Annotated in this window: 65 protein-coding genes and 2 tRNA genes (1 of these 67 only partly in view); 19 read left to right on the forward strand and 48 right to left on the reverse strand. The window is 35.9% G+C overall.

Annotated features, from left to right (window positions below):
• On the forward strand, window positions 1–1,789 hold the 3' portion of the coding sequence (gene gatE, locus BQ3481_RS07785) for a Glu-tRNA(Gln) amidotransferase subunit GatE (RefSeq protein ID WP_157927755.1). Its footprint begins 119 nt before the window's first position; the window shows 1,789 of its 1,908 coding nt (coding positions 120–1,908); the start codon falls outside the window, past its left edge; it ends in the stop codon at window positions 1,787–1,789.
• 8 nt (window positions 1,790–1,797) lie between these two features.
• Here the strand turns inward: gatE and BQ3481_RS07790 are convergent.
• The 9 genes from BQ3481_RS07790 to BQ3481_RS07830 all read right to left on the reverse strand — a co-directional run bounded on the left by BQ3481_RS07790 (window position 1,798) and on the right by BQ3481_RS07830 (window position 8,475).
• Window positions 1,798–1,882, reverse strand: a tRNA-Leu gene (locus BQ3481_RS07790).
• 62 nt (window positions 1,883–1,944) lie between these two features.
• On the reverse strand, window positions 1,945–2,505 hold the full coding sequence (locus tag BQ3481_RS07795) for a 5' nucleotidase, NT5C type (protein WP_394336720.1): 561 nt from the start codon (window positions 2,503–2,505) through the stop codon (window positions 1,945–1,947).
• Window positions 2,505–3,614, reverse strand: a complete 1,110-nt coding sequence (gene dnaJ, locus BQ3481_RS07800) for a molecular chaperone DnaJ (protein WP_157927757.1) — start codon at window positions 3,612–3,614, stop codon at window positions 2,505–2,507. Before dnaJ ends, BQ3481_RS07795 begins: the two co-directional genes overlap by 1 nt.
• 36 nt (window positions 3,615–3,650) lie before the next feature.
• On the reverse strand, window positions 3,651–5,498 hold the full coding sequence (gene dnaK, locus BQ3481_RS07805) for a molecular chaperone DnaK (RefSeq protein ID WP_157927758.1): 1,848 nt from the start codon (window positions 5,496–5,498) through the stop codon (window positions 3,651–3,653).
• Entirely contained in the window at window positions 5,491–6,063 is a 573-nt protein-coding gene (locus BQ3481_RS07810) for a nucleotide exchange factor GrpE (protein ID WP_157927759.1), read from the reverse strand. The genes dnaK and BQ3481_RS07810 overlap by 8 nt, the downstream gene beginning before the upstream one ends.
• A gap of 29 nt (window positions 6,064–6,092) precedes the next feature.
• On the reverse strand, window positions 6,093–7,226 hold the full coding sequence (locus BQ3481_RS07815; protein ID WP_157927760.1) for a hypothetical protein: 1,134 nt from the start codon (window positions 7,224–7,226) through the stop codon (window positions 6,093–6,095).
• A 167-nt stretch (window positions 7,227–7,393) separates the two neighbouring features.
• Window positions 7,394–7,882, reverse strand: a complete 489-nt coding sequence (locus tag BQ3481_RS07820; RefSeq protein ID WP_157927761.1) for a hypothetical protein — start codon at window positions 7,880–7,882, stop codon at window positions 7,394–7,396.
• A complete protein-coding gene (locus BQ3481_RS11980; protein ID WP_157927762.1) occupies window positions 7,782–8,039 on the reverse strand; it encodes an Ig-like domain-containing protein in 258 nt (85 codons plus the stop codon). The genes BQ3481_RS07820 and BQ3481_RS11980 overlap by 101 nt, the downstream gene beginning before the upstream one ends.
• Window positions 8,040–8,058: 19 nt before the next feature.
• On the reverse strand, window positions 8,059–8,475 hold the full coding sequence (locus BQ3481_RS07830; RefSeq protein ID WP_157927763.1) for a YncE family protein: 417 nt from the start codon (window positions 8,473–8,475) through the stop codon (window positions 8,059–8,061).
• A 69-nt stretch (window positions 8,476–8,544) separates the two neighbouring features.
• Here BQ3481_RS07830 and BQ3481_RS07835 point away from each other — a divergent pair, with 69 nt between their 5' ends.
• Window positions 8,545–9,567, forward strand: coding sequence for a DUF354 domain-containing protein (locus tag BQ3481_RS07835; protein ID WP_157927764.1), 1,023 nt, complete (start codon window positions 8,545–8,547; stop codon window positions 9,565–9,567).
• A 17-nt stretch (window positions 9,568–9,584) separates the two neighbouring features.
• On the opposite strand, the gene BQ3481_RS07840 is transcribed toward BQ3481_RS07835, so the two are convergent.
• On the reverse strand, window positions 9,585–10,901 hold the full coding sequence (locus BQ3481_RS07840) for a ThiF family adenylyltransferase (RefSeq protein ID WP_157927765.1): 1,317 nt from the start codon (window positions 10,899–10,901) through the stop codon (window positions 9,585–9,587).
• The gene (locus BQ3481_RS07845; protein ID WP_173848092.1) at window positions 10,902–12,119 is read right to left on the reverse strand and encodes a threonine synthase; all 1,218 of its coding nucleotides are present in this window, start codon (window positions 12,117–12,119) and stop codon (window positions 10,902–10,904) included. It abuts the gene before it with no gap.
• A 233-nt stretch (window positions 12,120–12,352) separates the two neighbouring features.
• Here BQ3481_RS07845 and BQ3481_RS07850 point away from each other — a divergent pair, with 233 nt between their 5' ends.
• Window positions 12,353–12,856 (forward strand): hypothetical protein, encoded by a 504-nt coding sequence (locus BQ3481_RS07850; protein WP_157927766.1) that lies wholly within the window; start codon window positions 12,353–12,355, stop codon window positions 12,854–12,856.
• Between the two features lie 2 nt (window positions 12,857–12,858).
• Here BQ3481_RS07850 and hisI read toward each other — a convergent pair whose 3' ends face one another.
• Genes hisI through BQ3481_RS07905 form a run of 11 tightly spaced genes read right to left on the reverse strand, consistent with a single transcriptional unit; the run spans window position 12,859 to window position 22,631 of the window.
• Window positions 12,859–13,188 (reverse strand): phosphoribosyl-AMP cyclohydrolase, encoded by a 330-nt coding sequence (gene hisI, locus BQ3481_RS07855; RefSeq protein WP_157927767.1) that lies wholly within the window; start codon window positions 13,186–13,188, stop codon window positions 12,859–12,861.
• A 32-nt stretch (window positions 13,189–13,220) separates the two neighbouring features.
• Window positions 13,221–14,024 (reverse strand): imidazole glycerol phosphate synthase subunit HisF, encoded by an 804-nt coding sequence (gene hisF / locus BQ3481_RS07860; RefSeq protein WP_157927768.1) that lies wholly within the window; start codon window positions 14,022–14,024, stop codon window positions 13,221–13,223.
• Window positions 14,021–14,728 (reverse strand): 1-(5-phosphoribosyl)-5-[(5-phosphoribosylamino)methylideneamino]imidazole-4-carboxamide isomerase, encoded by a 708-nt coding sequence (gene hisA / locus BQ3481_RS07865; RefSeq protein ID WP_157927769.1) that lies wholly within the window; start codon window positions 14,726–14,728, stop codon window positions 14,021–14,023. The genes hisF and hisA overlap by 4 nt, the downstream gene beginning before the upstream one ends.
• Complete coding sequence (hisH, locus tag BQ3481_RS07870) at window positions 14,725–15,330, reverse strand: imidazole glycerol phosphate synthase subunit HisH (RefSeq protein ID WP_157927770.1); 606 nt, start codon at window positions 15,328–15,330, stop codon at window positions 14,725–14,727. Before hisH ends, hisA begins: the two co-directional genes overlap by 4 nt.
• Complete coding sequence (locus BQ3481_RS07875) at window positions 15,330–15,917, reverse strand: imidazoleglycerol-phosphate dehydratase (RefSeq protein WP_157927771.1); 588 nt, start codon at window positions 15,915–15,917, stop codon at window positions 15,330–15,332. Before BQ3481_RS07875 ends, hisH begins: the two co-directional genes overlap by 1 nt.
• A gap of 31 nt (window positions 15,918–15,948) precedes the next feature.
• The gene (locus tag BQ3481_RS07880; protein ID WP_320410691.1) at window positions 15,949–16,923 is read right to left on the reverse strand and encodes an HAD family hydrolase; all 975 of its coding nucleotides are present in this window, start codon (window positions 16,921–16,923) and stop codon (window positions 15,949–15,951) included.
• A 2-nt stretch (window positions 16,924–16,925) separates the two neighbouring features.
• On the reverse strand, window positions 16,926–17,996 hold the full coding sequence (gene hisC / locus BQ3481_RS07885; protein WP_157927772.1) for a histidinol-phosphate transaminase: 1,071 nt from the start codon (window positions 17,994–17,996) through the stop codon (window positions 16,926–16,928).
• A complete protein-coding gene (gene hisD / locus BQ3481_RS07890) occupies window positions 17,993–19,264 on the reverse strand; it encodes a histidinol dehydrogenase (RefSeq protein ID WP_157927773.1) in 1,272 nt (423 codons plus the stop codon). Before hisD ends, hisC (BQ3481_RS07885) begins: the two co-directional genes overlap by 4 nt.
• Entirely contained in the window at window positions 19,264–20,241 is a 978-nt protein-coding gene (hisG, locus tag BQ3481_RS07895; protein ID WP_157927774.1) for an ATP phosphoribosyltransferase, read from the reverse strand. The genes hisD and hisG overlap by 1 nt, the downstream gene beginning before the upstream one ends.
• Before the next feature lie 40 nt (window positions 20,242–20,281).
• Window positions 20,282–21,535, reverse strand: a complete 1,254-nt coding sequence (locus BQ3481_RS07900) for a hydroxymethylglutaryl-CoA reductase, degradative (RefSeq protein WP_157927775.1) — start codon at window positions 21,533–21,535, stop codon at window positions 20,282–20,284.
• A 1-nt stretch (window position 21,536) separates the two neighbouring features.
• Complete coding sequence (locus tag BQ3481_RS07905; protein ID WP_157927776.1) at window positions 21,537–22,631, reverse strand: PQQ-dependent sugar dehydrogenase; 1,095 nt, start codon at window positions 22,629–22,631, stop codon at window positions 21,537–21,539.
• An 83-nt stretch (window positions 22,632–22,714) separates the two neighbouring features.
• On the opposite strand from BQ3481_RS07905, the gene BQ3481_RS07910 reads away from it, so the two are divergent.
• A tRNA-Met gene (locus BQ3481_RS07910) sits at window positions 22,715–22,819 on the forward strand.
• A 14-nt stretch (window positions 22,820–22,833) separates the two neighbouring features.
• Here the strand turns inward: BQ3481_RS07910 and BQ3481_RS07915 are convergent.
• Together BQ3481_RS07915 and BQ3481_RS07920 are read right to left on the reverse strand one after the other, a co-directional pair.
• Complete coding sequence (locus tag BQ3481_RS07915; RefSeq protein ID WP_157927777.1) at window positions 22,834–24,159, reverse strand: tRNA(Ile)(2)-agmatinylcytidine synthase; 1,326 nt, start codon at window positions 24,157–24,159, stop codon at window positions 22,834–22,836.
• On the reverse strand, window positions 24,156–24,386 hold the full coding sequence (locus BQ3481_RS07920) for an Lrp/AsnC ligand binding domain-containing protein (protein WP_157927778.1): 231 nt from the start codon (window positions 24,384–24,386) through the stop codon (window positions 24,156–24,158). The genes BQ3481_RS07915 and BQ3481_RS07920 overlap by 4 nt, the downstream gene beginning before the upstream one ends.
• Window positions 24,387–24,469: 83 nt before the next feature.
• On the opposite strand from BQ3481_RS07920, the gene dph2 reads away from it, so the two are divergent.
• Genes dph2 through pheA form a run of 3 tightly spaced genes read left to right on the forward strand, consistent with a single transcriptional unit; the run spans window position 24,470 to window position 26,873 of the window.
• Window positions 24,470–25,465: a diphthamide biosynthesis enzyme Dph2 gene (dph2, locus tag BQ3481_RS07925; protein WP_157927779.1), complete on the forward strand. Its 996-nt coding sequence runs from the start codon at window positions 24,470–24,472 to the stop codon at window positions 25,463–25,465.
• 33 nt (window positions 25,466–25,498) lie between these two features.
• Entirely contained in the window at window positions 25,499–26,053 is a 555-nt protein-coding gene (locus BQ3481_RS07930) for an exosome complex RNA-binding protein Csl4 (protein ID WP_157927780.1), read from the forward strand.
• Between the two features lie 4 nt (window positions 26,054–26,057).
• Entirely contained in the window at window positions 26,058–26,873 is an 816-nt protein-coding gene (gene pheA, locus BQ3481_RS07935) for a prephenate dehydratase (protein ID WP_157927781.1), read from the forward strand.
• On the opposite strand, the gene BQ3481_RS07940 is transcribed toward pheA, so the two are convergent.
• The 3 genes from BQ3481_RS07940 to folP are packed head-to-tail and all read right to left on the reverse strand — an operon-like array spanning window position 26,870 to window position 29,708.
• Window positions 26,870–27,334 (reverse strand): hypothetical protein, encoded by a 465-nt coding sequence (locus tag BQ3481_RS07940; protein ID WP_157927782.1) that lies wholly within the window; start codon window positions 27,332–27,334, stop codon window positions 26,870–26,872. The two genes, pheA and BQ3481_RS07940, sit on opposite strands and share 4 nt — an antisense overlap.
• Before the next feature lie 37 nt (window positions 27,335–27,371).
• The gene (guaB, locus tag BQ3481_RS07945) at window positions 27,372–28,811 is read right to left on the reverse strand and encodes an IMP dehydrogenase (RefSeq protein WP_157927783.1); all 1,440 of its coding nucleotides are present in this window, start codon (window positions 28,809–28,811) and stop codon (window positions 27,372–27,374) included.
• Between the two features lie 30 nt (window positions 28,812–28,841).
• Window positions 28,842–29,708: a dihydropteroate synthase gene (folP, locus tag BQ3481_RS07950; protein ID WP_157927784.1), complete on the reverse strand. Its 867-nt coding sequence runs from the start codon at window positions 29,706–29,708 to the stop codon at window positions 28,842–28,844.
• 36 nt (window positions 29,709–29,744) lie between these two features.
• Here folP and BQ3481_RS07955 point away from each other — a divergent pair, with 36 nt between their 5' ends.
• Genes BQ3481_RS07955 through guaA form a run of 3 tightly spaced genes read left to right on the forward strand, consistent with a single transcriptional unit; the run spans window position 29,745 to window position 32,610 of the window.
• Window positions 29,745–30,482: a 6-hydroxymethylpterin diphosphokinase MptE-like protein gene (locus tag BQ3481_RS07955; protein WP_157927785.1), complete on the forward strand. Its 738-nt coding sequence runs from the start codon at window positions 29,745–29,747 to the stop codon at window positions 30,480–30,482.
• A 45-nt stretch (window positions 30,483–30,527) separates the two neighbouring features.
• Window positions 30,528–31,082, forward strand: coding sequence for a hypothetical protein (locus BQ3481_RS07960; RefSeq protein WP_157927786.1), 555 nt, complete (start codon window positions 30,528–30,530; stop codon window positions 31,080–31,082).
• A gap of 4 nt (window positions 31,083–31,086) precedes the next feature.
• On the forward strand, window positions 31,087–32,610 hold the full coding sequence (guaA, locus tag BQ3481_RS07965) for a glutamine-hydrolyzing GMP synthase (RefSeq protein ID WP_157927787.1): 1,524 nt from the start codon (window positions 31,087–31,089) through the stop codon (window positions 32,608–32,610).
• A gap of 59 nt (window positions 32,611–32,669) precedes the next feature.
• Here the strand turns inward: guaA and BQ3481_RS07970 are convergent, their stop codons facing one another.
• The 4 genes from BQ3481_RS07970 to BQ3481_RS07985 form a co-directional block, all read right to left on the reverse strand.
• The gene (locus BQ3481_RS07970; RefSeq protein ID WP_157927788.1) at window positions 32,670–34,073 is read right to left on the reverse strand and encodes a PKD domain-containing protein; all 1,404 of its coding nucleotides are present in this window, start codon (window positions 34,071–34,073) and stop codon (window positions 32,670–32,672) included.
• 130 nt (window positions 34,074–34,203) lie between these two features.
• Window positions 34,204–35,103: a carbohydrate kinase family protein gene (locus BQ3481_RS07975; protein ID WP_157927789.1), complete on the reverse strand. Its 900-nt coding sequence runs from the start codon at window positions 35,101–35,103 to the stop codon at window positions 34,204–34,206.
• A gap of 122 nt (window positions 35,104–35,225) precedes the next feature.
• Window positions 35,226–36,848: a thermosome subunit beta gene (gene thsB / locus BQ3481_RS07980; protein ID WP_157927790.1), complete on the reverse strand. Its 1,623-nt coding sequence runs from the start codon at window positions 36,846–36,848 to the stop codon at window positions 35,226–35,228.
• Between the two features lie 44 nt (window positions 36,849–36,892).
• Entirely contained in the window at window positions 36,893–38,614 is a 1,722-nt protein-coding gene (locus BQ3481_RS07985; protein WP_157928522.1) for an adenine deaminase, read from the reverse strand.
• 117 nt (window positions 38,615–38,731) lie between these two features.
• Between BQ3481_RS07985 and BQ3481_RS07990 the strand changes: the two genes are divergently transcribed.
• Window positions 38,732–39,010, forward strand: a complete 279-nt coding sequence (locus BQ3481_RS07990; protein WP_148694640.1) for a 50S ribosomal protein L44e — start codon at window positions 38,732–38,734, stop codon at window positions 39,008–39,010.
• A complete protein-coding gene (locus BQ3481_RS07995; RefSeq protein WP_157927791.1) occupies window positions 39,010–39,207 on the forward strand; it encodes a 30S ribosomal protein S27e in 198 nt (65 codons plus the stop codon). Before BQ3481_RS07990 ends, BQ3481_RS07995 begins: the two co-directional genes overlap by 1 nt.
• Here BQ3481_RS07995 and BQ3481_RS08000 read toward each other — a convergent pair.
• The 5 genes from BQ3481_RS08000 to hisC (BQ3481_RS08020) are packed head-to-tail and all read right to left on the reverse strand — an operon-like array spanning window position 39,190 to window position 43,397.
• Window positions 39,190–39,774, reverse strand: coding sequence for an NTP transferase domain-containing protein (locus BQ3481_RS08000; RefSeq protein WP_157927792.1), 585 nt, complete (start codon window positions 39,772–39,774; stop codon window positions 39,190–39,192). The genes BQ3481_RS07995 and BQ3481_RS08000 overlap by 18 nt on opposite strands.
• The gene (gene cobS, locus BQ3481_RS08005) at window positions 39,771–40,496 is read right to left on the reverse strand and encodes an adenosylcobinamide-GDP ribazoletransferase (RefSeq protein WP_157927793.1); all 726 of its coding nucleotides are present in this window, start codon (window positions 40,494–40,496) and stop codon (window positions 39,771–39,773) included. Before cobS ends, BQ3481_RS08000 begins: the two co-directional genes overlap by 4 nt.
• Window positions 40,496–41,482 (reverse strand): cobalamin biosynthesis protein, encoded by a 987-nt coding sequence (locus BQ3481_RS08010; RefSeq protein ID WP_157927794.1) that lies wholly within the window; start codon window positions 41,480–41,482, stop codon window positions 40,496–40,498. The genes cobS and BQ3481_RS08010 overlap by 1 nt, the downstream gene beginning before the upstream one ends.
• Window positions 41,479–42,324 (reverse strand): cobyric acid synthase, encoded by an 846-nt coding sequence (locus BQ3481_RS08015; RefSeq protein WP_231911766.1) that lies wholly within the window; start codon window positions 42,322–42,324, stop codon window positions 41,479–41,481. Before BQ3481_RS08015 ends, BQ3481_RS08010 begins: the two co-directional genes overlap by 4 nt.
• Window positions 42,321–43,397, reverse strand: a complete 1,077-nt coding sequence (gene hisC / locus BQ3481_RS08020) for a histidinol-phosphate transaminase (RefSeq protein WP_157927795.1) — start codon at window positions 43,395–43,397, stop codon at window positions 42,321–42,323. The genes BQ3481_RS08015 and hisC (BQ3481_RS08020) overlap by 4 nt, the downstream gene beginning before the upstream one ends.
• 79 nt (window positions 43,398–43,476) lie before the next feature.
• Between hisC (BQ3481_RS08020) and asd the strand changes: the two genes are divergently transcribed.
• From asd to BQ3481_RS08035, 3 genes are all read left to right on the forward strand, one after another.
• Window positions 43,477–44,559, forward strand: coding sequence for an aspartate-semialdehyde dehydrogenase (asd, locus tag BQ3481_RS08025; protein WP_157927796.1), 1,083 nt, complete (start codon window positions 43,477–43,479; stop codon window positions 44,557–44,559).
• Between the two features lie 75 nt (window positions 44,560–44,634).
• Window positions 44,635–45,093, forward strand: a complete 459-nt coding sequence (locus BQ3481_RS08030; protein WP_157927797.1) for an Lrp/AsnC family transcriptional regulator — start codon at window positions 44,635–44,637, stop codon at window positions 45,091–45,093.
• 52 nt (window positions 45,094–45,145) lie between these two features.
• Window positions 45,146–46,051, forward strand: coding sequence for a heme o synthase (locus BQ3481_RS08035; protein ID WP_157927798.1), 906 nt, complete (start codon window positions 45,146–45,148; stop codon window positions 46,049–46,051).
• Between the two features lie 3 nt (window positions 46,052–46,054).
• On the opposite strand, the gene BQ3481_RS08040 is transcribed toward BQ3481_RS08035, so the two are convergent.
• The 6 genes from BQ3481_RS08040 to BQ3481_RS08065 form a co-directional block, all read right to left on the reverse strand.
• Window positions 46,055–47,377 carry a UbiD family decarboxylase gene (locus BQ3481_RS08040; protein WP_394336721.1) on the reverse strand — a complete coding sequence of 441 codons (1,323 nt, stop codon included), beginning with the start codon at window positions 47,375–47,377 and terminating at the stop codon, window positions 46,055–46,057.
• 8 nt (window positions 47,378–47,385) lie between these two features.
• Window positions 47,386–47,724, reverse strand: a complete 339-nt coding sequence (locus BQ3481_RS08045; protein ID WP_157927800.1) for a hypothetical protein — start codon at window positions 47,722–47,724, stop codon at window positions 47,386–47,388.
• 23 nt (window positions 47,725–47,747) lie between these two features.
• Window positions 47,748–48,125 carry a hypothetical protein gene (locus BQ3481_RS11750; protein ID WP_231911767.1) on the reverse strand — a complete coding sequence of 126 codons (378 nt, stop codon included), beginning with the start codon at window positions 48,123–48,125 and terminating at the stop codon, window positions 47,748–47,750.
• Between the two features lie 233 nt (window positions 48,126–48,358).
• Complete coding sequence (locus BQ3481_RS08055; protein WP_231911768.1) at window positions 48,359–48,973, reverse strand: hypothetical protein; 615 nt, start codon at window positions 48,971–48,973, stop codon at window positions 48,359–48,361.
• 101 nt (window positions 48,974–49,074) lie between these two features.
• Window positions 49,075–49,416 (reverse strand): nascent polypeptide-associated complex protein, encoded by a 342-nt coding sequence (locus BQ3481_RS08060; protein ID WP_157927801.1) that lies wholly within the window; start codon window positions 49,414–49,416, stop codon window positions 49,075–49,077.
• A gap of 7 nt (window positions 49,417–49,423) precedes the next feature.
• Window positions 49,424–49,891, reverse strand: a complete 468-nt coding sequence (locus tag BQ3481_RS08065) for a PUA domain-containing protein (protein ID WP_157927802.1) — start codon at window positions 49,889–49,891, stop codon at window positions 49,424–49,426.
• 99 nt (window positions 49,892–49,990) lie between these two features.
• Between BQ3481_RS08065 and BQ3481_RS08070 the strand changes: the two genes are divergently transcribed.
• The 4 genes from BQ3481_RS08070 to BQ3481_RS08085 all read left to right on the forward strand — a co-directional run bounded on the left by BQ3481_RS08070 (window position 49,991) and on the right by BQ3481_RS08085 (window position 53,296).
• Entirely contained in the window at window positions 49,991–51,034 is a 1,044-nt protein-coding gene (locus BQ3481_RS08070) for a phosphate uptake regulator PhoU (RefSeq protein WP_157927803.1), read from the forward strand.
• Window positions 51,035–51,059: 25 nt separating this feature from the next.
• A complete protein-coding gene (gene hflX / locus BQ3481_RS08075; protein WP_157927804.1) occupies window positions 51,060–52,187 on the forward strand; it encodes a GTPase HflX in 1,128 nt (375 codons plus the stop codon).
• Entirely contained in the window at window positions 52,177–52,707 is a 531-nt protein-coding gene (locus BQ3481_RS08080; protein WP_157927805.1) for a tRNA (cytidine(56)-2'-O)-methyltransferase, read from the forward strand. The genes hflX and BQ3481_RS08080 overlap by 11 nt, the downstream gene beginning before the upstream one ends.
• A 79-nt stretch (window positions 52,708–52,786) precedes the next feature.
• Window positions 52,787–53,296, forward strand: a complete 510-nt coding sequence (locus BQ3481_RS08085) for a transcription factor (RefSeq protein ID WP_157927806.1) — start codon at window positions 52,787–52,789, stop codon at window positions 53,294–53,296.
• Here the strand turns inward: BQ3481_RS08085 and BQ3481_RS08090 are convergent.
• The 6 genes from BQ3481_RS08090 to BQ3481_RS08115 form a co-directional block, all read right to left on the reverse strand.
• Window positions 53,293–53,937 carry a 2,5-diamino-6-(ribosylamino)-4(3H)-pyrimidinone 5'-phosphate reductase gene (locus BQ3481_RS08090; RefSeq protein WP_157927807.1) on the reverse strand — a complete coding sequence of 215 codons (645 nt, stop codon included), beginning with the start codon at window positions 53,935–53,937 and terminating at the stop codon, window positions 53,293–53,295. The genes BQ3481_RS08085 and BQ3481_RS08090 overlap by 4 nt on opposite strands.
• Entirely contained in the window at window positions 53,924–55,114 is a 1,191-nt protein-coding gene (locus BQ3481_RS08095; protein ID WP_157927808.1) for an amidohydrolase family protein, read from the reverse strand. The genes BQ3481_RS08090 and BQ3481_RS08095 overlap by 14 nt, the downstream gene beginning before the upstream one ends.
• Window positions 55,108–55,863 (reverse strand): GTP cyclohydrolase IIa, encoded by a 756-nt coding sequence (locus BQ3481_RS08100; RefSeq protein WP_157927809.1) that lies wholly within the window; start codon window positions 55,861–55,863, stop codon window positions 55,108–55,110. Before BQ3481_RS08100 ends, BQ3481_RS08095 begins: the two co-directional genes overlap by 7 nt.
• A complete protein-coding gene (ribH, locus tag BQ3481_RS08105; RefSeq protein ID WP_157927810.1) occupies window positions 55,860–56,276 on the reverse strand; it encodes a 6,7-dimethyl-8-ribityllumazine synthase in 417 nt (138 codons plus the stop codon). The genes BQ3481_RS08100 and ribH overlap by 4 nt, the downstream gene beginning before the upstream one ends.
• Window positions 56,277–56,278: 2 nt before the next feature.
• Entirely contained in the window at window positions 56,279–56,959 is a 681-nt protein-coding gene (ribB, locus tag BQ3481_RS08110; protein ID WP_157927811.1) for a 3,4-dihydroxy-2-butanone-4-phosphate synthase, read from the reverse strand.
• Window positions 56,960–57,033: 74 nt separating this feature from the next.
• Window positions 57,034–57,624, reverse strand: a complete 591-nt coding sequence (locus tag BQ3481_RS08115) for a riboflavin synthase (RefSeq protein WP_157927812.1) — start codon at window positions 57,622–57,624, stop codon at window positions 57,034–57,036.
• Window positions 57,625–57,671: the final 47 nt, after the last annotated feature.

The following is a 57,671-nucleotide window of genomic DNA, read 5'->3' on the forward strand; positions in this document are numbered from 1 at the left end:
GATTAAATTTTCACGTAAATTGAGGATAACCAGTAGTGAGTTAGGAGAGTTTGATCCTAGTGCTATTTTTGAAAAAAGTAAGGAAAAGACAATTGTGTATTATGCAAATCCAGAGAGTAGCTGTCTAGTAGAACAAGACGACGAGCCTCCGCATGATCTTGATCCTAATGCAAAAGAGACTGTTTTGATTATGTCATCTGCATTAAAATCAAACATTTTCAATGAAATCTATGTAATGAGAAAACTTGTGATTGATGGTTCCAATACCTCAGGTTTTCAAAGAACTATGCTGGTGTCTATGGGTGGAAATCTTGAAGTCAATGGTAAGAAAGTAGGGGTCCAGAGCATCTGTCTTGAGGAAGATGCTGCAAAACTGCTTCAAGACTTGAAAGATACAAGAGAATACAGTTTGGATAGATTAGGAATACCTCTAGTAGAAATTGCATTGGATCCTGTATCTGGCACACCAGAAGAAATCAAAAATATTGCTTTGACTTTGGGTCGAATGTTGCGAGCAACAAAAAGAGTAGGAAGAGGCATTGGGTCAATTAGGCAAGATGTTAATGTGTCAATAGAAGGAGGTGGTTCGGTAATAGAAGTAAAAGGCGTACAGAAATTAGATCAGTTAGAAAAAGTTATTGAGTATGAGGCAAAAAGACAGCATGGTCTTAAAATCATTGCTGAGAAATTAAGAACGTTAAAAATTGAAAAAATATCCAAGACGCAGGATGTAAAAGATGTGTCAAACATCTTCAAGAGCTGTAAATCAAAAATTATCCAAAAATCTCTTTCAGAAGGTTCCTCAATAAAGGCAATGAGAATCAAAGGATATGCCGGAATGTTTGGATGGGAACCATATCAGGGAATAAGATTAGGAAAACAGTTGGGCGAGCTGGTCAGATTCTTTGGCTTGGGCGGTCTGTTTCATTCTGACGAACTACCAAACTATGGTATTGAAGAGTCAGAAATTCAAGAAATAAGAAGCATACTTGAGATAAAACCTAGTGATGCGTTCATCATCTTGGCTGGAAATGAGAGAAAACTCGACACAGTGATTGAGTCTATCATAAAACGAATTGAAGATGCAAGAAATGGAATACCAGCAGAGACAAGAGCTGCTACAGTCACAGGTGAAACAGTGTTTCTACGACCAAGGCCGGGTTCGTCTAGGATGTATCCAGAGACAGACATACCGCCAATTATTGTAAACAACATAGAGATAGAGCAAGCAAGAGATAAAATTCCAAAATCATGGGAAGAAAATCTCATAGCGTTACAAAATCAATATGAACTAAATCAACAACTTTCAGCCCAGATATTTGACTCTGAATATCTAGATCTGTTTGAGACAATATGCAAAGACAAGAGAGTATCTCCCAATTTTGTGGCCTCGACTCTTTGTAGTACAATTACAAATTTGGAACGACAGGGAATGGATTCAGAATTATTGAGGACCACCGATATTTTAGAAGCTTTTAGTTTAGTAACTGAAGGAAAAATAGCAAAAGAATCACTTGAGATGATATTTGAGAGCGTAATGAGTGGAAAGTCAAAAACGATTATGGAAGCAATCAAGTCTAATGCGTTGAATACCATGGAAGATACTGAATTACATAAAATATTAGATGAGTTGGTAAAGTCTAATTTGAAAATGATTGAAGATCAGGGATTAAGATCTATGGGACCATTAATGGGTTTAGCCATGAAAACACTACGCGGTAAAGTAGACGGTCAGAAATTAAATCAATTATTAGAAGACAAGATAAAGATCAAGATAGATGGTAAATAAGCAAAAAATGCGGGAGGTGGGATTTGAACCCACGAACTCCTAAGAGATAAGGTTCTGAGCCTTACGCCGTTGACCAGGCTAGGCGACCCCCGCAACAACGTGAGAATTAAGATCCTACAATAAGTTCTTTTTTATATTCATCCATCCATTTGAAGTCATTCGTTTCCATTGATCATTTTATCAATTACAGGCACTGCATTTTTTAGCTCGCGGATCCTCGTAGCCCTATGGTCATCAAATGATTCATTCCAAGGTTGTGAGTAAAGTATCACAGATTTTCCTTCATCCAGTATGCTTTGTGCATTAAGTGGAGAATCATCAATAAATACATCATAGTCCAGTCGCGATTTTTCTATTCCTTCTAATACACCAACATAGTTTTTGAAATTTATTTTATGTAGTCTAAGCCAGTTTTTTACATCACTATGTGTAGATTCATCTCTTGCTGTTACAATATCAACAGTACCAAGATTTGATAGTTGTGTAGTAGCATGTGCAATATTGTTTTCGGTAGGAGGCATATTTTTCCAAGATTTCCAACAAATTGAAAGCTCATTGTAAAAATCAAATTTATCTATACTGTGTTTTCTCCAAAAGTCCCACTCAGATATTTGAGATTTCAATATCGTTGGTCTTATTTTATTACTATATGATAACCACGATGTGATTACATCTGCTAAAACTCCATCCACATCAAGCGCTATTCTCAATGTCACTAACTCCTGCTAAAACTATCTTTTAATTCTTCAAGTAATTTACGTTGGTGTTTGTCTATCTTGGTAGGTATATTGATAACAAGTCTGACATATTCATCTCCCCTACCCCTGCCACTCTGGCGAGGAAGCCCTTTTCCTTTTAGTTTAACTATTGTGTTTGGTTGACTTCCTGATTCTACCTCAAGTTTTTCTTGTCCCTCGAGTGTTTCAACCAAAATATTTTTGCCCAATGCTGCATCAATCATCGATATATTTGCATCATAAAAAACATCAGCACCATCTCTCTTGAATTTATCATGTGGTTGCACTCTTATTCTAACAATTAGATCACCGTTTACACCATTTTGAACTGATTCGCCTTCACCCGGAATTCTATATTCTCCATCCTCTACTCCCGGAGGAATTTCAAATGAAAATTTCTTTGTTGCTTTTTGCTTGCCAGATCCCTTACATTTTGAGCATGGTCTTTCTATTATCTTACCCTGTCCTCTACAAGTATTACATGGTTGCACAGTTACAAATGTAGAAAATCCACTACTTCGTGATACTCTTGTCTGACCTTGACCGTTACATACAGAACATGTCCTCACAGATGTGCCAGGAGCACAGCCTGATCCGTTGCAAGTATCACAGTTTACTAGTCGTGGTAGGTCAATTTCTTCTTTTTTCCCCTTGAATGCTTCTTCAAGTGTCAGTGCTGTTTCATACACAAGATCAGAACCTCTTGATCTTCCAGATCCTCCAAAATCAAATCCGCCAAATCGAAATCCACCACCTCTACCAAAAATAGATTCAAAAATAGACTCAAAACCGCCAGCGCCTCCAAAGATGTCTTCAAAGTTAGCTTTGGAACCTTGAAAAATATCATCTGTACTATATTTCCCATCTACGCCAGCATGGCCATGTGTATCATAGATTTTACGTTTTTCCACATCAGATAATACTGCATATGCTTCTGAAATTTCCTTAAAGTGCTCTGCAGCGTCAGGTGATTTATTTTTATCAGGATGAAATTTCAGAGCAAGTTTTCTATATTGCGATTTTATCTCATCTGGATTTGAGCTTTTTGAGACTCCCAGAACCTCATAATAGTCACGTTTAGCACTCATGATAATTCAACTCGTGTCTATTCCCTTGTATAAAGATCAGTTTGGTGAATTACCTGCATCTTGTCCAGTCGCACCAGGTTCACTTTGGGTAGTTGCCTCCGGTCCACCTTGTGCAGCTGCACCGGGTGGTGGTGTGACATTTTTGTAAAGTTCAGTACTGATATCGTTTATCAATTTGGTTAATGAATCAAGTTTTGGCTTTATTTCTTCAATACTTTTGTCAAGAACATCTTTTAGTTCTTTTATTGCATTACTTACCTGAACACCCTGATCTTGTGATATCTTGTCTTTCTGTTGGCTGATCAAAGTTTCAGCTGCATAGATAGATTGCTGTGCTTCATTTTTGATCAATACCTCCTCTTTCTTCTTTTTGTCCTGCTCAGCGAAGAGTTCAGCATCTTTTGTCATTTTTTCTATATCCCCTTTGGCAAGTTTTGTGCTTGCAGTAATGGTTATCTTTGCTTCTTTTTGCGTAGCTAGATCTTTTGCTGTAACATTGAGTATGCCGTTTGCATCAATATCAAATTTGACCTCAATTTGTGGAATACCCCTAGGAGCAGGAAGAATTCCTGAAAGATTAAAGCTTCCAAGGGACACATTATCTGCAGCCATTGGTCTCTCTCCTTGAACTACATGTATAGTTACAGCAGTTTGGTTATCCGCAGCAGTAGTGAAAACTTTGCTCTTGGAGGTAGGAATTGTGGTATTCCTGTCAATTATGGGTTCTCGTAATCCTCCTAACACTTCTAAACCAAGTGTAAGAGGGGTAACATCAAGAAGTACAATATCGCTTGTAACTTCGCCACCAATAATTCCTGCCTGAACTGCAGCACCTAAAGCAACAGCCTCCATTGGATCGATCCCTGCCTCAGGTTCTTTTCCCATTAAATTAGCGACAAATTTTTTGACCAGAGGAATTCTAGTAGGACCACCGACCAAGATAATTTTACTAACATCTGCAGGAGTAAGCTTTGCATCTTCCATAGATTTCGTAACAGAAGGTCTGCATCTTTCCACTATTGGATTGATGAGTTCCTCAAACTTTGCCCGGGTTATTTTTAATTCAAGGTTCTTGGGTCCTGAGGATTGATCATATGATATGAACGGTAAGTTGATATCTGTTTCAAATATTGAGGAGAGTTCAATCTTTGCCTTTTCAGCAGCTTCCCTTACTCGTACCATCGCTGCATTATCTTTTGAGATATCAATTCCAGATGTTTTTCTAAAACTGTCAACAATATAATCAATCAAAACTTTATCCATGTCTGTACCTCCAAGTTGAGTATCTCCAGAAGTACTCATGACTTCAAACACACCACCACCCATTTCCATTATGGTTACATCAAGTGTTCCTCCACCCAAGTCAAATACCATAATTTTCATATCTTGTTTTAATTTGTCTAGGCCAAAGGCAAGTGCAGCAGCAGTTGGTTCATTTATTATTCTTACAACATCAAGACCCGCAATTTGTCCAGCGTCTTTGGTTGCTTGTCTCTGATTATCATTAAAATATGCAGGTACTGTGATTACCGCTTTTTCAACCTTGTCCCCAGTAAATGCCTCAGCATCCCGCTTTATTTTTTGTAGGATGAATGCAGAAATTTGTTGAGGTTTGTATTCTTTATCATAAATTTTAAAAAAATGATCTGTTCCCATCTTTCTTTTTGCTGCAATTACTGTACCTTCTGGATTGGTTACTGCTTGTCTTCTAGCTGGTTCACCAACTATGAGTTGACCATCTTTTGTGAGTCCTACAACAGATGGAAATGCTTTTCCCCCAACTGTGGTTCCCTCTGACGCTGGAATAAGGGTAGGTTTTCCACCCAGCATAACAGCTGCAGCAGAATTACTTGTTCCCAAATCAATACCAATAATTTTAGCCATTTACATTCATCTCTTTTATATTTCTCTTAGATATCTCCACTAAGCTTGGTCTAATAACTCTCTCTTTCAAAATATATCCTTTACGGAACTCTGCAGTGATAGTATTATCATCCAATGTTGAATCTTCTTTTACAGATATTGCCTCATGCAATTTAGGATCAAAGATCTCGCCCATTGCTTCAATTGATTTCACCCCAAATTCGGCTAGAAACGCATCCATATTTTTCAAAATAGCATCTAAACCTTGAGTATTTGCATCTTGTTTTGATAAGACATCTACAGCACGTACAAAATCATCATATATTCCAAGAAATTTGAGAATAACACCATCAGTGATCGAGTTAACACGATTCTGAATATCAACATCTGATCTTTTCTTTAGATTTTCAAAATCTGCAAGTAGGTATTGGATTTTTTTTTCACAAGAGGAGACCTTTTCTTTTTCTTGTTCTAGTTGAACTTTCATTGTTTCAAGTTCTTGGGAGGATTCCATCTCGTTTTTATTGTTATGATGTTCTTGGTTTTCGGTTAAATCATTTTGAGATACATCCGATGTGTCAAACATACTACGATATTTTTTGGGATATGCCCTTATTATAATATCTCACAAAGAGGATTCGTTTTAATTACAATAACATCAGAATCTTTTCCATTTTTAGTAATCTTCTCATAATCGAATTTTGAGCATGCCACTATGATTGTGGTCTTATCACTATGGAAAATATCTAATTCCTGCCCTTGATGTATCTCTACATCACCTATGTAATCGCGTAGTTTTGTAACAAGAGAGTTTAACATATCTACCTTGTCTCCTCTCATCTCGTAAGAGTCCTGAGTCCAAACCAAAACCACTTTGGTTCTGCTTGCTTTTAGTTCATTTTTTTTCAACGTTGAACGAATTTCGTCAATTAGTCTCTTGACATAACCTTCGATTCCCTTTATACTTCCATTTACCAAATACATCATAGTACCTGCGCCTTCTACAGATGTACCAAGTGATCTTAAATCATATAGTCCATTTGTCATATCATCAAGAAATAGATCATTATATTCAGTAAGAACAAGATCGTTTCTTGTCTGGGAATCCTGTGCGAACTTGGAAACTTCTAGAACACTCGATAAACTTGCGAATTGAGTAAGAATTTTAGTTGCATGCAAAATTTCAGATGAGGGTATGGAGACAAACTTTTTGCCTTTTTTATCAGATTCCAACAATTTGGAAAGCTTGTCATCATTTTTTGCATTAAATGAACCAATAATTTCAGGGGTATTATTTTTTGAAAGAGGATAATAAAAATATGAAATATTTTTACCCATCTCAAGACCAGAGACATGTTCAAGCAGAGAAATAGTTTCGTTATTTCCCCCTATACCAGTCGGAAGGTTGTAAATTACTGAGCCACCTTTCTTTATTGATGATGTAGCATCTTTAAATTTTGAATGAATTTCCATCTTTGCTTCTTGTCCGGTCTTTCTTATTCTAGGGGCAAAGAAAAGATATTCAGCGTGAGATATAGCAACATCTATGGGTTCAACACCCAAAAGTGGCTCATCCTCTTTTAATGATGTAACATTAGGATATGTCTTTGCAATCTCTGCCTTGAGGGAAATTGCCATATGGGCAGATTCGTCAACAATGAAAACATCAGCTCCTTTCATTGCCATTTGGCAAGCAATAGAGTATCCCTCGGTGCTCAAGCCATACACAACAATTTTTGTTGCAACCAAACCATCCGGACTATGAGTACGGGCTAAGAAAAACTTTGCCTACCATAAATATCAGGATTAATATCGAATTCCATGTTATTGATATAGGTTGATGAATGCGTTAAGATGATTCTTTAGAGTCGGTAACTGTTTAAAAATCAAAGCGGCATAAGGATGTGGTCTTATTTTTACTTGGAGTCATGGTGTCCTGAATTGTTATCATGATTTGAGTTATGATCTGTATCATGATCATGATCCACATCTATCTTGGTATTAACCGTGGCCGTGCCAGAGTTGTTTCCTATTGTAATCTGTACTGGTACAGGATTTGCAGTTCCGGTCAGATTTGCATGCTCAGCCTCTACCTTGAGTTTAGATGTATTGCTGCCAAGTGATTTTATGGATGCCTCGATATGCACACCATTTATGACACCCTTAAACTCGTAGTTCTTGTCATCTTGTTTGAAAGATCCTGCAGGAATTATTGTAGAGAATGTTCCAACCTGTAATGATATGTTGTCTGTTGCCGGGTTGAATCCGCTACTTCCTGTACCAAGAGTGAACTTGAACTTGAGCTCAAAGTGTGTGTAATTGTCTTCGATGTGGACCTTGGCTGTAAATGAGGAGAAGGAAATTGGTTTTACAGTCTGTAATAGTCGATGTACTGGAAAGATCATTTGTGTCACCTGAATATGCTGCGGTGATACTATGAGATCCTACTGATAGTGTAGATGTAGCAAGTGTTGCAGTACCTCCTGATATCGTGACTGGTGCTTGTGGTGTTTCATCAATGCTAAATGTTACAGTGCCTGTTGCGGTATTTGGTGATATCATAGCTGTAAATGTTACGGAATTACCAAATGTGGATGGGTTGGCTGATGAGGATATTGATGTGGTTGTGGACTACTGTAACTGTAAATTGTGTCTGCGTCTGGACTATTGCAACGTTACTACCACTGGTTATGTAAATATCAGAGTTTACTGGATCAAATATTGTATAGTAATAGTAAGGTGCACTAGGTAATGTAACTGGATTAATGAAAGTGTTAGTTGCAGTATCTATTACATTTAGTCTAGTACCTGAAAAGTCTGGCACATAGACAAATCCGTTCATTGGATCAAATGCGACACCGTTTGGACCGCCAGTAGAACCTGTAAGAATAGTAGAAACGTTGTTGTTTGAGGTATCTATTATAGAGATAGTGTTAGATCCAAAGTTTGCAACGTATATCTTTCCATTTGCAGGATCATATACTATACCCCTTGGCAAGATACCTAGGACAGCCCGAAAAAGGCCTAAGGTAAAACTTTTTCCACCCTTAGATTATACCAGAAATGTTTGAAAATCTGGTTTGACATTCTTACTCCTAAACAGCTGCTTTTCTTTGCTCCAATGGTAAGTAAATTGAGTAAAAATCACAAAATACTATGTACTTCACGAAATTATCGTGAAGTTGTAGAATTATCCAAGATAAAAAATGTGGATCTAAAGTTAGTTGGAAAACATGGTGGCTCTACCAAAGAGGGAAAACTTTACTCAAGCATACAGAGAATGAACCATCTTTTAGAGGAGATAATAAAGTTCTCACCTGATTTGACCGTTAGTTTCTGTTCGCCTGAAGCTGCAAGAATTTCCTATGGAATAGGAATCAAGCATGTAGCATTTTCAGATTCTCCCCATGCAGAAGCTGTAATGAGACTTGCATTACCCTTAGTACAGAAACTACTCATTCCTTGGGTTATACCCAAGAATGAGTTTGTCCGATATGGAATTTCAAAAAAAGATATCATGCATTACAAAGCCATTGATGCATCTGTAATAGTAAGAGAAAGATCGAGAATTAGAAGAGTGAAGGTTGACAAAACTAAAAAGACAATTGTGATAAGACCAGAAGAGTCAGAGGCTGCATATATTCTAGGAAAGACTGTGAGTGACAACATAATTTATGAAGCAAGTAAGGAAAACAATCCCTACAATATCATAGTCTTGGCAAGGTATGTAATACAAAAGAAGAGACTGGAAGAAAAATTTGGTAAAAAAGTCATCATAATGGATAAAGTTGTAGATGGTAAATCACTCCTTAGCATTACAGATCTTTTCATTGGTTCAGGAGGTACTATGACTGCAGAAGCTGCATTGATGGGAATTCCAACTATATCATATGATGCAGTACCAAATTATATTGAGAAATATCTTGTACGAGTAGGACTTGTAAAAAGAGAAACAAATCCAAAGAAAATTTCATTCTTGATCAAAAAAATGATAAGCGGTGGTGAAACAAATAAACAAAGAGCAAAAACTATTCTAGACTCAATGGAGGATCCTTATTTGAAACTAGTTCAAACAATAAAGGAAGTGTAGATTTTCGAAAAAAATTGTTATGCGTTAACTAATTTTTTGTATAATGTAATGGCAGAATTTTCATCCTTTTCGCCAACAATTACAGCAGAACCACGTTTTAAGAAACTTACAAAGATGTCATTGGAAGAAATTGACAATCCTAACTCACCTTGATTTTGCACTTTGAAGCCTTTTTCTGATGCAGCACTTGTTATTTTTGGAACATCAATCTCAATCATTGTTGTAGGAGTGATAGAAAATGTACGCTTTCCCCTATTGCGTCCACATAACTCTTCAACAATGAGTTCTTGAGAAGGCAATTCCTCATGTTTGCCCGAACCACATTCAGAACATTCATCTACTTTGTTGAAAACTGCAGTATTGAAATCAAGATTATCAAGATCAATGTAAAGTAATTTGTTTGCCAAAGTGGGTGCTCTTCCTATGATGACTTTGACTGCTTCTGCAACCTCAATTCCTCCAACAATAGAAAGTATTGATGGGTGAACGCCTTCAGTACTACATGTAGGCATAGAATTTTCATCAAGTGATGGAAATATGCAGTGATAGCATGCGGTTTGATGTGGCAGTATGGTAAATACTTGCCCTGAAACTCCCACTGCTGCCCCTGTCACAAATGGAATGTTTTTTTTTATGCAGGCCTTGTTAAGAGAATACCTGGCGTTAACGCTGTCAAGTGCATCAATTACAACGTCACATCCCTCCACTACATCTAGTGCAGTATAGTCATTTACAGAAACAGGTAATGCTTCAATTATCACATCTGAATTCATTTTTTTGAGCTTTTTTGCAGCAACCTCGACTTTGATCTGACCTACATCAGATTCATCAAACATTGTTTGTCTATGTAGATTTGATATTTCTATTACATCCCTATCCACAATTCTTATCGTTCCTATTCCCATGGCAACCAGTCGAGTCACTATTGGATTACCTAGCCCACCTACCCCAACAACGCATACTTTTGATTTTTTGAGTTTGATCTGACCTTCATAACCAATCTCTTCCAACATTACTTGTCTTGAATATCTTTCAAGATCCTTACTTGAAAGATCAGAACCACCTGCTACTGCAGGCAAAATGTAAATCTCGTCTCCATCATTTAGCACTGTTTCCAGACCTCCCGAAAATTTCATGTTTTTTCCGTTTATGTATATATTGATAAGTGATCGGGGAGAACCGTCTGGGTTAAGAACTCGTCTTTTGAATTCATCTCCTAGTTGTTCTGAAATTTTAATAAATGCTTCAGAGAGAGTGGTTGCTACCAAGTCTATTTTTTTCTCCCCACCACCTTTATTCAGTACAGAAGGAATAGTGAATTTGATATTAGCCATCTATCTCACCAATGCCAATATTTTTCCAACATCAGCCTGCATTACTTGAGGTTTTGCCAGTACTTCCATCATGACTTCTGTTGTCTTTAGTCCATTACCTGTAACATAACATACGGTACAATCGTTCTTGTCAATCTTTCCTTCATCAACCATTTTCTTCAATACTGCTACAGAGACACCGCCTGCTGGTTCCGTGAATATACCTTCAGTTCGTGCTAGTAATAGTATAGCATCCAAGATTTCTTTATTGTTTGATTCTTCAGCAAAACCATTGTATTGTTGCAGACGTCGTAATACATACTGACCATCTCCTGGATCACCTATGGCTAAACTTTTTGCAATGGTATCTGGAATTTCCACCGGTGTCACTTCTGAAAGATTTTTCTTAAAGGCATCAACAATTGGTGCACATCCATGAGGTTGAGCTGCAATCATGTGCATGTTAGAAACTTGATTTATCAATGAGACATTTTCAAGTTCTTCAAATCCCTTACAAATGGCATTTAACATTGCTCCACTTCCAACGGGTACAATAAGTTGATCTGGTACTTTCCAGTCAAGTTGCTCTGCTACTTCATAAGCTAGTGTTTTTGAGCCTTCAACATAGTAGGAACGCATGTTTATGTTAACTATCCCTATCCCTTTGCTATCACCTATTTGTGCGGCAATTCTATTTGCATCATCATAAGTTCCATCAACTGAAATAAAATTAGCCCCGTAAGAGAGAGCTTGTGTTATTTTTGCATGTTCGATATCACTTGGTGCAAATATGTAACATGGAAAATCACCTTTTGCTGCATGAGCTGCTGTAGCTGATGCCAAATTTCCAGTTGATGCACACCCTACAGCAGACAAACCGAATTCTTTTGCTTTTGATACAGCTACACCTGCAGGTCTGTCTTTGAAGGAGAAAGTTGGATTCATTGAATCATTTTTTATATAAAGATTATTCAGGCCTAGTGCTTTACCCAGTTTTTCTGCCTTGATCAATGGAGTCATTCCAGCTCCAATACTTACTATGTTAGATTTTGATTCAATTGGTAAGAGTTCATGATACCTCCAGTAGGTATGTTCACGATTTGAAAAAGTATTCTTGTTTACGGATGGAAAATCATAGTGTACATCAAGAGGACCAAAACAGTCTTCACAGATATACTTGAATGTAGGAGTATATTCTTTCTTACACTCTCTGCACTGTAGAAATTTTATCTTTCCCAAGATAGTTCTAACTTCTTAAAATAGTACATAAAAAATCCTAATATTAATTTAAGTGACACTTAATTCTAAAACAATAAGATTAAGTGAAAATTAATATAAATTTAGACATAATTTCAAAAAAGATCTAATAACAAAAGAGTCCATAACTTGAAAATTTTGTAAATTAAGAGATTTTATGAATTTTTTACAATTAGAAGAAATATTAATAATAACATCAAAACAAAATTCAAAAATTGAAAATAAAAGAGAGAACAAAAAAGAAGAAACATACTGGAAAAATAATTGCTTTAATCGTAATAGTAGGCATAGCTTCAGCAGTAGCATACTCGTATTATCAACAAAAAGAATCAGAGGCACATCAATGGCATTGGGTTTCATCAGGTCCATTTTCAATCAATAAGAACCAATACAAGCTTGGAGAAAATATTTTCATGATAGTAAATGGCTTACAACCAACCGATGTGGGAGAAATTGACATTGTAGATCCAGAGGGAGGTGTTTATAGCAAGATACCATTTAATGGAACGATGAAGTCTAGTTTTAAACAGTTTTTCAAACCAGTTACTGAAAGAAGTTTAGCATTATGCAATGCTACAGCTCTTGTTGGTAATTGGAACATAGTATTCAAAGGAGTTTCCTACAAATCAATACCATTTAAAATTATAAATGAATTCATCCCGGGAGAAGAGAGTGGTTCTGGTATGGCACCAGTACCTAAAGGGTTATATCCATGTTAGAGTTATTTTTCCAAAATATTGTGAAAACACACTCTATCTCCAGTGTGACATGCAGGTCCGCTTGGCTCCACTAGATATACAATTGCATCTGAATCGCAATCCACCAAGATTTCTTTGACTTTTTGTATATTTCCTGATTCTTCACCTTTCATCCATAGCTTGTTTCTAGATCTGCTCCAAAACCACGAGTTACCAGTTTTTTGTGTGAGTTCAAGAGACTCTTTATTTGCATATGCAAGTGTTAAGATTTCCTTAGAGTGGACATCTTGAACAATTACTGGTACAAGACCATCACTTTTTGCAAAATCAATATCATTTATTTTTTTATTCATCATAACACCATTGCTTGAGCCCTATTTTTCTGTTATAGTCTAACAGGCACTCCATTTTCCTTGAGATATTCTTTTACCCTATCTACAGAGTGAGTCTTGTAATGAAATATCGATGCAGCCAGAGCAGCATCTACATTGGTTTGCAGAAAGACATCAAGCATGTGTTTTGGTTTGCCACATCCTCCTGATGCCACAACTGGTATATTTACAGCATTAACTATTTCTTTGATTAGTTGTACGTCATAGCCCTCCTTTGTTCCATCCATATCTATACTTGTTAACAAAATCTCACCTGCGCCGCGTCTTTCTACCTCTTTTGCCCAATCTATGGCATCAAAATTAGTGGGAGTTTTTCCACCATAAATATAGACTTCGAACCAAAACTTTTTGGAATCAGATGTAAAGATGTGTCTATCTTCCTTTATCTCATAATTGCGTTTTACATCCATCGCTATCACTACACATTGTTTACCGAAAATTTCCATTAATTTTGTTATGATTTCTGGATTTTTCACTGCACCAGTGTTAATGGCAACCTTGTCAGCCCCACTGAGAAGAATATCTCTTGCATCCTGCAAGTTTTTTACGCCACCACCTACAGTGAATGGAATATCAATTACTTGAGCTACTTTTTGTACAAGACTTTTGATTGTCTCTCGCTGCTGTTCAGAAGCTGTTATGTCAAGAAAGACTAGTTCGTCGGCTCCCTCTTGACTATATTTTTCTGCAAGTAAAACAGGATCGCCTGCATCTTTTATCGATTTAAAATGCATTCCCTTTACTACTCTGCCATTATCAACATCAAGACAAGGTATTACTCTCTTGGTTAAAGTCATGCTAGCGTCTTAACCTCTTCTACAGATATCTTTCCATCATATAATGCCTTACCAAGAATTACACCGGCAGCGCCACATTTTTTTACATTTACAATATCTTGCAAGTTAGATATTCCACCACTTGCAATTATACTTGTATTCTTTATACTGCATGATTTTTGTAAAGAGTCAAGATCCGGACCATGTAATGTTCCATCCCGTTCCACCGTAGTTATGAGAAATTGGGAATATCCAAGTCTCACAAAATTTTCAATTCCCGGAATAAGTTCTATTCCAGTACTCTCTTTCCAGCCACTGATCACGATTTTGCCTCCCATTTGATCTGCAGATATCACAATTCGTTCTTTTCCAAATTTCTTTGAAACATATTCTAGGATCTCTTTATTTTTGAAAGCAATTGTTCCAAGAACCACTTTGGAAGAAAATTGTAATGCATTTTCTATCATTTCCTTCGTGCGTAGTCCTCCTGCAGCCTCAACAGGTATAGAAACCGAGTGCGTAATTTTTTCAATTGTTTGTAGATTTGAACCTGTTCCAAGAGTAGCATCCAAATCTACCACATGAAGCATGTCTGCACCAGCTTTTTCCCATTTTTTTGCCATTCCAATAGGATCAGAACTGTATACAGTTTTGTTTTTCGGATCTCCCTTTACTAGACGCACTACTTTGTTGTCCATGATATCAATGGCAGGAATTACCTTCACTTTTTACACACTCGTAAAAAGTTCTTGATCATGATAGAGCCAACTTTACTTGATTTCTCAGGATGAAATTGTGTTCCAAATAATGTTTGATTTTCAATTACAGCAGGAACATTTATTCCATAATCAGAATCTGCCATGATAATTTCTTCATTTTTTGGTTTTATCCTATAAGAATGAACAAAGTAAACCCATGATCCTTCCTTTACTCCATCTAGTAATACACTTGGTTTTTTTATTTGAAGATTATTCCAACCCATATGTGGAATCTTGAATTTGTTTGGAAGAAGTATTACTTCACCATCTAAAATTCCCAGTCCTCCAAGTTTTCCTTCCTCACTTTTCTCAAAAAACATTTCCATGCCCAAACAAATACCCAATACAGGAATCTGATTCTTTATCAAGTCCTGAAATACAACTTTTGAAGTATTGAGACTCTTGATTGCAGGATCAAAATTTCCCACACCAGGCAAAAATAATCCAGAATAATTTTTTATTTTTTCAAGATTAGTTATGATATCTACCTGTGCTTCATTTTTTTCTAATGATGATTTCAGACTGAATATGTTTCCTGCTCCATAATCAAATATTGCAACCTTGACCACTACATAGCACCCTTTGTACTTGGTATTCCTTTTTGCTTGTTGTCATAGCCTGCAGCTGTTCTCCAAGCTACTGCAAATGCCTTTATTGCAGCTTCAATCTTGTGGTGATCATTGTCTCCATATTTTACTGATACGTGCATACATATGTTTAGATTCTGAGCCAGTGATCGGAAAAAGTGTTCCAAGTCCTCTTTTGAGATTCCTTCTATTTGATTTCTCTTAATAGACAAGTCAATCCTTTGATATTGTCTTTTGATAAGATCTAAAGATGCATCTGCAAGAGACTCATCCATCGGTACTGAAGCATATCCAAATCTTACAATTCCTGTTCTGTCACCCAGAGATTTGTCCATTGCATTTCCAAGAGCTATAGCTGTATCCTCGATCAGGTGATGATCTATCCCATCCATGGATTTTGCACTCAGTTTCAGATCAAGCATGGCATGCTTTGACAATGACGTAACTAGGTGATCAAGAAATGGTAAACCCGTCTTAATAGAAATCATCCCAGTCCCGTCTAGATTTACCTCAACTAGTACCTCGGTTTCCTTAGTTTTCCTATTGATGTGTGATTTTCTAGATTTCATTAAAATCCCCGAGTAGAGAAGGGGTTTATGCCTAGACTAGATTTAATGTCTTCGGAATTTGATCTATTGATTTAACTATAATGTCAGCATTGTTGTTCTCAAATAGAGATTTTTTTGCTTCAGGGTCCTTGCTAGTACCATATACGCCACAAAAGACAGTAGGCATTCCAGATTCATCAACCTTGCGTGCCATGATATAGTCTTCCATAGAGTCACCCACATATAGCGAAACACTTGCATTCATACCCCTTATTGTGGACATGAGAGACTGGGGGTTTGGTTTTGCCATCTCACGTGGTTCATCCTCAAGAAATTTTGAATTATTCAGATCAAATTCTTTGAATAAATCTTTGAGAGAGTGTTTTGCAGACAAGTTTCCCCTACCTGTTACAATAGCAATTCTCTTGTCAAACCTCTGATGGAGTTTTGTAATAAGATCTTCATTTAAAAGCACAACATCATTTTCGATCAATCCAAGACCATGAAAAAATTGTGGTTTTCTCTTGTATAGCTGTTCATATAATTCAGAGCCATAAAACATTTCATCAAATATTGAAGAGAGCGGATTTTGAAATTTTTTACCAGGATATGCTAGTTTTTGTCTTATATCAGAAACATCAACATTTATGACATTCAAATATTTTTCAACAGATCTTATTCCAGTTTGATCCGCATTTTCAATTACTTGCAGAATAAAATCATGGAATGGAGTGTTTCTTTTTTTTGCTGCAACAATGCCAAGTATTAACGCATATGTCACATCAATTTCGTCATTAAAGCCTCCGCTGTTCTTGAAGCCTTCTATCATTTTTGTTGTTACCAAACCAGATTCGTTTATCTGTGCCATTTCTTTAGTAATAAAATCCACAGTTTTTTTTATAGCCAAATCATATGAGTTGGATACATCTATGAGAACCCCATCGCAATCAAATATTATAGAGTCTAGATTTTTCATCTTCTCAATCTTTGTGGAATCTATTACAATTCCTTCTCCTATTTCCTTCAAAATCAATTTAATAAATCCCGTATGGCAGTAAGGAATTTAGAATTCATATCTTGTGAACCTATTGTAACTCGCAGACATCCCTCATGCGTTCCAATCTTGCCAATATTTTTAATTGCTATTCCTTGCTCAATCAATGCTTTGTAGATTCGTTGACTAGAACCACCAGCTGCAAAGAGAACAAAATTTGCTTTTGAGTCAAACACCTCAAATATCTTCATCTGTCTCAGATTGGAAATAATTCGTGAACGTTCCTTCTTGACAAGATTTACAATATCTTCAAAATATTTTGATTGTTGTAAGGCCATGATACCAACCTCTATAGCTATTGCATTCAATGGGTATGGGTATTGAATTACTCTTGTGAATGTGTCAATTATCTCAGAATTGGCTACAAAGTATCCAATTCTGAGCCCTGCTAATCCAAATGATTTGGACAGGGTCCTGAGTACAACAAGATTATTGATTTTCTTTGTCATTTCCATAATAGAATAATCAGAAAATTCTACATATGCCTCATCCATGATTATGAGACCCCTGAATTCATGAATCAATTTTTCAAGATCTCGTTTCTCAAACTGGAATCCAGTTGGATTGTTTGGGGTATCAAGATAGAGAATGTTAGCTTTTTTGGAGTGTGACAAGAATTTTTCTAGATCGAGAGTCATATTTTTGTCAAATGGAATTTTTATTGTTGGAATAGAATATAATTTACATCGTTCTTCAAAGAATCCAAAAGTTGGATCCGATGTAAGAATTTTAGTATCCTTCGAAGCAAAATTACTCAGAAAAAGATCAATTATTTGATCAGAGCCATTTCCAACACCAATCATCTCTTTTGGTGTTCCTACGTATTTTGAAATATTCTGAGCTAATTTTTCTGTTCCCCCCAGAGGGTATTCCCGTACATCCATATTTTCTTTGACTTCATTTATCAATTTTTCAAGGAATTCTTGAGATACGGCATAGTTTTCGTTCGAGTCAAGTTTTATCGCATTAGAATGTTTTTCAGGCTTTTTGTAACCTGTAAGCCGGGAATATTTTTTTAATTCCTTCTCAAACCAATCTTTTCTCATGACAATCTGCCCTTTACTGCTTCATAGTGATTTGTCAAGCCTTCAGCTTCAGTTAGAGCTTTCATATATTTTGAAATTTTCTTCAAGGCAGATTCCGAGGATTCTATTTGGGTTTGTATCTTCATGTAATCTAACACACCCAATGAGCCTCTGGTTCTTCCAAATCTGTTGGTTGGAAGTATGTGGTTTGATCCTAGTAGATAATCACTGGCTGATGACGGGGTATTTTTTCCCACTAATGTAAGTCCTGCAGATGTGATCTTCTTTGCTACTTGTTGTGGTTTTTTTGTGATTATTTCTAGGTGTTCAGGTGCAAGTCTATTTGCAAAATTGACCATTTGCTGCTCTGTATTACAAATAGCAATAAACCCATTTTTTTGTAGGCTCTCTTTTACAATAGAGGATCTCTTGATTGTTTTAATTTTTTTCTGTAATAATTTAAGTACTTTATTTTTTAATATTGAGGAATTTGTAATTAGACAACACATCGTATCAGGACTGTGCTCTGCCTGAGAGATCAAATCAAGTGCAACAAATTCAGCATCTGCGGTAGAATCTGCAAGTATGGCAAGCTCAGTAGGACCTGCAATCATATCAATTGAAACAACTTCGCTGAGAAATGATTTTGCAAGGGTGACAAATACGCCACCTGGACCCACTATCTTGTCTACCTGTGGTATTGACTCGGTACCATATGCCAAGGCTGCAATAGCCTGTGCACCGCCTATTCTATAGAACTCATCTACGCCACAAATATCGCCAGCTACTAGCGTCAATGGATCTATCTTCCCTTTTTCGTTAGATGGTGATACCGCTATTATTTTCTTGACACCGGCGACCTTTGCTGGAACAGCAGACATGACAATAGTACTAGGATATCTTGCTTTTCCTCCAGGGATGTAGCAGCCCACAGTATCAATTGGTAAAAATATTTTTTTTATTACAATTCCATCAATTGTCACAGATACATCTTGTAGTTTTTTTCGTATCACGTTTTCAGATTTTTCTAATCGGGTCTTTGCAATTCTTATTCCAGCAATCTGTTCTTTTGTGACCTGTAAGTATGCTGACTTGATCTCTTGTTGTGTAATTTTTAAAGAGCGAGTTTTTACCCCAGTGAATTTTGTTTCGTATTCCTTGAGAGCCTTATCTTTTCGCTTTTGTACATCAGATATGATGGATAAGACTTGTTGTCTTATTGTGTTATTTGTTTTTGGTCTCACAGATTCTATAATAGAATCCATATTTTTGATATCTATGATTCGCATCAACTTTCCTCATCGCGTTTTATCTCCTCAAGTGCAAGTATCTGTTTTGGTTCATGTACTACTAGACCTTGAGCGATTTTTCGTAATTTTGGAATCATTTTATGGAATTCAGATTTTGGAATTACAGTATTGATACCATACCATCCTTTTTCACTCAGAGGACTTATTGTAGGACGTTTGAGAGAAGGAAGGTCATGCAGTAATTTGTCAAGATGCTCTTCTTTTACGTTTAAGAATAGATGGAGATGTTTTTTTCCTTCGACTGCACCTCTTAGCATAGTTACTATATCATAGATTTTCTCTCGTTTGGATTTATCTTTGAGTGATATTTTATTTGCAATTAATACTGCAGATGACTCCATCACAGTTTCAATTATCTTGAGTTGATTTTGTGTAAGAGTGGTACCAGTCTCTGTTACATCTATTATAGCATCAACATCTTCCGGAGGTTTTGCTTCGGTAGCACCAAAAGATAAGAAGATCTGAACATTCTTGTTAGAACCCTGGCTTAACCAAGGAGTTACAATGATGGGTTGTTTTGAACCATAAAGTTTCTTGTAATTTTTACACTGCATGATAAATTTGGCGGTTGTATTCAGATACTCAGAAGAGATTCGCAGTATTTTTTTCTTCTTTGCATAAGACAGTATCATATCATCTAATGATTTGAAATTATAAGAGTCAGGTATTGCAATTACAAGTTTTATCTTACCATATTCTAAATCAAGAAGTATTTCTACATCAGAATTTGTTTCCTTGACCCAATCTCTTCCTGTTATACCTACATCATACAGACCTGCAAATACCAGATTTGGAATTTCTTGAGGGCGTAGCATCTTGACCGCAATTTGTGGATCATCTAATATCACACGGTAGGTCCTATCTCTTCTAACTACACGTGTCCATGATCTCTCAAGTATCTTAAAAGTCGCTTCTTCTATACTGCCTTTTGGAACAGCAAATTTTACTATAGTCAATGTAGTCCTAACAAACTTCTTTGGATATATATTTAGTCGCCTAGAGATTCTCTAGAATCTCCTTTGCCCGGGTTACGGAGATATTTCCTTCTCTAGTCATTTCTGCTATCACGTAAGATATCTTTTCGGGTGGAACACCTGCACTTACGGCTATGTTTTGTGCATGTAGTTTCATGTGTCCTTTTTGAATCCCCTCTGAAGATAATGCTCGTAGAGCACTAAGATTTTGTGCAAGGCCTGCAGCTCCCATAATACAAGATAATTCACGGGCCGATTTTACGCCTAGAATTTTTACACATGTCTTTATCATAGGATGAATGTTTATGATTCCACCAACTATTCCTACTGACATTGGTACTTCAATCTCCCCAACTAGGTTCCCATCATTATTCTTTTTCCACTTTGTAAGTGAGGTGTATTTACCATGCCTTGATGCATATGCATGTGCTGCAGCTTCTATTGCTCTTGTGTCTTGTCCAGTAGAATTTGCAACTGCTATTATTCCATTCATTATTCCTTTGTTGTGTGTAACAGCTCTGTAAGGATCATTTGCAGCAAATTCATAAGCCCAAATTATGTTATTTACAATATCTTCTCCACCTAATTCTTCTTTGTCAAATATAGCATTACCCTTCACTAATCTTTTTGTTGAATAATTGGACAATATTTTCAGAATTACTCTTCCTCCAGTTATTTTCTCAATTAGTGACGCAACAGATTCACACATTGTATTGGTTACATTAGCACCCATTGCATCACCTACATCTATTAGAATTTCAACTACAAGCATAGGACCTGACTCGGTTATAACTTCTTTACATGAAATTGTTTTGGCTCCTTTTCCCATTTTGGAGAGAGTTTTACTTTTAGAGTTTGCAAGAATAATAATCTCCTCAGATTTTTCCATTATTTTTGATGTGCCAAATTTTACATCAACTTCAACAACCTGAATTTGACCAATACTGTACGAGTTATCAGCTTCCATTGTAAAGCCTCCATGTTTTCTTGCAATCTTTGCTGCTTTTGATGCTGCCGCAATGACTGAAGGTTCTTCTATTACCATTGGAATTAGGTAGTCCTTTCCATTGATTTTGAAATTTGTTGCTATTCCAAGTGGATATGACATAATTCCAATTGCGTTTTCAACCATGTTGTTGGCTTGATCAAAGCTAATACCTCCTTCGCTTTTCAGAATTTTGATGTCTTCTTCTGAAAGATCAGAGAATGATTCTAATACTTTTAGTTTTTCATCCCTTGTCTTTTCATGAAATTTTGGAATTGTTGAATCAGTCAATTTACTTAACAATCCTCAACAGTTTATCATCTTTGCTGTCTGGAAATCCTTGTCCATCTGTATTTCCTGTAAGTATATACAGATAGTCATCAGGTCCTACTCCAACCTCACGAATTCTCCCCAGTCCATCCAATATGATCTTTTGTGATGTGACATTACCGTTAGAAATAGGAAGCTGGTACAAGTTATTGCCGCGAAGAGTTGCTAATATGAGACTATTTTTGAAATCAAGCTTTCCCGAACCATAATATGCAATTCCTGCAGGCTCTATGCTGATATCATAACATTTGAGAGCAGGTTGATATTCCTTTGATCCAGTGCATTCTTGGTTTGGCCAGCCATAGTTTTTGTCTTTCTCAATAAGGTTTATTTCATCATTTTTTGTTGGTCCTTCTTCAGTCTCGTAGAGATTTCCTTGATCATCCCACGCTAGTCCCTGTGGGTTTCTGTGACCAAGTGAATAAACGGGTGAATTTGGATCAGGATTATCACTTGGGATAGAGCCATCATCATTTAATCTTAATATTTTTCCAGCAAGCGAAGTTATATCTTGAGCAGCATTTTGATCAGTTGCATCACCTGTACCTATGTAGAGTTTTTTGTCAGGGCCAAATTTGATTACGCCACCGTCATCAAATTCCGCACCAGGAATTTTATCAAGTATCACCTTTGCATCTACTATTTTGTTATTAGATTCTGTAATTCGTAGTACTTTATTCCATAACTTGTCTCCCTCTTTGTATGTATAATAAACATACAGAAAATGGTTTTGTACAAAATCTGGATGTGCTGTTACTCCGAGAAGACCTGCATCTGAAATATCAGCAACCCGGAAATCAGCTACAGATTCATTTACAAGTATGCCATGATCTACAACCCTTAGCCTTCCAACTTTTTCAGTAAAAAAGATTTTCCCATCGCCAAATGTTAATGCCCATGGATTTTGTAGATTTGTTGCAACAATTTGCACCGCATCATTTCCTGAAGAACTAGTATTCGGTTTTGGAATTACAATGGAACCTGATGGTGAAGTAATAATCAAGATGGAAGCTGCAACTGCTGCTGCTATTGCCAATATTCTAGTTTTTTTATCCACGGTACAAAGACTTTAGAAATCCTATTAATTATTTCTAAATTCTTTTAAAGAGTATATATCACCCTTGAGGCTTTTCTTCACTTAGCGGGGTGGGGAAGTCAGACTAAGGGGCTAAGTCATCCCGGCGGGCTCATAATCAATACTGATGAGATACCCGCAAGTCAGTAGTTCAAATCTACTCCCCGCTATCTTCAAGACAACTTTAATTTGCTCTAGTGAACCATTTTTTAGAATTATGAAATTCCATATTGGTGTTAATTTTACCAGTTCTCTGCATGGGACGTGTAAGATGCCTATGTGCAGACACCACAGGTAGATAGAATTGTTTACGGATTTGCCTTGGAATTTCTTGCTTTATTTTAACCGAACCAGTATTTCCACATTTTGAGCATTTGTATCCCTGATTTTTCCCCTTTGATTTCATACGCTTGTTGCATTTTATACAAATTGGATTTATCATAATCATATGTTTTTGGAGGCCAAGTACCTCAAGAAATTCTACATTTAGAACTTGTTTATGTTTTTTTGATGATTTTCTTATGCCTCCGCCAATTTTTATCAGGTCTCCATCCATCAGCTTTTCTGCAACAGTAGTGAGTCGGGTTGGTTTGTATACCGCACATTTTACTGCAATTTCATTCTTAGATATCGAGAAAAACACATGCCCGCCAGGAACTGTTTTAGGTTTTTCAGATACCTTTCCAATTACATAACCAGAAGAAAATGGTTTTAGGTTTTTTACATCAAGTTCATTCTGTAGATGATCACCTGTACCTTGGTTTGAACGGAACACCATATAACCACAGAATTTTTCTTTCGATTGTACAAGAGACGCACCTTTTATTACAGCGTCAGGATCTTCGCCACGTACCCCGAATAGTACTGGATCAGGACCATGTGGTGCAATCAGGATTCTATTCTTTGATTCATCAAAACTGTTGAATGTTTTAGGAAATGTTATTTGTTGCATTTTTTGTACACTATCTTTGAGAATTTCCCTTTTTTTCCCTAGGTTTGTTTTATTTCTATATGAGATTAATTCGAAAGTATGATCTCTGAAATCATATCCTATTGCGCCTATTGCTCCTATTAGTCCCTGACCATTACCAAGATGATATGTTTCAAGTCCATTATCTTGTATGAATTTTTTTACTTCTTTTCTGCTCACTAGACGATACAATGCCATCTTTCCAAATTTAGCAAAATTTTCTGGAATATTTTTATGTTCATAGAAAACCAGTCCTGGGTTTGCACCATCTTTTACAGCAGAATACTTTTGAATATACTTGACGACATTTTTTTTAATCAACTGAGGTCTTGTAGTCTCAAGTTTTAATGCAACAGCACCATTTCCCCTAGTTTTCCACGGTACATTTGGATTGAATCGAATTAAGTATGGATAATCAAGAAACTTGACTTTTTCTTTTTTCAGATATTCTACCACTTTGTAAGCAAGAAAAGTGGTACACATTCCTTTTCTGGAATCCGTATCATCAAAGCCAATATGAAGAATAGATGTTTCTTTCATTCGATTACAGTCATGGTAAGAGTTGTACGTACATTTTTGAGTTGCCTTATGTTATTTGAGATGGTTTTCTTTAGGGTTTCATTATCTGGCGCTTCTACCTTCACCACCAGATCGTATGCGCCATACAGAACATAGGTGTATTTCACACTTTCCATATTTTTTAGCTGGTTAAGCAGTTCATTTTCTGCTCCCAATTCTGCATTTATCAATACAAAGGCAATTGGCATTAGTTTGGTCTTTAAAATGTGTGATATTAAATATTGTGGCCAGTTCGTTTGATTTAAATTAAAAAAACAATTGTCGATAGCGATTGATAGTAATAGACGAGAAAAAGATTTTTGAGGAGATAGAAAAAAGAAAACCTGTTTCAGTGGCGTTAAACGGGCCTGATGGAATAATACCAAAGATCCAAGAGACAGCTTCAAGAATAATGACAAGGTCAGGAATTCCGGCATACGTACTGGCAGACAGCTGTTTTGGAACCTGTGATCTTAACTCAAATGGTGCCAAAGTATTAGGAGCTGAGATTCTATTTCACATAGGACATACTATCAACTCAACGAGTTTTGGCGACAACATAATTCTCATAGATGCCTTTGATGACATGTCATTTGAAAATATTGCAAGAAAATGTGCAGAAGAGATGAAGGAAAAAACAGTCTCGCTTGTTACAGATAGTCAACATCTACATGAAATTGACAAGGTAAAGAAGATATTTGAAGAAAATGGGGTTACAGTGAAAATTGGAAAAGGTAAGGGTCAGTTAAATGACGGACAGGTGTTTGGATGTGAGTTTTATCCAGTTGCTGAGACCAAGGATGTAGTTGAAGCAAATGTATTTCTTGGACAGAGTAATTTTCATGCAGCAGGAATTGCCTTGTCTACCAACCTACCAACATATGTACTTGATCCATATTTCAATGAGGTCAGGGAGGTTACGGAATTTGCAAGAAAACTGCAGAGAAAAGCAATATTGACAGTTTACAAGGCTGCAGAAGCAGAAACATTTGGAATAATTATCGGATTGAAGGAAGGCCAATTTTCAAAAGTTACTGCACTCAAGTTCAGGAAGGAATTGGAAAACATGGGAAAGAAAGTTCAACTCTTTGCCATAACAGATATTTCAGATGACAAATTACGCAACCTCAAGGGAATTGATGCCTTTATTCAGGTTGCATGTCCAAGAATATCAACCGACAATCATTTTCACAAGCCAGTTTTGTCTACTCCTCAAGCAAATGCTTTACTGAGGATATTAAGAAAAGAAAACATGGAAGGATTCTTGGAAATCCCACACTGGCTATAAACAATTATAATCATCAAATTGCAAATCAAGGCATTGTCTCAGAAACCAACCCTTCCAGGGGATAAAATTGCAATAATTGAAGAGTTTGAGATGGGCAACAATACCTTCGATGACGGTCAGTCAATAAGATCATTAGTCATAGGTACCCCAGAATTTGATAAAACAAACCGCATAGCAAAAATCAATGAGATACGAAAACCGGCAGTTGCTAAAACAAATGATGTGATAACAGGGAATATTTCAGCATTGATGAATAACATGTTTGCCATAAACATTTTGTACATAAATGGAAAACCTACACATTCAGGTCTAGAATGCATTTGTCAAGCAAAAGGAGCAAAGAAGAGAATTCTTGTAAGAGTAGGTGATATAGTATCTGCAAAAATAATCAATCTCCTCAACGGTGTTGTACATGCAACAATTAGTGAACCCGAACTTGGAGTTTTGTTTACCCAGTGTAATAAGTGTGGAGGAAAAGTTGTTGCAATGGGCAGTAACATAAAATGCGTAGATTGCGGATACATAGAAGAGAGAAAGCTGTCAACCAGATTTGGAAACAGCGATTTTATAAAATTCAATTCCAACTAAAAATATGTTAAAAGTAGCATTCCAAGGAGAGCCAGGAGCATACAGCCAAGCTGCTGCAATTAGTTTTTTCAAAGAATCAATAGAGACAATCCCACATCCTACATTTTACGAGGCGTTAGATTCTACAGAAAATGGAAGATCTGATTATACTATACTCCCTGTAGAAAATTCACTGGAGGGAAGTGTTGGTGAGAGCTATGATTTGTTACTTACCACCAAGCTTAGTGTAGTAGATGAGACATATCATAGAATATCTCATTGTCTTATCGGTTTACAGAGTTTGGAGGAAATTGACACTGTGTATTCTCATCCACAGGCACTTGGTCAGTGTAGAAAATTCATTCAAGAGAACCACTTGAGGCCCATACCAACTTATGATACTGCTGGGAGTGTAAAGATTCTTCTAGAACTCAATAAGAACAACATTGCCTGCATTGCCAGCAGAAAAGCAGCTGAGATATACAATGTTCCAATAATAAGAGAGGGGATAGAGGACAACTCAAATAACTATACCAGATTTCTCATCTTGGCAAACAAGAGAAAAGAGAGAACATCCAAAGACAAGACATCGATAATTTTTGCTATAAAACACATCCCAGGTGCACTCTATAACATTCTTGAGAAATTCAACATAAGTAACATCAATTTAACAAAGATTGAATCTCGTCCCACAAAAAGTACCCCTTGGGAATACAACTTTTACGTGGATTTTGAGGGCCATCAAGATGATAGAAACATACAAGATACTCTTGAGAAGATAAAGGCAAACACAACATTTCTTAAGATACTAGGTTCCTATCCACGAGCTGAACTAGTCTAGAACCCTTTTGGCTTTCTAATTGAAAATACTGCACTTATTCCAATTATTAGGATTCCGGATGATATGACCAGTAGATGTGATGTGAATATTAACGGATTTGTAACTGCTTCTAGTTTTCCAGTTACATGAAGTACTGAATCTCCAGTGTTTGTTATGTTGATAAAGTGTTGTCCATTATCAAGACTATACCAATCCAAACTTATTTCCTTTTGGAAATCTTTGTCGATTTGCAGACCTGTACTAGGTGTTTTCATATGTATATGAAATGAACTTCCAGTAACATTAAGAAGTTCATGATAATGTTTTTCTGCATCGAACTGAAAGACATCGTTTTTGCCAACATCTACGACATCAGTAACATCATGTACATTAGTCATAATTGACTGTAACATGAAAAAGGTACCCAGTATAACAGCTACCAGACCTATTCCAATTCCAGCTACTGATTTTTTTGTAAGCATTATGGAAAAATTAATTCGTGATTATATTTAAAGTAAATCACATCAATTCGACATCATGTGGTTGACTTTCTGCATATCCTGCAGTTGACATTTTTATAAATTCTGCATTCTGCTGCATTTGTGAGATATTATTTGCACCACAATAGCTCAAACCGGAACGAATTCCTCCAGTTAGTTGTTTTATTATATCAGTTACACTACCCTTGTACGGAACCATTGCCTCAACACCCTCTGCAACATAATCGTTAAGATCTTCTACCATCGAAGCATTGCTAGTTTCTTTATTTTTTCTTCCAAGAGCTGCATAAAATGATGCCATTCCCCTGTAAATCTTGTATCTCTTTCCATTTTTCATCATAAACGAACCTGGACTTTCGTCGGTTCCACCTAACAAGCTTCCAACCATCAGAGTAGACGCTCCTGCTGCAAGTGCTTTAGTAGCATCACCTGATGTTCTTACTCCACCATCAGATATTATTGGAATATCATATTTTTTACCAACTTGTGCACAATCTATTACAGCAGTAAGTTGAGGCACTCCAGAACCGGTGATTACTCTAGTGATGCATATAGAACCAGAACCTACTCCCACTTTTACTGCATCCACTCCAGCTTTGATTAGATCTTCTGTTCCTTGAGCAGTAGCCACATTTCCTGCAATTAATTCACAGTTTGGAAATGCTTTTTTTATCAACCGAACTGTGTTGAGCGCGTTTTCGCTATGACCATGTGCAATGTCTACTACTATAACATCTGCACCTGCATCTAACAATGCTTCAGTTCGTTCCATAAAATCACCTTTTACACCAACTGCTGCACCAACTAGTGGCCTTCCCTTTTTGTCCTTTGATGCATGTGGATAATTACCAGAATTTATAATGTCTTTACTAGTGATCAAGCCTTTGACATGTCCCCTTTCATCTAAAAGTGGTAATTTTTCAATGCAATTTTTTCTCAGTATGTCCTTGGCTTGAACTATGTCTACTCCAAATTGTGCAGTAATAACATCATCAGTCATGACTTCGGTGACCTTTTTACTTTCATCTTTAGGTTCTAACATTACAATATCTCGCCTTGTCAGTATTCCAGCTAATTGACCCTGACTGTCTGTCACAAGCAATCCTGAAGCTCCTTTTTCCCTCATGGATTCAATAGCTTCACGCACTGTTTGATCTGGATGTATAGTATACGGATTTTCAATTATTATGCTACCTGAACGTTTAGTCTTGAGCACTTCATTTACCTGTTCGGAGATGGTAAGAAATCTGTGTATGATTCCAATGCCTCCCTCTCTTGCTATTGCTACTGCCATGGCAGATTCAGTAACAGTGTCCATGTTTGCACTAATGATCGGGATGTTAAGAGCGATATTTTTGGAAAGTTTTGTTTGTAAATTTGTCTGAGATCTAGTAACTATACCAGATCGTTTGGGAACAAGGAGTACATCATCAAATGTTAGTCCTTCCCGTATTTCCAACTAAACCTTCTTGATTAGAATGAAAATCTGTTATAAGCCTTTCTTGAAATTTTGCAAGTTTTTTACGATCTGTACAACATTACTTGTGGCCTTGACATTATGAGTCCTTATCAAATCAGCACCATTTAAAGCGGCAAAAGTTTCTGCTGCAAGAGATCCATATAGTCGATTTGCAGGATCAGACTCCCCCAATAGTTCTCCTATGAATGATTTTCGTGAAACCGAAATAAGAATTGGATATTCCTGTTTTATGTGATTTAGATTTTTCAACACCAGCATATCTCTTTGTAACCAGTCAGAATTTATTTTTGTAGACAGTATACCTTGTGCATTTTTTCTAAAAAAACCAATAGCTGGATCTACTACAATTTTGTTTCTAGGTATTCCAGATTTTAATGCCAGTGTAATACTCTGGCCAATCAATCTTCTTGCCTGTGAGACCTGATTTCCTTCGACTAGCTTGTTACTAAATGCGCATAAAATAACAGATGGACAGTATTTTTCAAGTACATTAATCATGTTTTTGTCATGCTTTAATCCCGAGACATCATTAACTATTTCTGCACCTAATTGAAGAGCAGTTTCTGCCACCTTTGCCCTACATGTATCAATCGAGATGGGCAATTTGGAGACCTTTTTAATAGCATCTATAGCATTTGCGATTCTTTTTATCTCCTGATTTTCTGACACAAGAGTCTTGAGATAGGGTGCGGTAGACATTCCCCCAACATCAATAAAATTAGCACCTTCCTCTTCCATCAATTTGGCGGTCTTTTCTATGATTTTTTTATCAGTAAATATTGATTTTTTATAAAATGATTCCGGACTTGTATTAATTATTCCCATTATTCGTATTGGATTAGAACCACCTACGCGCACTCTTGCCAACTGATGCATATGGTTTATGATTACCCCAGATACATTTAGACTTACATGACTTTGAATGGTTGGCAACAAAAATATCTAGAAATCCTTAAAGAATTCAATTACGATAGATCTAGAGAGATAAAATCAGCCAAGATCCTCAATTCATTTCTAAAAGATAAATTTCAGATGAATATTTTGGAGCGAAAAATTAGAAATAAGACTGTTTTTATCATTGGAGCAGGTCCATCTTTGAGTCATTCCTTGATATATCTTAAAAAATTCAAAGGTTTCACAAAAATTGTTGCAGATGGTGCATCACAAGCAATGCTTGAAAATAACATGATACCCGATATCATAGTAACAGATCTTGATGGAAATATAGAGTCCCTCAGAAAATCATCCGAATTAAAATCAATAATGATTGTGCATGCACATGGAGACAATATTAGTAGACTGCCATATGCAGTTTCATTCAGATATTGCACAGGAACTACAGAGGATAAGCCATTTGGAAAAATTAGAAACTTTGGAGGGTTCACAGACGGCGACAGGTGTGTATTTCTTGCCAATCATTTTGGAGCATCTAAAATTATTCTGATTGGAATGGATTTTGGTATGCATGTAGGAAAATATTCCAAAGATGGAGCATATAACAGACCTGTAAAGATAAAAAAGATGAGAAAAGCAAAATCACTCTTAGAATGGCTAGCCTCAAAGAGTAATGCAGATCTCTATACAACATCTCAATCAATAACAGGATTCAAAAATATAAAATTGGCAGATCTTCAAAGAGTAGTCAGATGATAAGATTTGTTTTAATATTTATATCCACTTAACAATAGAAAAAACATGGATTATTCAGAGGAGAATCTGCGTGATATTTTAGAATTAAGGGAGTGGATCTCTGAAGAAATTGAGAAAAGAGAAAGAGAGGTAGACAAGTTTAAGCATAATCTTCGCATTCTTGATTCTCTTGTAAAACAATCAAGTTTTAGTAAAGCATCTTCACTTGTGTCCAACAAACAGAACATACCACAGAGTCAGCCAACATCTTCTGTCACACCCATCAAGACACAAGACAATAAAATTTTAGCAAATGTACATGTAACTTTAGATGAGCTAGTGATCATCCCATCAGAAGATATCATGTTAGATGTGGAAACTCATCCATTCAAATCATTTTTCCTAGGAAGAATAATTGGAGGAATGGAAAACCAAGACAAACTTGATGTCCAGAATGGCATAATCCCACAAAATGCTGTAATATCATGTCTAGTAAACAAAAACGGTAACAGGATCAGTGAAATTCTCATCAAGAATTATCGTCAAAAGGAAAGGGTAAACGAGATAATAAATACAATAACTTGGTCATTTTCAAGAATGCTTGAAAATTCTCAAAAGTGATATCATGGACAAGATAATTGTATTAGATTTTGGTTCGCAGTATAGTCACCTCATTTGTAGAAGAATTAGAGAATTTTCAGTCTACTCAGAACTTGTTCCGTATGATATATCATTGGAAGAACTACAGAAAATGAATCCCAAGGGCATAGTATTCAGCGGAGGACCTGCAAGTGTATACAATAAAGATTCACCACAACCGACAAACGGAATATTTGAGATAGGACTTCCAGTACTTGGCATATGTTATGGCCACCAATTAATTGTAAATAAATTTGGAGGTAAAGTAAAGAGTTCTCACAAGGAATATGGATCTTCCTTGCTTAGCATAGACAACAATTCTGATCTGCTAGCAGACATGGGTCAATCAACAAGAGCTTGGATGAGCCATGGCGATGCTGCTGAAACTTTACCAGAGGGATTTACTGTAATAGGTCATACCGAGAATTCTTTTGCAGCTGCAATCGCAAACAAGCAAAAAATGGTATATGGCATCCAGTTTCACCCAGAGGTAATTCACACTGAAAATGGAATTCAAGTTCTCAAGAATTTTGTCCTAAACATATGTAAAGCAAAACAAGACTGGACCTTAGAGAATTTCATAGAATCAACAGTATCAGACATTTCAAAGATTGATGGTAATGTATTGTGTGGAATAAGTGGAGGTGTTGACTCTACAGTAGCTGCATTGTTGATTCAAAAAGCAATAGGAAACAGACTCGGGTGTGTTTTTGTAGATAATGGCCTTTTACGAATGAATGAAGAGATAGAGGTAGAAAACATGTTTGAAAATAATTTTGGGATGAATTTTACAGTAATAAATGCCAAAGAAAGATTTCTCACAAGACTTGAAGGAGTAACTGATCCTGAACAGAAACGAAAGATTGTAGGAGAAGAATTTATCAAAATATTCACAGAATTTGCTGAGAAGAACGGTCCCTTCAAATGGTTGGCCCAAGGTACACTCTATCCAGATGTCATAGAAAGTGGAGTTTCAAAAGGCCCTGCAGCAGTAATTAAAACCCATCATAATGTTGGCGGATTACCTTCATGGTTGAACTTGCAAGTTTTGGAACCACTCAGATTCTTGTACAAGGATGAGGTAAGAAAAGTTGGTAAGATCCTGGGTGTTCCAGATAAACTCCTTTATCGCCATCCGTTTCCCGGACCTGGCCTTGCAGTAAGAATAATGGGTGAAGTCACTCCAGAGAAATTGCAGATTACAAAACAGGCAAGCAAGATTGTAGAAGATGAGCTTGTATCATCAGGATGGCATGGAAAGGTTTGGCAAGCATATGCAGCAGTTGGAGATGATAGAGCTGTAGGAGTAGTTGGTGATGAAAGAAGATATGGTCATGTAGTTCTTGTTAGGATAGTTGATTCTATTGATGCCATGACTGCAGACTGGACAAGATTACCGTCTGAGATACTTGAAAGAATCAGTAATAGAATCACAAATGAAGTAGAAGATGTAGCTTGGGTTAGCTATGTAATTTCAAGTAAACCACCTGCTACAATAGAGCCTCAGTAAAAATAGCCTAGCTAAAATTCACGGAACTTTATTTTAAGATATTTTTTAAAATAGAAAAACTAGGGTGCTACGTTTATTCTGGCAGTCGGTGGTTGACTGTCCTGAACTATTGTAATCTTTACTGTGCTGGTATCTGTACCATATGGGTTGCTCACGGTAAGTTTGAACTCCACTACTTTTTGTTGACCATAGTCAGCAGACGGTGAGTAGAATGATGGATTAGCAGTATTACCCAATATTAGAATGACTGGGTCACCGCTGATTTGTTTCCACTTGTATGTTATACCATCACCTGTGCTAGCACTACCATCTAATACGACTCTGCTATTTGGTGAGACTGTTTGATCTGGGCCTGCATTAGCAACCGGTGGTTGTCCTGCTGGTGGGAGGTTGTTGATTTTTACAGTAACAGAACATGATGGAATATTAACCATGTTGTCAGATACATCTAGTGTGAATTGAAGTGTACCACTTGTACCACTTGGAGTTGGTGCTACAAATGTTGGACTCATGTCGGTACTAGAAGATAATTGTACTGGCTGTCCAGAAATTTGTCTCCAATAGTATGAGATTGTATCACCACTTGGGTTTGCAACTGATACTGGCAACCTAACTAGAGAATTAGAATTAACAGAAGCATCTTGACATGTTACAGTAGGATCTTGGTGAGTGCTTTTAACAGTAACCTTTGTCATGGCTGCTGCCTTGCCTCCATTTCCATCATCTGCAGTGAATACGAATAGTAAAGTTGCAGTTTGACCAGGCGCTACAGCTGGAGCGATAAATGATGTGCCAGTAGTGCTGATTGATGATAATTGTACAGTAGAACCAGAGTATTGACCCCATGCTAGTGTTAATGGATCATTATCTTGATCTGTTGCGGTAGCCATGAGAGATACCGAAGCTCCCTCGTCTACGACTTGATCAGGACTTACTGTAACAACCGGAGGATGGTTAACATGTAAAACCACAACATTAAATGTTGTAGTATCATTTAATCCATATCCATCATTAACAGTTAATGATAATTTCAATGACTTGACTTCATTTGCAGGTACTGAAGGAGCGACGAAAGATATCACTGGAGCAGTAGAACTTGGAGTAAATGTTATTGCATTGCCAGAAACTTGGCCCCATTGATAGGTAAGTGTCTTTCCAACATCAGGAGTTGTTGATTTGAGACCAGAAAGTGTAACTTTTGTGTTTTCATATACTACAATGCTATTTGCAAGAGAGCCTTGTAGGAAATACTGGTTTAATGTACCTGACCTTGCAACATCAGACGTATAGAAATTGGTACAGTAAACATGATCTGAACCTTGAAATTGTTGAATACATTGTTGAAGGGCTTGTGATGCACTATAATAGTTTGATGAGCTGGTTTGAGCATTAGCAGATATTGTTGGCAACACTGCAGAGAAAATCATTGCAGCTAGTATTGCAACAAAAAATTTGTAATTCAACTTGTCAGTTCTAAATTTTAGATTATTAAAAAACCTTTCTCTCGATTTGTAGTACTACCAAGATCAGTTTTTTGATCTAGAAATGCTGTTTGAATGGTAATTTCATCAGTTTTATACAAATAATTGAAGGCTATTGACTATTAGCCCTAACAAACGACAAAACTTCATCCATTGTCGGTGGAATTCCAAGAGAATTGCTAACATATAGGGAAGCCGCACCATTTGCAAACTGTAGTCTTTCAAGATCGCTCAAACTTGCAAGGTATCCAATCACGTTTGCGGCATCCCAAACATCCCCAGCTCCTGTTACAAATTTGGGTTGAACTTGAAAAGATTTTGCATATTCTACTTCTTTTCCATTTGACCAGTATGATCCAGTAGAGGTATGAAGATCAACAGGTATAGAATATCTCTTGGCCAACTCTTGTACAAGTTTTTTGGTTTCTTTTTCTCCAGAAATTACGTCTAGTTCTGACTGTTTTAGAAGAACATTACACTCATTCTCATTTACACATATAGAATTTAGGTAATCCACAAGTTTTGGTAGTGTTTGTTTGAATTCTTCGGATCTTGATTGTATATCAGCTGGATCCAAAAGATGAAAAGCTGATGCAGATTGTGAAAATGCAAACTGTGATAATTCTGTTCCTTTTTTGTTGCTTGCCCAATTTGTCATAATTACTGCGTCGGCACTTGCTAGCATATTCTGTTCCTCCATTCCAAGTTTTTCAGGTCCAAAGTTTTCATTATCGCCTAAATCAGAAATCATTACATTCACAATGCTTTCAGCATTGTTAAATTCAAGCGATGTAGTTCGTCCTGGTTTTCCATCAATTATAGACAACAAGACTTTGTCAAATTCAGAAAAAGTTTCTTTTAGTATTTGAGTGCTAATCTTATCTGCAATTGTAATCAATGATACTGGACAACCAAGTCTTGCAAGAGCATATGCAACATTTGTTGCATTTCCGCCCTTTAGATCTGTTTGTGGAATTCCACGAATACTTCCACCCAATTTGCTTTTTTCCAAAATTTGTCGGTAGAGATCATCTAAATTTTGAATCTTGATTATACGATCTAGAAAAAAATCATTTAATACAACAACTGAATTAATTAGTTTTAGATTTCGTAGCTTTTCTAACATGAAAAGGCTTAGCCCATCGGTGGACCTCTTCCGCCACCTTTTCCACCGGATGAGGCAATGACGTCATCAATTCTAAGTATCATACATGCTGCTTCGGTTGCAGATTTTATTATCTGTTCCTTTACTACAATTGGTTCTATAATATCAATTGCAAACATGTCTGCAACTCTAGTGTTTCTTGCATCAATACCTGTCCATTTTCTTCCTTGACTATGTTTTGCGCGAAGTGTAACCATGGTATTGATTGGATCCATTCCTGCATTTTCTGCAATTGTTAATGGAATTACCTCTAAAGCTTCAGCGTATTTCTTAATTGCAAGTTGTTCTCTTCCTTCAAATTTATCTGCCCATTCCTTTAGATTTGATGCCAAGAATTCTTCTGGTGCACCACCTCCAGCCACAACTGCTGGCTTTTCTATCACATCTTTTACAACCATCAGAGAATCATGCATTGATCTATCAACTTCGTCCACAACTCTTTGAGATCCTCCTCTAAGCAACAATGTAATGGCTTTGGGATTCTTACAGCCTTCAATGAAGACCCATTTGTCTGTCTCCACTTTTCTTTGTTCTACAAGATCTGCTAGACCCAAGTCCTTTGGAATCATGTCATCGATATTACTACTGATTCTACCTCCAGTTGCCTTGGCAAGCTTTGTCATATCACTTTCTTTTACTCTTCTAACTGAAAGTATACCTTGTTTAGCTAGATAATGCTGTGCGATGTCATCTATACCCTTTTGACAAATCAATACATTTGCGCCAATTTGGTGAATTTTATCTACCATTGATTTGAGCATTCTATTTTCTTCCTCAAGGAACATCTGCATTTGCGTTGGGTCACTAATTCTAATTTCTGCGCTCATCTCCGTTTTTTCAATCTCTAAAGCTGAATTAAGTAATGCAATCTTTGCCTTTTCTATTTTAGTAGGCATGCCGCTGTGGACAACTTCCTTGTCAAGTACTATGCCTTTGATAAACTGAGTATTTCTAATAGAACCTCCTGCTTTCTTTTCTACCTTGATATTATCAAGATCTACTTTGTTTCCTTCTGCTTCCTTTTCTACAACTTGGAGTATGGAATCAACTACAAGTTTGGATAACATGTCACTATCTTCCGAAATAAGCTTTGATTGCATACTTGTTTTTGCAATTTTTAGCAAGATTTCTTTATCATTTGTGCCTACTTGTTTTGCCATTTCGGTGAGAAGTGAAAGTGCTTTTTCTGCAGCTGCTTGATATCCTTCAATAATCACTGTAGCATGAACATCTTTTTCTAGAAGCTCTTCGGCTTTTGCTAACAAAGCACCACCAAATACTACAGAAGATGTGGTACCATCACCTACCTCATTATCAACAGTTTTTGAAATCTCAACCATCATTTTTGCAGCTGGGTGTTGAACATCGATTTCTTTTAGAATAGTAGCACCATCATTTGTAATTGTAACATCACCTAGAGAATCTACAAGCATTTTGTCCATTCCACGTGGACCAAGACTTGTTCTTACAAGTTCTGCAACTAGCTTTGCTGCAGCAATGTTATTCTTTTGTGCGTCTCTTCCCTTTTGTTGTAATGCACTTTCTTTTAGTACTAACACAGGTCCTTGTGGTGTTTGTTGAATAGATGCCAAAATTAAGCCCTTAATTCATGTAATTAATTGCCCCTTTTAATATCTTATCGATTCAAGATCTTCAAGTATCTTCTATTTTTAACGTCTACAACACCTGTGTATAAGATTCTGATCTCAGGTAATGCAAGAAACGGTAAGAAAAGAGGTATTAGATGAGGATTTTTAAATTTGCACCCAGTCTCGATTAGTTTAGAATCTATACTAGCGTATTCATCTAATGTTTTTTCAAAAGATAATGAGGAGATCAGGCCTGCAAGAGGTAATGAGAATTTACTTAAGATGTTACCATTTTTAGCGACAAGCATACCACCTTGCATTTTAGTCAGAGTATTTGCAACAAAGGCCATGTCTTTTTCATTCGAGCCTACAATTATCATATCATTTTCATGAAAGCTCTGTGTGCATCCAAATGCACCTACATCAGCACCAAAATTTCTTAAAAATGCTACAGATTTTTTTCCAGTACCATATGTTCTATCAATGGCAGCTACCTTCCACACATCTTTATCGTATGATGTCACTACATTACCGTCTATTACCTGAAGCTCTTCCTGATCCATTTTTGTTATTATTTCAGTATCAAGCTTGATAATCAATGCTTGAGCTATGTTCTCCTTGCACGGTATAACAAAGTCTTTTTCTCCAAACTTTATTCCTGTCTTCACAGTTTTTCTCATCCAGTCGGGGATTATGGTCCTAGGTGTGTCTACTACAAGGCTGTTGTTATCTACCATCAGTTTTCCTCCTACAAAGACCTTGTTTGGTTTGATCTTTTCCAGATCGTCAAAGACTAGAATATCAGCTAACTTGCCTGGTGCTATTGCACCAAGATCCTTGCTCATGCCGTAATACTCAAAGGAATTTCTTGATGCAATAGTTATGGCATCTATTGGATCCATGCCAATAGAGATAGATTTTCTTATACAATGATCAATCATTCCGTAATCTACAATATCTTTTGGGTTAACCCCGTCGGTACAGAACATAAGTCTATCAAGATACGTTTTATGAGACAATGTACTAGGCAGGATTTTATCTAGGTCTCGTCTGATAGAACCTTCTCTCATCATGACCCACATTCCAAGTCTGAGTCGTTCTAGGACTTGATCATAATCAATTGGTTCATGACATGAGAAAATTCCAGAAGCGATGTACGCATTTAGTTTTTTATCACTCGCACCAGCCGTATGACCATTTATGATGCCATTAGTTTCTAAAACATTGGATATACTTTTCATAGTATTAGGATCTCGTGTTGTGACTTTGGTCCAAGAAAATACCTCGCCCAATCCAACCACGTTTTCAATATCCAATCCCTTGAGCTCTTCTTTTTTGGTCAATGTTCTTGCGTGGCTGAATTTTCTATCAACAGGCAGCCCTCCAGGAATTACATGATAGACCCGGATTGGAAGACGCTGTGTCATTTTAACAAATTCCTTGAATCCCCTGTAACCACAGACACTTACAATGTCAATCGGATCTGCAAACAAAGCAGTAGTACCTGATAGAAGTGATTTTTTTGCAAGTTCTGATGGAAGAACATATTGATCTATGTGTACATGGGAATCTACAAATCCTGGTGTGATGTATCTATCCTGTAGATCAATGACACCAGTTTTTTCTCCAACTGTATGAGATGCATCTTTTCCTACATATGCAATTCTATCTTTTTTGATTGCCACATGAATTTGAGGTATAATTTCCCTTGAGAATACATTAACCAGCCTACAGTTTTTTAAGACAACATCTGCCTTGCTTTTGCCCATTGCAACCGAATTGAGCGATGAAATCATGGAGGCAAGTGAGCTGGCCTTCATAGAGATGATTTAATCTATGATCTATTAAAGCGATGTTTAAATTACGGTCAACGTAGCTCATTTTTTATGAACATGCCGAAGGAGATCAATAGGTATTGCCCCAAGTGTAAGAAACATACGTTACACAAGGTCTCCATATACAAGGCGGGAAAGAGAAGAGGTTCTGCTATCGGTGAAAGAAGACATGCCGAAGACAAGAAAGGTTATGGCGGTCAGAAATTTCCAAAGTTAGCAAAGCCAGCAAAGACTACTAAGAAGATTACACCTATCATGACATGTCCAGAATGTAAGAAGAAGTGGAATGTATCTGGAATAAGACTGAGAAAATTGGAGTTAGTTGCATAATGAAAAGAGCTCATATTTGGATACCAAAACCAGGAAGTAAATTCCAGAGAGTACAGTGTAAAGAATGTGGAGAAGAGAGTGTTGTTTATTCGCATGTTTCGTCAGTAGTTACGTGCAAGGCATGTGGTAATACTTTAGCAGAGCCAACTGGCTCCATCGCAAAAGTAAATGGAAAAGTTTTAGGTAGCACAGATTAAGTCATAATCTTTCTTTGTATTCAGGTTGGTAGCTATTCTTTTATCATCAAGAATAACGTAAGACTCCTTCACAGTTTGTATGTTGTTTATCTGTTTAGGATCTACTATAGAAATTCCAGTATAGACATATTCTTCACCACCATAATTAACAAAAAATTCTGCTTCCAATCCAAGAGATTGAAGAAAATTTTTTCGTATCAATATGCTTGTCCACGCATTTTCTTCATTTACTAGTTTTACAATTTTTTTAATTATCTCAGGATCTAAAAGAGGCATGTCTCCAGAAGTTACAAAAATTGGTTCATTGAACTTTAACAGAGATTCTCCTAGATCAGTGACATATCCATTTCCATTTGTTTCTAATGTATCAAAACCCAAACTAGAAACAAACTCACGAGTCCTTGGAGCATTATTACTTGTAGCACATACTATATTAGAGAATATTTCTGAATTTTCTAAAGCATTTAGAACATGTTCTATCAATGGTTTTTTATAAAGTAAAAGTAATTTTTCCTTAGAGGATTTCATTCGGGTACCCTTACCTCCACACATAACTAGTCCTATCATACAGATGCAAAAATCAGTAGTGATGCCAATCTTACTAACTCATTGCTTGCACCAAACACATCACCTGAAATTCCTCCAAAGCTTCTGTTTGCAATGACAAGCAATAGAAAAGATAATCCTACACAGGATATTACTACAAATACGCCTGTAACTCCTGCCAAAATTACAGCCGGTGTTATTGTCAATAGTACAGCTACAACAAGTTTTCGCGGATCCTTCATATATTGGGTAAATGGCGAACTGAGTCCTTGCCAAGCAGAAAGCCCACGATTTGCCTGTATTACCATTGATAGTTTAGCCATGAGTTCACTTAACAGTATTGCCTCAAACAATGCAAAACCCTTGATCATGGAGATAGCTAGTATCATACCTCCTGCATATAGAACAACTGTCATTACACCTGCAGAGCCAACTGCTGGGTCTCTCATTGCTTGAAGTTTTTTTTCTTTTGTTCCCTTTGCCATAATTCCATCTGCAAAATCACAGAGTGCATCAGTATGATGCATTCCGGTGATTATAGCAAGTGCTCCAGTTAAGATCAAGCCAGTAATCAATGGTTGTAGAAATAACGATAACCCATAACCTGATGCACCAATAATTAGGCCAATCAAAGCTCCCGCAACTGGAAAAAGATACATGTTTTTCGCTACAGTTTCTAGTTCGCTATTCTTAGAAGGGATAATGGTTAGAAATGATACTACTGATGATATTCCCTTAAACATTAAATCATCAACCCAAGATATGACAAAAGCAAAATCACAGGAACTGTAAAAAATAAAACGAACAATATTGTAGTTACCTTCATTATAGAAATCGTAGCTCTAAAATGTCTTTCAGTTATCTCAGAATTACCATCACCTAGTACATAATGTTCCATCTTTTCAAATTTTATTCCAAGTGCACCAGCCAGAGTAGCCATTGGATAACCAGCGTTTGGACTTTCAGTCTTTGGACCATCTCTTTTCATAATATGAATAGAGTGTTTCCAATCTTCCTTTAGTACAATACAGGAAAATACCATTACAAGACTTGTGAGTCTCGAGGGAAGAAAATTAAGTATTTTATCACAGTTCGCAGTAAACCAACCTATGTTTCTAAATATTTCCGTTTTGTATCCTATCATAGAGTCTGCAGTGTTTACAGTTCTATAGACAAACGCACCAATCAAACCAAAAATTGAAAAATAGAAGAGCGGACCAGTTATTCCGTCAACGATGTTTTCGCTAATGCTTTCTAGTGTTGCAGAAATTACATGCTGTTTATCCAAATTCTTGGTATCACGCTTTACTATCATCGAAAGTTGTACTCTAGCACCATCTAGGTCATTTTTCGATATAGAATTCATAATTTTTGAGGCATGTTCTTCCATTCCCTTTATTGCGATAGTAGTCTTTAGAAGAATTCCTACTAGGACAATGCTTGCACCCATGAATAAAATTTTATAAAGTATACTCAAATCGAGATTTTCTATATACTTTAACGAATATGATAATGAAGCAATTAAAATGGATACCATTGTTATCAACAAAACAAGAAGAAGAATTCCATTAATTTTGTCAGTTATTGGATTTTGTGATTTTATGTACGGTATAGACTTGCCAATCAATTTGCCCATCCAAACAGTTGGATGATATCGATTTGTTGGATCTCCAAAAATAAGATCAAGTGCAAGTGCAAACATAACTGCAATTATTGGTATTAGAATCAATTTAACATGCCTCGTATTTTTTTCATATCCAGATTTTTTTTCACAGTTAAAGCCAAATGATTAATTTCTTTGTCAAGTGTTTTTAGATATCTTTTTGTCCATGAGACTTGTTTCGGATTTGCGTACAAAGAATCCTCTTCTGGAATATCAAATTCAATTAGTGGAATTGTACCAATTACCGGTTTCATGGTTTTCTTTTTCAATATAGAATAACTTGGATACAGTATAGCAATATCTCCTCTAAACTTGTTTATGACAAACCCTTTGACAAGTTTTTGATGCTGTTTATCAAGAAGTGATAAGGTTCCTATAAGACTAGCAAAACTTCCACCCTTATCTATGTCAGTTACCAAAATTACTGGTGATTTACAATACTCTGCCATTCTCATATTAGCAATGTCATATCTCTGTAAGTTTATTTCTGATGGGGATCCTGCTCCTTCCAGTATTACAATATCATTTGTTTTTATCAATTGGTCAAGTGCATTCTTTGATTCGACAAGTCCTGTTGAGAGTACAAATTTTTTGTAATAATCTCTAGCATACATTTTACCATGTGATATACCATTTACAAAAATTTCACTTTTATAATTTCCAAGAGGTTTTAATAGAATGGGATTCATTATTGGCATTACTTCTGTTCTTGCAGCCATTGCCTGAATGGCTTGTGCTCTTGAGATCTCAAATCCATTACCAACATAAGAATAGGCAGACATGTTTTGAGACTTGAACGGAGCCACTTTATATCCTTCATCAGAGAAAATTCTACAAAGTGCGGTCACTAGAGTTGTTTTTCCAGCCCCTGAAGCAGTACCCTGTATCATTAAAGTTTTTGCGGTCATGATTCTCGTAATGCCTCAATTAGGTGAAGATTTTCTTTGTGAGTTCGAACTGCAATTCTTATGAAGTCATCATTCAATCCTCGAAATGTACTACAATCTCTTATGAGAATATTCTTTTTTAGTAATCTATTTTGAATTTGTTTTGATTTTGTTTTCGATTTTATCAGGATAAAGTTTGTATCAGAATTGTAACAAGTAAAACCCCGGATCTTCGATATAGAGTCTATAAGAAATTTTGATTCTTTTCGAATGATATTCAGAGTCTTTGGCAAATGTGACCTGTCAGATAATGCGTTGATGGATGATTGTTGTGCAATCCCACTAATATTCCATGGAATTTTTATTTTTTGTAGGATTTCAATTATTTTTTTATTGCCAAGTCCATATCCAATTCTTAATCCTGCCAATCCAAACGACTTTGTCAAAGATCTGAGAATGAAGAGATTATCAAATTCTTTCATATGAGAAATAACACTCTCATTACCATCAGGTACCAATTCAATAAAGCATTCGTCAAGAAAAACCATTGCAGATTTGTCATATGCTGATTCTACAATCTTTAGCATGTTTTTTTTCTTCATTAGTACACCTGTAGGATTATTTGGGTTGCATATGAAAACACAATTTTTCTTTGAAATGGCATCTTGAAATTTTGATAAGTTTTTGTTTAGATTCATTGTTTTAAAAAAATAGAGTATAGCTCCATTTAATTTTGCAGCGGATTCATATTCACTAAATGTAGGAATTGGAATCAGCACTTTTTGATTTCGTAAAAATGTAGCACAAAAATTATAGATTATTTCTGTAGCCCCATTTCCTACTATAATCTGATTTGTTGGGACTCCAGTATATTTTTGAAGGTGAATTCTTAGGTTGTTAGAATTAGGATCTGGATAGATAGAAACATGAGAAGTATTTTTGAAAACATTTTTGACTTTTGGTGGAAATCCGAGAGGATTAACATTTGAACTAAAATCTAATAGTCTCAAGCTATGTTTTAGGCCATTTGAAAACATACCTCCATGAGCAGCTACTTTATGATTTGCTATGGCCTTTTCTACTCTAATCCGCATATTTTTCAAATACTAATAACAGTATTTAGTTGTGTTTTGCTTGCGCTTCTAAAAGAATATTAATTGTATAGGAACTAATTTGTTTATGAAACGTGTAGCCATTATTGGAGTTACTGGTGCAGTAGGACAAGAATTTGTCCTATCTTTGAACAAACATCCATGGTTTGAGGTAAAACAAATAGCTGCATCTGAGCGATCAGCAAAGAAAAAATTTGTAGATGCAATCAGAGATCCAAACAGTGGCATTTTGAAATGGCATTTACGAGAACCCATACCAGAATATGTGAAAAATATGACAGTGGATGCTGTAGATGATATCAACCCAGAAAATTTTGATTTGATTTTTAGTTCAGTAGAAAGTGAAGCAGCAAGAGACATAGAAACAAAATTTGCAAAGTATGTTCCAGTCATAAGCACTTCTGCAGCATACAGATATGAAGCAGATGTTCCCATTTTGATTCCCGGAATAAATGACGATCACATAGGATTATTAGATATCCAAAGGAAAAATCGAGGTTGGAAAGGATTTGTAGCGCCATTACCAAATTGTACAACAACAGGACTAGCAATAACAATGAGACCGCTTTTAGACCAGTTTGGTGCTCAAAAAATAATCATGACATCCATGCAAGCAATGTCAGGTGCAGGTAGATCACCTGGTGTTTCTGCACTGGATATTACAGATAACATAATTCCATTCATACCAAAAGAAGAAGATAAAGTGAGATTAGAGACAGGTAAAATACTTGGAAAATTCATAGATGGAAAAATTGACCCAGCAAAGATGAAAGTTAGTTGTACATGTACAAGAGTTCCAGTATTAGATGGCCATACCGAAACTGTCTTTGTTGAGACTGCTACTCATGTAGATCCAGAAACAGTAAAGAAAGCCATGCAAGACTTCTCAAACAATGTAAGCACTATGGGATTGCCTTCTGCTCCAAAAGAATACTTGATGGTTAATGATGATCCCACAAGACCACAACCAAGACTAGACAGAGAGATTAATGAAGGAATGACTACAGTAGTAGGAAGATTAAGAGAGGACACAGTATTTGATAATGGCATAAAGTATGTGTTGTTCTCACATAATGAAAAAATGGGTTCCGCAAAAGGCGCAGTCTTATTAGCAGAAATGCTATACAAGAAAGGTTACATTTAACAAATTACTGAATTATAGAAATTTTATACTAACAACTTTAATAAGATCCATTTATTCACAATAATCTGTATTTTGATGACAAAAGTTGATGATTTAGATATGATAATTTTATCAGAATTATCACAGGATGCAAACATATCAGTTCCACGGATTTCAAAGAAGATTAATGTAAATTCATCTGTGGTATATAGCAGGATTAAGAGACTAGTCAAGAGAAAACTCATCGAACGTTTTACAATAGTGGTAAATGATAGAGAATTAGGTTACACAGTAAAAGCGCTCACTGGGATAAACATGGACTCTAAAATGAGAGATAATGTGATTGAAGAGTTAATGAAGATTCCAGAGGTAAGAGAAATTTCAGAGGTGACTGGAAGATTTGACATCATTGTAACCATGTATGCCAAAAACCTTGATGAGATGCATCGATTAATATCTGAAAGGCTTGGAAGAATTCAAGGAGTCCAGCGTTCTGAGAGTTTCATCGAAATGAAAAGAACTACAAAGCCTATGCCTTACAAGCCAGCAAAATGATTGGTCTATTCAACCTATAAATAAGTAATAAGATCCAAATGGAAGTAAGAGTGTGCTAACAACAAAAGCCAGTTCAAGAATTAAGGTATACTATGAGGTTACCAAGCCGAAGATATGGTATCTCCTTGTTTTTACTGCGATAGGAGCAGCCTTCACGGCATCGAATTTGTATCATATTCCAATATCTCCGTTAACATGGTGTCTTGTCATAGGAAGTGTAATAGCTGGTTCTGCCTCTGCAAATACACTGACAAACTATAATGACAGAGATATTGATGCAATAATGGAAAGAACAAAAGATAGGCCCATTCCAAGTAGGAGAATTTTTCCTGCCGAAAAGGCATTATATTTCGGATTAATTCTTGCTGCAATATCCCTAGTCAGTGCTTTTGCCATAAATATGTGGGCAGGCATTTTCATGGCATTTGGACTTGCTGACAATATTCTAGTTTATAGTAAATTACTAAAAAGAAGAAGTAGAACAAACATTGTTTTAGGGGGTTTTTCAGGAGGAGCGCCTGCAATGATCGGTTATGTTGCAGTCACAACTACAGGTTTATGGGATCTAGGATTAGTAATGGCTGGACTAGTCTTTGTTTGGATTCCAATGCACATATGGAGTCTTACACTTCATGTCAAGGACGATTATAACAAAGTTAATGTCCCAATGCTGACTGCCGTAGAGTCTGAAAAGACATCAGTCCGAGTAATTGCTGGGACTACTCTCATGATGGTTCTTTTTAGTGTCATTCCATTTTTCATGACAGGTATATCTGGAAAACACCTATTTCATGAAGTGTATCTATATACAGCGATTGTTTCAGGTGCAATAATGATTGCATTAAGCGTGTGGCTACTTGTAAAACCATCCGAGAAGGCATCATGGACACTATTCAAGTTTTCAAGTCCATACCTTGCAATATTATTTATTGCACTAATGATCGATTCTACACTTTAAAATTTATTTAAAGTATTTTTTTAGCGATATATTTTCTTCGCCTAGAATTTTAGCAATCTCAAATCCTTCAGCCCTTTTTGAAAATGGCTTGGTCGCATCTACTCCCATCTTGGTAGTACGAAGATTCTTTTGATCACTCGAAGGATCTAGACTAGAACCTCGTACATTTGGTACTATCACTAGATCTTTATCTGCTTGAAATCTGGTAGCCATTGCATATTCTACTGCAACAGGATCTGATGGATCAATATCATCATCAACTATTACTACGTTTTTAAGAGAACGATGAGCAGAAAAGGCAGCGTCAATTGCTTTTTTGGGATCTGAATCTCGTTTTTTAGAAATCTGAACTACGGCGTGCAACCATTTACAGCCACCCTCAGTTAGTACTACATTTCTGGTTTGTGGTAGGGCTTGTTTTAGTTCCTTGTTCATCTTAGCTTCAATAGGCATGCCCATCAATAATTGATGTTCTCCAAAGCCAGCTAGTATATCATGAAAGATAGGATTATTTCTAAAGTATATTCTATCAAGCTCAAAAACAGGCTGGGCTCTTTTGAAATCATATGTTCGAAGCATTTCTACCATCCATTCTTTATGTGTCCTGTCCTTGAGAATTCTTCCTTCTATGATTATTTCTGATTCAGATGGAACCAGCATTTGAGAATAAGGCGACTTGGAAAGAGTAAGTTTCTTTCCAAGCAGTTCATTTGCGATCTCAAGTTCATCTTTTCCCCAATCAGCTTGATATGCACCTGCAATTGAAATGGCCGGATGTACACCGATAGAGATGGCAACCTTAAGATCTTCACCGTGTTCTTTTGCATAAACAAAAGTTCTATGAAGATGTCTTCCCTCCACCATTCTAATTGAGAAATGTTTTTCATCTATTCTCAATAATCTATTAAATGATGAATTTTGTGTACCCATTTCCTGATTTTTAGTATATATGATTGATGATGTAATGAAAGGCCCTGGCTCTTTATCAAAATGAGTAACTATAGGTAGAGTAAAAAGATCTCTTGATTGATTTTCCATGAATTTTGCTTTCGTGGTTATTTTTGGTTTTGACGCATGTTTTATAGCAGAAATTACTTTTTCATGTATCTTGGTATCAACTGTACCAACTGCATGAGCAAATCTTTTTCGTGTTCCAACCAAATTTGAAACCACGCGAAATTTGCTATCTTTAACATTTTCAAATAACAGTGCTTTTGAGCCGTCCATTTTGGCAGTTACTGCCGCAATTTCAAATTTTGGAGAAACTTTCTTTTTTACTACAGCCAATTCACCATTTTTGTTGATAAGATCTAGATAGCTTCTCATATCACAAGTCATTGTTTGATAATCTCCATTAATTCATTCATTAGAACTTTCATACTATCAAGATCTAAATCTTTCTCAATATTTAGTGAAAAAATGCAGATTCCATTTATTGTTGATGCTACACGCTCTGAAACCATCTTAAGAAAAAGCGTATCTGATTTCGATGGTATTACAGCAGCTGTACTTACACGACCACCAGAACTAATAGAAACAACGAGCGTTCCTATTCTTTCCTTTCCCTCAGAAATAGAAATAAAATTTCCATTATCGTATGGAACTATCTGTACCAAGAAATCACGATGATTCACCGTTACGGTTTTTTTTGTATAACCGATTCGCGATATCAACAGTCTACTTCAGCTTACTAAGCCTATATTGCTACCGGCGTAACAGCTACTTTTTTCATAGCCTTCACTGTCTTAACTTTTGTCGTTTTGGCTTTTGTAGTTTTAGCCTTTTTTGTAGCTTTTTTTACTGCTATTGGTTCTACCAGCTCTATTTCTTCTACTTCTGCTGCTTTTACAGCAACAGCTTCTAGTTGATCAGCTTCGACCCTAGCTCTTAGTTTTGCTTTGTACTTGAGGTTTCGTGGTTTAGTTCTTAGTCTATATCCACAACAAGGACACCAAAGACCTTCCCATTTTATGAAAATTTCACAAATTTGGCATCTTTTTTGTCCTGATGCATACCGACCAGTTCCTACCGGCTTCTGTGCTTTGTATCTTGTGCATATTCCTTTACATGTCATATGTAGTTACCTGTTTATCATATAGTAATAGTAAATATTTAAGCATGGATCAAGAAATTCTATAATTTTAAAGCATTTTTTGTGAAATTATTACTTTAGATCTGTATTACCAACTAAACAGTTTTCAAGAAAAAAATGAAAAACACTATAAATATCTATCGTCCTTTCACATCTAGCATAAAAGATCAACTTTAAATAAAACTTCTAAAGGTTTTTGATCGATTTTGAACTTTTTACCCAATTCTTGAAAGAGGTAAAACAAGGTGCCTGTAACCTTCCCTTTGTGTGATGTATCTGGCAGATATCTTATCACGCTCACCTCTTTTGTTAAAATTTTTTATTTTCAGTGATGTTTTGCGTTCATCTACAAATTCTAGTTCAAAATGGGAACAAAATCTTAGATTTAGAGAGTTTACAATATGTAAAGCAATTTTCATGTTACCATTGCCTATTTTGACAATTTTTCTTTGAGCATTTATCCCTACTAAAATTTTGACAATGTGTAATACCAGATCGTCAGTTGATGTGTAAATTGAACTCTCAATTTCTTTTTCATAATAAAAAATTGACAATCCTATTCTATTACCAGGATCAATTCCTATCACCAATGAGTTATTGTTAATTCCAGATTGTAATTTTTCAACTATTTTTGCTCGTATAATAGTAGGATGATAATTAAATTCATAATCTAAAAGAACCAGATTAGATGGTATCTTAGAAGATTCATTCATAGTGGTAAGAATCAATCTCCTGTCAGAACTTGTTATTTCTTCTGGTAATATGGAATCATAATTTATCTGGAGTCTCCTTAAAATATTGCTGAATTTAAAATATGATCTACCTGACACCGTTGCCACTGCAATGTTGTTTTGTGGTGGATATAATATGACTAGTAATACTTTCTGGAAAATTTAAAGATTGTTTGTGTGTTGTTTTTGATCAACAAATTTCATATAGTTGTCAATAACAATATTGCCCTTGCAAGATCTCCCTTTGCTTCAATTAATGCCTGTGTTGCCTTTTCAGGAGATACGTTAGCCTGTTGAGCTACAAGCATTATATCCTCTTGACTAAAGACAGGTATCTCGAGCTCCCTTTCCTCATAACTTTCGGCGATTATCTGAAAAATAGAGTTATCTTTTGCCTTCATTTCTGTAACAGATGGCTTTGCAATTATGATCTCTTTTGTATCAGTCTTAATTATTACTTCTTGGACATTTTGGACATCTTTCATCTCAAGACCCATCTTGTCCAACATTCTTCGCATTTCTCGGTTTCCACCACGCATCATGATATATTCATACTCCACTGTTTGTACTTTTTAAACTATCTCTGATCTTTACAGCCACTCCTTTTTTAAATGATTTTATCATTCTTGTAGATAATACGGCCTTACCAACTGCTATTACCTTACCATCATGTAATACCGACACATCTCCACCGATCATTATGTTCTTTCCACACCAAGTTACATGCTTACAAAAAACTGAGCTGCCTTCTTGAACAAATGCCTTAGATTCATCATCTACTTCAAGGCAGTTTTCCTTGAATTTTTTACTTTTCAAAAGGATTTGGGCAAAAAAAGGAGTGATTGCAAGACCGCCATCGGTCCGTAGAGTACAAAGTAAGATATCATTTTGATACACGTGTTTTATTCGTCCAGTTTTCTTTGAGTAGTTAATTATCACATCTTTTGGGAGGTATTTTGATACGCCTTGACCAAAAAGTGCATCCAAAGTATATTTGATTTTAAGAACCGAGTTCATGAAATATGTCAGTTTATCCATGTTAATTATTTTTGCAATAAAAGTTACCTATATAGTAAGCCCTAACAACTATATAGAATAATTCATCATTTATGTAATATGGGAACAAATGAAGAAATGCGAAAAATACAGTTTACAGGCAAGTCTTCATACATCGTTTCGCTGCCAAAACAGTGGATTATAGATATGGGTCTTAAGCAAGGAGATCAAGTATCTGTAGTAAGACAAGGAGTTTCCAATTTACAAATTGTGCCGTTAAAACATCACAGCAAATCTGTTGGTACAGAAGAAGCTACGATTGAGATTAAGTCAGAAGATGAAGATTCTACAATTGTAAGAAAACTGATCTCGCTATATCTTCTTGGATTTACCATCATTAACGTAAAATCAAAAGTTGGAAGGTTAAAGCCATCTCAAAGAAATGCTATCAAAGATGCAGTAAAGAGCATCCTGATGGGAACTGAGATTACAGCAGATTCTGTAGAAGGCATAACTATTCAAGTACTCATCAATCTGTTTGAACTTTCAGTTGATGGGGCGTTAAAGAGAATGTTGATCATAGCAAAATCAATGCAAAATGATGCTTTACTTGCTCAGGAAGAAGCAAATTTTGATCTAGCAAGAGAGGTCATAAATAGCGACGATGAAGTTGACAGGTTTAGTTTTTACATAATGAGGCAACTCAAGATAGCAATACAAAATGAACACATGTTAAATGAAATGGGAATAGAAAGTCCTTACCATTGTTTGGGTTATAGATTAATAGTGAAAAACATTGAACGTGTAGGAGATCATGCAACAGACATTGCAAGAGACCTACTCGAATACAAGAAGCCTATTAAGAAAAATGTACTTGAGCCGATAAATGAAATGAATGTATTTACCTTGTCAGTATTGGATGAGGCTTGTTTGTCTCTATTCAAAAAGGATTCAAATCAGGCTGAACGAACAGTGCAAAAAACAGCGGAAATTTCGAAATACGAAAAGAAGGTTCAAGATAGCCTGAAAACATTGAAAGATACAGAAGAGATCTACAGAGTTAGAAGAATGAGCGAAAACATACGAAGGATATCGGAGTATGCAAGTGACATAGCAGAGATAGTATTAGATGTTACAATAGAAAAAACTCTGCGAAAGCAATAAGATATCGAAGGATGATAGTGAAATATTGAAAGATTCTGCAATTCTCATAACATATGATAAGGAAGATTCTCTGAAAGAGGCATTAGGCTTATGTGATTCTGCAGGATACGAAGTTCGCAAAATCATACAGCATAGAATTCTAAACAAATCAAAATATGGTCTGGGAGAAGGCAAGGTAGATGAATTAAAGGAAATGTTAGGTACCATCAAACCTGATGTTATAATCTTTGATGAAATACTCAAACCGAGTCAGAACTATAATTTGGCATCTACTCTTAAAATGAATATACTTGATAGAGAAGCTCTAATTCTTGAGATCTTTGAGAGAAGAGCAAAGAGTTCAGAATCTACTTTGCAAGTTAAGATGGCTCAATTAAGATATGAAATGTCAAGGGCCAAAGAAAAAGTTAGGCTTGCCAAGATGGGAGAACAACCTGGATTCATGGGAATAGGAAAATTCGAAGTGGATGTCTACTTTAATGATATTAAAAACAGAATGAATGGTGTAAAATCAAAGTTAGTAAAATCATCAACACAACGCGCACTTCATAGACAAGCAAGAAAAAGATTCGGATTTAAGACAATCTCTCTTGCAGGTTATACATCAGCAGGAAAGACTACACTTTTCAACATATTAACAGGGGAAGAAAAAGAAGAAAGCCCAAAACTTTTCACCACTCTTTCTACAACCACGCGAAAGATTAGGCTCAAAAATTCAGAGGTTTTGATTTCAGATACTGTAGGCTTCATAAGTAGACTTCCAGCATACATGGTACAAGCATTCAAGTCAACTCTCGAAGAGCTTGTCTATACAGATGTTGTAATAGTTGTAATTGATATTAGTGATACAATTTTGGAATTAAGAAAAAAATTCAAAAGCTGTATTTCTACTTTAGATGAGATTGGCGTAAATAAAGACAAGATGATTTTTGTTTTAAATAAATCAGATTTGATTTCAAAAGAAGAATTATCTGAGAAGTCAAGTCAACTTGACCTAACAAATAATAAAAAATGGCTAGCAATATCTTCTTCAACTGGGTTTAATATTGCACAATTAAAGACTTTGATATATCAAGCACTAGACAATGCACCAAGCATAGAGAAGAAAAATGAAACACCCAGGCCAGAAATTAGAATAAACTATGAAGATTGAAGTTTTACGTATAGGTACACGACTGGTGAGAGACGACAGAGTAACTACACATGTCACTCTTGTATCCAGAGCATTTGGGGCATCGAAAATATACATGTATGATGCAAATCCAGAGATCATAGAGACTGTCTACAAGGTAAACAAAATGTGGGGTAGTGATTTCAAAGTAGAAATAATTGAAAATTGGAAAGATATTATAAAATTAAAAAAGAAAGATTTGTTCAAGATAGTACATTTGACGATGTATGGTGAAAACATCAATGATATACAGGATCAAGTAAAAAAAGAAGAAAAAATTTTGATTGTAGTTGGAGCAGAAAAGGTTCCAAGAGAGGCATATGACATGGCTGACTATAACATTGCAATTGGAAATCAACCACATTCAGAGATCTCAGCACTTGCCATACTACTTGATAGAATTTCACAAGGACAATATCTGCAGAAAAAGTACTCCGATGCAGAACGGGAGATAGTTCCAACAAAAAAAGGAAAAAATGTGATAGATAAAACTACTAATTGAGGCAATTATATAAAACAGGTTAAAACGGCCGTGTAGAAACCATTTGATTAAATATAGAGATTAGAAAAGAAGAGGTACAATGTCAGTGGAACATGAAGATCCTTTTGTAAAAATTGCTGCCTTGATTGGTGGAGATGAATATCTGAAAGTTGCCCGCTCTCTTCTCAATACAGAAGATGCTACTGATGAAGAAATAGCAAGTTCAACTGGGCTTAGAATCAACATAGTTAGAAAAGTATTGTACGATCTTTTTGGCAAGGCTCTGATAACAGGAATAAGAGTAAAAGACGAAAAAAAGGGGTGGTTTGTTTACAGATGGAGAGCAAGAAAGGATGAAGTAGATAATTTCATAGAGAACCAGAAAAAGAAGATCGTAGAAAGATTACAACAAAGAATGGATTATGAGAATTCTGCAGATTTTTATCATTGTGGAAATGAAGATTGTCAGAAATTGACCTTTGAAAAGGCGCTTGATTTGTCCTTCAAGTGTCCTACTTGTGGAAAATTAGTAAATCTTTCAAAAAATGAAAAGCTGAAAAAGGCTTTACAAGGAAAGATAGATCAGCTACGTGATGATTTAAAACATTAAGATACATAGTGTAAAACTATTTCGTTTTGTAGTTTCTCGATCTTTTTTAATTTAAAGGAGTTAGATACATTACCAAATCCAATACCTTCAACTAGAGAAATTGCAGTACTTCCTCCTAGAACATATGGTGTAACAGTAATTATAATTTCATCTACTAGTTTTTCTTTGAAAAAATACCAGTTAGTGGTACCTCCACCTTCAACAACAATTCTTTTGATTCCTTTTTCTCCAAGTATCTTCAATAGTTTTTTTATATTGATTTTTTTCTTTCCACATCTGATTATTTCAACTCCTTTTACAACAAATCGTTCTACATTTTTTGGAGCATTTTCAGATACAACAAGTATTGTATGGATTTTTTTTGCAGTATTGATCACTTTTAATTTCGGAGACAAATTACCTTTTGAATTAAGAATTACACGAATGGGATTTTTTCCCTTCACATATCGGACAGTAAGTAATGGATTATCTATATTTACAGTATTTTTTCCTATTAGTACTGCATCGACACTTTTCCTAAGATTATGCATTCTTACCAGATCTTTTTTAGATGAAAGATTGGATCTTCCAGTACGGGTGGCTATCTTTCCATCGATGCTAATGGCAGCACTAAGTATAACATATGGTCTAGATTTTTCCATGTACTAGTTCTCCTTCATACATCACTGCTTTTATCGTATTTTCAGAAGCTCTCTGTACTATTGAGGCGTGTGGATTATGCATTGGTTCAAGATCAATCGAATGTTTTTCAATAAATATACAATCTGCTATTTTACCATTTTGGATAATTCCAATTTTGCCACCCAAAAATTTTGAAGCGTTTGTAGTAGCCATTTTGAGTATATCTTTTGGCGATAGTCTTTTCTTAGTAATGCCCATTGAAACTTTCCAAAGATAATCCATTTCCCTGAACATATCAGGTGAATTTATCATTACATTATCAGTTCCAATTGCCACGTTACAACCAGTATCAAGCATGAGATCTACATCAGGAATGCCCTCCGCAAGAGATCCATTCGCTCTAGGGCATACAACAATACTTGCCCCATTGTTGACTACCATCACAAGATCTTTTTTTGAAGCATATGTCATATGCACCAAGAAATTCGGTTTTGCAAGTAGAGCTCGTTGAGTCTCAGTTTTCATAGATATCTTTCTTGATGTTATGTTACTTTCTTCAGTCTCAGCTGAGTGTATGGCACGAATTTTTCTTGTTTTTGCAAAATATCGTAATGCAGAGTTACTAAACTCGTTTGGACCACTAATACCGAGTCCATCGCAATTCATCAGAAGTTTTTGTAGAGACAATTTATTGTGTTGTGGAATAGGAGTATCATTTTTAATGGATCTTGTATCCTGATAATACTCAATCCTTCCTAAAATTATAGGCCTTATCGAGATATCTGACGAGGCATTTTTTAATAGATTAATTCCTTCAATGCCTCTCTCTCGAAAATCAACAAATGATGTTATTCCTTTTTTAACCATAGAAATACATGAATTTTTTACAAAGCTTGTAAGGTGCGATTTGTCTGAATTTTTGAGGATTTTTTGTTTAAATCCACTAACAGGATGTACCTTTTCCTCAACGTCTGCATCTATTCCTATGTCTTTTGCTATAGAGTCTCCAATATGCGTATGTGAATTGATTAGTCCAGGCATCATCAATAGGCCTTCACCATCAAATACTGCTTCATCTTTATGAGGCAAGAGTTTTACTCCTATTTTCTCAATATTCTTTCCAGAAATTCTTACATTGGTATTTTGAATATAATCCAGTTCTATACCGTAAAGCAGACTGATATTTTTTATTAGCATGTTGTCTCAAGAATTCGTGTATCTTTTTTACCAGAATCTCTAAGCTCACGAATTTTATCTAATGAGTGAGTAGCTAATTTTGCTGCATCTCTTCCTGTTTTTGCAGTTCCAATTCCACAGTTAAATGAAATATCATATTTTTGTTTTACAATTTCAAGAAACTTTGTTATTTCATCCTTGTTGATATCAGAACTTATTATCATAAAATTATCCCCACCCATGAAGAATGTAAGGGAGTTTCTCTGGAGGAAAAACTTTGACATCTCAGAATATAAGGTGATGATAAGCGAAGATACTTCATAAGGTGATTTTTTTGCAGAAACTGAGGTTGAGCCATCTACATCCATGTGTATAATCTGAACTAAATCTACATCATCTTTATTCAACGATAACCCAAAGACATTATGATCTTCGTTCAGACTGGCGTTAGATCGTCGTGCCTTGTCAGCGTTTGAGCTTGCTTCAAATGGAGTATTTCCTTGCCCAATAGACATGGACAAGCCTAGCTCAAAGGATTTTACTAGTTGCCTTTGAATTTCTACATGATCATCAATTGATAGACCATTAGTTATTACAAAGATTTCATCAAACCTGTTAGGAAATGCAAGACAGTTTTTTTCTGAAAATAAATTTTGTATTTCTTTGTACAATGATGCTTGAAGCATTTGAAGTCTATGCTCTCGATCACTACCCAAGGTCAGAGTCCATGGTCCATAACCAGTAATCTTTATAATTGTTAATTGAATCATTTTCTGATTTTTTCCAGTTCTTCAGATAGTTTCTTTGCAGCTTCAATAGCTCTCTCAGCTACAGGTCGTATTCTTTGGTGTGCTTGTCTATCACTCATTCCAGGTCCAGTTATTCCCAATGTTACTGGTTTTTGATGTTTTATCGAGAGATCTGCTAATGCTTTTGCAGTTACATGTGAAATTAGTTCATCATGTTTTGTTTGCCCTCTGATTACGGCTCCAAGAGTCACTACAGCATCAACGTCTTTTTTTTGTAATAGTGTATCAATTAAGAGAGGCATATCAAATACGCCTGGTACTTTACTAATGTATTTCACATTCATTTTTAACACATCTGCTTTTTCTATAGCAAGATCAAGCATTTTAGAAGTAATTTCGCTATTAAATTCTGCAACAACAATTGCTATATTCAAAATTAATGCTCCTTAGCAAGTTTAACAAGCTCGGTACCATCAAAATATGGTATAACATTATCTTTGGCATATTTTTTTGCCTTTTCTGTAGACAATGCTGTATATGTTTGAGAGTCCAGCATTTCACAAATTGCTGTAACTTGTGAAAGTCCTGCAAGGTTCATCAGGTAAATAGACATTTCAGTATGTCCCAATCTATTTGATAATAATCCTTCAGAGGCAATAAGCAATGGAACGTGACCAGGTGTCTTAAAATTGGAATTAAAAATATCTTTTTTGTTAGCATTTTCATTTTTATACAATGCTGCCATCTGAGAAATTGTGAATGCTCTTTCTTTATCTGTTATTCCAGTGAATGTATTTTTATGATTAATTGAAATTGAAAACGAGGGTCGATCTCCATAAGGAGCAGTGCCTATTATCATCTTCTTTAAATCTACATCAAAATTTTGAGAATTGAAAAGAATTTCATGCATATAGTCTAATCCCAAATTTGATGCAAGTGTATGATTAATTGACATGCAAATTAGTCCTCCAGCATCCATACGCATACGTGCTATATGTTCCGGAGTTACAAATTCTGCTGCAACTACCATATCCACCTCGTTTTCGCGTTTATTGCCATCATGAAGTAGAATGAAATCACCTCTCCTAAGTGATGAGAGTGCTTCATCTAAGGACATATGTTTGATCAGCTTTTCATTATTGTTATAAATCTTACTAGAAAATTGGTAATTACTAAAATAGTGGTAATACGTTAGCCTTCAGATAAAATATATTTTCCGAGTATGTCAGTTTCAATATTAACTTTGTCGCCAATGTTTTTGTAATTTAGATTAGTTATTTGCATAGTATGCGGTATTATTGAAACAGAAAAATAATTTTTCAATGTATCAGTGACCGTCAAGCTTATGCCATCAACTGTTATAGAACCTTTCTTGATGATGTATTTTGATAATTCTTGTGGAATTTTTATCCAGATTTGTACTTGGTGTGTTTGTTTTTTAATCTTGAAAATAGTACCAACGCCATCAACATGTCCTAATACAAAATGTCCTTCTAATCGTTCACCAACTTTAAGACTTCTTTCAATATTGACTTTGTCACCACGTATCAAGGATCCTAGACTAGTTTTTTTTATTGTTTCACTAATCATTTCAAATTCTGTTATTCCCTTGGAAATATTTATTGCTGTAAGACACACACCATTTACTGCGACACTATCTCCTACTTTTAGGCCTTTTGCAATTTTACCAAGTTTAATTTTCATTTTTGCTGCACTTCGGTTACTTGTTTTTTTGTCAAACATGACAATATTACCCAAGCCTTCGATTATTCCAGTGAACATAATTGATGAATTTTTATTTACAGTAAGATGATTTATGTTTATCAGAT

It is taken from the genome of Candidatus Nitrosotalea okcheonensis, assembly GCF_900177045.1.
Taxonomy (GTDB): domain Archaea; phylum Thermoproteota; class Nitrososphaeria; order Nitrososphaerales; family Nitrosopumilaceae; genus Nitrosotalea; species Nitrosotalea okcheonensis.

Excerpts from the sequence above, each read along its gene's own strand:
- BQ3481_RS07915 (WP_157927777.1), bottom strand. The coding sequence starts at position 24,159 with ATGAAAGAAACATCTATTCTTCATATTGGCTTTGATGATACGGATTCC.
- BQ3481_RS08100 (WP_157927809.1), bottom strand. The coding sequence starts at position 55,863 with ATGATTCAATTAACAATTATAAAGATTACTGGTTATGGACCATGGACT.
- BQ3481_RS08070 (WP_157927803.1), top strand. The coding sequence starts at position 49,991 with ATGGGAACAAATGAAGAAATGCGAAAAATACAGTTTACAGGCAAGTCT.
- hisC (WP_157927795.1), bottom strand. The coding sequence starts at position 43,397 with ATGCGGATTAGAGTAGAAAAGGCCATAGCAAATCATAAAGTAGCTGCT.
- BQ3481_RS08095 (WP_157927808.1), bottom strand. The coding sequence starts at position 55,114 with ATGCTAATAAAAAATATCAGTCTGCTTTACGGTATAGAACTGGATTAT.
- BQ3481_RS07985 (WP_157928522.1), bottom strand. The coding sequence starts at position 38,614 with ATGGGCAAAAGCAAGGCAGATGTTGTCTTAAAAAACTGTAGGCTGGTT.
- BQ3481_RS07840 (WP_157927765.1), bottom strand. The coding sequence starts at position 10,901 with ATGGCTAATATCAAATTCACTATTCCTTCTGTACTGAATAAAGGTGGT.
- BQ3481_RS11980 (WP_157927762.1), bottom strand. The coding sequence starts at position 8,039 with ATGATATCACCAAATACCGCAACAGGCACTGTAACATTTAGCATTGAT.
- BQ3481_RS07990 (WP_148694640.1), top strand. The coding sequence starts at position 38,732 with ATGAACATGCCGAAGGAGATCAATAGGTATTGCCCCAAGTGTAAGAAA.
- pheA (WP_157927781.1), top strand. The coding sequence starts at position 26,058 with ATGTTAAAAGTAGCATTCCAAGGAGAGCCAGGAGCATACAGCCAAGCT.
- BQ3481_RS08090 (WP_157927807.1), bottom strand. The coding sequence starts at position 53,937 with ATGGAAAAATCTAGACCATATGTTATACTTAGTGCTGCCATTAGCATC.
- dnaK (WP_157927758.1), bottom strand. The coding sequence starts at position 5,498 with ATGGCTAAAATTATTGGTATTGATTTGGGAACAAGTAATTCTGCTGCA.
- BQ3481_RS07820 (WP_157927761.1), bottom strand. The coding sequence starts at position 7,882 with ATGATCTTTCCAGTACATCGACTATTACAGACTGTAAAACCAATTTCC.
- BQ3481_RS08085 (WP_157927806.1), top strand. The coding sequence starts at position 52,787 with ATGTCAGTGGAACATGAAGATCCTTTTGTAAAAATTGCTGCCTTGATT.
- ribB (WP_157927811.1), bottom strand. The coding sequence starts at position 56,959 with ATGTCCTTAGATGAAGCACTCTCATCACTTAGGAGAGGTGATTTCATT.
- dnaJ (WP_157927757.1), bottom strand. The coding sequence starts at position 3,614 with ATGAGTGCTAAACGTGACTATTATGAGGTTCTGGGAGTCTCAAAAAGC.
- BQ3481_RS07955 (WP_157927785.1), top strand. The coding sequence starts at position 29,745 with ATGACTTTGAATGGTTGGCAACAAAAATATCTAGAAATCCTTAAAGAA.
- BQ3481_RS08115 (WP_157927812.1), bottom strand. The coding sequence starts at position 57,624 with ATGTTCACTGGAATAATCGAAGGCTTGGGTAATATTGTCATGTTTGAC.
- BQ3481_RS08040 (WP_394336721.1), bottom strand. The coding sequence starts at position 47,377 with ATGAGAAGCTATCTAGATCTTATCAACAAAAATGGTGAATTGGCTGTA.
- folP (WP_157927784.1), bottom strand. The coding sequence starts at position 29,708 with ATGCATCAGTTGGCAAGAGTGCGCGTAGGTGGTTCTAATCCAATACGA.
- hisI (WP_157927767.1), bottom strand. The coding sequence starts at position 13,188 with ATGAATAAAAAAATAAATGATATTGATTTTGCAAAAAGTGATGGTCTT.
- guaA (WP_157927787.1), top strand. The coding sequence starts at position 31,087 with ATGGACAAGATAATTGTATTAGATTTTGGTTCGCAGTATAGTCACCTC.
- BQ3481_RS11750 (WP_231911767.1), bottom strand. The coding sequence starts at position 48,125 with ATGACATGTAAAGGAATATGCACAAGATACAAAGCACAGAAGCCGGTA.
- BQ3481_RS08030 (WP_157927797.1), top strand. The coding sequence starts at position 44,635 with ATGACAAAAGTTGATGATTTAGATATGATAATTTTATCAGAATTATCA.
- BQ3481_RS07920 (WP_157927778.1), bottom strand. The coding sequence starts at position 24,386 with ATGCCAATTGCCTTTGTATTGATAAATGCAGAATTGGGAGCAGAAAAT.
- hisF (WP_157927768.1), bottom strand. The coding sequence starts at position 14,024 with ATGACTTTAACCAAGAGAGTAATACCTTGTCTTGATGTTGATAATGGC.
- cobS (WP_157927793.1), bottom strand. The coding sequence starts at position 40,496 with ATGTTTAAGGGAATATCATCAGTAGTATCATTTCTAACCATTATCCCT.
- BQ3481_RS08015 (WP_231911766.1), bottom strand. The coding sequence starts at position 42,324 with ATGACCGCAAAAACTTTAATGATACAGGGTACTGCTTCAGGGGCTGGA.
- BQ3481_RS08080 (WP_157927805.1), top strand. The coding sequence starts at position 52,177 with ATGAAGATTGAAGTTTTACGTATAGGTACACGACTGGTGAGAGACGAC.
- BQ3481_RS07960 (WP_157927786.1), top strand. The coding sequence starts at position 30,528 with ATGGATTATTCAGAGGAGAATCTGCGTGATATTTTAGAATTAAGGGAG.
- hisD (WP_157927773.1), bottom strand. The coding sequence starts at position 19,264 with ATGCGAATCATAGATATCAAAAATATGGATTCTATTATAGAATCTGTG.
- BQ3481_RS07995 (WP_157927791.1), top strand. The coding sequence starts at position 39,010 with ATGAAAAGAGCTCATATTTGGATACCAAAACCAGGAAGTAAATTCCAG.
- BQ3481_RS08065 (WP_157927802.1), bottom strand. The coding sequence starts at position 49,891 with ATGAACTCGGTTCTTAAAATCAAATATACTTTGGATGCACTTTTTGGT.
- hisC (WP_157927772.1), bottom strand. The coding sequence starts at position 17,996 with ATGAGAAAAGATTGGTTTGAGAAGGAATTAAAAAAATATTCCCGGCTT.
- BQ3481_RS07875 (WP_157927771.1), bottom strand. The coding sequence starts at position 15,917 with ATGAAATCTAGAAAATCACACATCAATAGGAAAACTAAGGAAACCGAG.
- BQ3481_RS07810 (WP_157927759.1), bottom strand. The coding sequence starts at position 6,063 with ATGTTTGACACATCGGATGTATCTCAAAATGATTTAACCGAAAACCAA.
- BQ3481_RS07940 (WP_157927782.1), bottom strand. The coding sequence starts at position 27,334 with ATGCTTACAAAAAAATCAGTAGCTGGAATTGGAATAGGTCTGGTAGCT.
- BQ3481_RS08000 (WP_157927792.1), bottom strand. The coding sequence starts at position 39,774 with ATGATAGGACTAGTTATGTGTGGAGGTAAGGGTACCCGAATGAAATCC.
- BQ3481_RS08060 (WP_157927801.1), bottom strand. The coding sequence starts at position 49,416 with ATGATGCGTGGTGGAAACCGAGAAATGCGAAGAATGTTGGACAAGATG.